Source organism: Bacillus paralicheniformis (assembly GCF_001042485.2).
GTDB lineage: Bacteria > Bacillota > Bacilli > Bacillales > Bacillaceae > Bacillus > Bacillus paralicheniformis.
The window spans coordinates 56,306-97,914 of record NZ_LBMN02000006.1 but is presented as its reverse complement, the minus strand read 5'-3'; the positions used below and the strand labels follow the sequence as shown (position 1 = coordinate 97,914).

44 protein-coding genes and 1 pseudogene (1 of these 45 cut by a window edge) are annotated in these 41,609 nt (G+C 44.7%); 41 read left to right on the top strand and 4 right to left on the bottom strand.

Going from position 1 to position 41,609, the window contains the following annotated elements:
• Together ACH97_RS22775 and tagU are read right to left on the bottom strand one after the other, a co-directional pair.
• Positions 1-175: helix-turn-helix domain-containing protein (locus tag ACH97_RS22775; RefSeq protein WP_081043980.1), on the bottom strand; the 175-nt coding region annotated here is incomplete at its 3' end.
• A 110-nt stretch (positions 176-285) separates the two neighbouring features.
• A complete protein-coding gene (tagU, locus tag ACH97_RS06725; protein ID WP_048350267.1) occupies positions 286-1,200 on the bottom strand; it encodes a polyisoprenyl-teichoic acid--peptidoglycan teichoic acid transferase TagU in 915 nt (304 codons plus the stop codon).
• A gap of 198 nt (positions 1,201-1,398) precedes the next feature.
• Between tagU and ACH97_RS06720 the strand changes: the two genes are divergently transcribed.
• The 14 genes from ACH97_RS06720 (at position 1,399) to ACH97_RS06655 (ending at position 17,412) form a co-directional block, all read left to right on the top strand.
• On the top strand, positions 1,399-1,719 hold the full coding sequence (locus tag ACH97_RS06720) for a hypothetical protein (RefSeq protein ID WP_020453135.1): 321 nt from the start codon (positions 1,399-1,401) through the stop codon (positions 1,717-1,719).
• A 29-nt stretch (positions 1,720-1,748) separates the two neighbouring features.
• Entirely contained in the window at positions 1,749-3,893 is a 2,145-nt protein-coding gene (locus ACH97_RS06715) for a SpoIID/LytB domain-containing protein (protein WP_048350268.1), read from the top strand.
• Between the two features lie 84 nt (positions 3,894-3,977).
• Positions 3,978-5,465: an N-acetylmuramoyl-L-alanine amidase gene (locus ACH97_RS06710; RefSeq protein ID WP_041817334.1), complete on the top strand. Its 1,488-nt coding sequence runs from the start codon at positions 3,978-3,980 to the stop codon at positions 5,463-5,465.
• A gap of 228 nt (positions 5,466-5,693) precedes the next feature.
• Positions 5,694-6,353: a sugar transferase gene (locus tag ACH97_RS06705; RefSeq protein ID WP_020453132.1), complete on the top strand. Its 660-nt coding sequence runs from the start codon at positions 5,694-5,696 to the stop codon at positions 6,351-6,353.
• Between the two features lie 23 nt (positions 6,354-6,376).
• Positions 6,377-7,816 carry a teichuronic acid biosynthesis protein TuaB gene (tuaB, locus tag ACH97_RS06700; RefSeq protein WP_020453131.1) on the top strand — a complete coding sequence of 480 codons (1,440 nt, stop codon included), beginning with the start codon at positions 6,377-6,379 and terminating at the stop codon, positions 7,814-7,816.
• A gap of 22 nt (positions 7,817-7,838) precedes the next feature.
• Entirely contained in the window at positions 7,839-9,017 is a 1,179-nt protein-coding gene (tuaC, locus tag ACH97_RS06695) for a teichuronic acid biosynthesis protein TuaC (RefSeq protein WP_020453130.1), read from the top strand.
• 198 nt (positions 9,018-9,215) lie between these two features.
• Complete coding sequence (gene tuaD / locus ACH97_RS06690; protein WP_095292153.1) at positions 9,216-10,547, top strand: UDP-glucose 6-dehydrogenase TuaD; 1,332 nt, start codon at positions 9,216-9,218, stop codon at positions 10,545-10,547.
• 17 nt (positions 10,548-10,564) lie between these two features.
• Positions 10,565-11,494, top strand: a complete 930-nt coding sequence (locus ACH97_RS06685; RefSeq protein ID WP_020453128.1) for an NAD-dependent epimerase/dehydratase family protein — start codon at positions 10,565-10,567, stop codon at positions 11,492-11,494.
• A 63-nt stretch (positions 11,495-11,557) separates the two neighbouring features.
• Positions 11,558-13,012, top strand: coding sequence for a teichuronic acid biosynthesis protein TuaE (gene tuaE, locus ACH97_RS06680; protein WP_048350269.1), 1,455 nt, complete (start codon positions 11,558-11,560; stop codon positions 13,010-13,012).
• A gap of 41 nt (positions 13,013-13,053) precedes the next feature.
• On the top strand, positions 13,054-13,728 hold the full coding sequence (tuaF, locus tag ACH97_RS06675; protein ID WP_048350270.1) for a teichuronic acid biosynthesis protein TuaF: 675 nt from the start codon (positions 13,054-13,056) through the stop codon (positions 13,726-13,728).
• Positions 13,729-13,757: 29 nt separating this feature from the next.
• The gene (gene tuaG, locus ACH97_RS06670) at positions 13,758-14,516 is read left to right on the top strand and encodes a teichuronic acid biosynthesis protein TuaG (protein ID WP_048350271.1); all 759 of its coding nucleotides are present in this window, start codon (positions 13,758-13,760) and stop codon (positions 14,514-14,516) included.
• Positions 14,517-14,543: 27 nt separating this feature from the next.
• The gene (tuaH, locus tag ACH97_RS06665) at positions 14,544-15,725 is read left to right on the top strand and encodes a teichuronic acid biosynthesis protein TuaH (protein ID WP_048350272.1); all 1,182 of its coding nucleotides are present in this window, start codon (positions 14,544-14,546) and stop codon (positions 15,723-15,725) included.
• A 130-nt stretch (positions 15,726-15,855) separates the two neighbouring features.
• A complete protein-coding gene (locus tag ACH97_RS06660) occupies positions 15,856-16,920 on the top strand; it encodes a glycosyltransferase family 4 protein (protein ID WP_048350273.1) in 1,065 nt (354 codons plus the stop codon).
• A 108-nt stretch (positions 16,921-17,028) separates the two neighbouring features.
• Positions 17,029-17,412: a YunG family protein gene (locus ACH97_RS06655; RefSeq protein ID WP_048350274.1), complete on the top strand. Its 384-nt coding sequence runs from the start codon at positions 17,029-17,031 to the stop codon at positions 17,410-17,412.
• Positions 17,413-17,466: 54 nt separating this feature from the next.
• On the opposite strand, the gene ACH97_RS06650 is transcribed toward ACH97_RS06655, so the two are convergent.
• Together ACH97_RS06650 and ACH97_RS06645 are read right to left on the bottom strand one after the other, a co-directional pair.
• A complete protein-coding gene (locus ACH97_RS06650) occupies positions 17,467-18,546 on the bottom strand; it encodes an LCP family protein (RefSeq protein ID WP_048350275.1) in 1,080 nt (359 codons plus the stop codon).
• 14 nt (positions 18,547-18,560) lie between these two features.
• Positions 18,561-19,199 carry a YigZ family protein gene (locus tag ACH97_RS06645; protein ID WP_003185736.1) on the bottom strand — a complete coding sequence of 213 codons (639 nt, stop codon included), beginning with the start codon at positions 19,197-19,199 and terminating at the stop codon, positions 18,561-18,563.
• A 213-nt stretch (positions 19,200-19,412) separates the two neighbouring features.
• On the opposite strand from ACH97_RS06645, the gene degS reads away from it, so the two are divergent.
• The 27 genes and pseudogenes from degS to ftsX all read left to right on the top strand — a co-directional run.
• The gene (gene degS / locus ACH97_RS06640; protein ID WP_003185733.1) at positions 19,413-20,570 is read left to right on the top strand and encodes a two-component sensor histidine kinase DegS; all 1,158 of its coding nucleotides are present in this window, start codon (positions 19,413-19,415) and stop codon (positions 20,568-20,570) included.
• 81 nt (positions 20,571-20,651) lie between these two features.
• Positions 20,652-21,341 (top strand): two-component system response regulator DegU, encoded by a 690-nt coding sequence (gene degU / locus ACH97_RS06635; protein WP_003185730.1) that lies wholly within the window; start codon positions 20,652-20,654, stop codon positions 21,339-21,341.
• Between the two features lie 119 nt (positions 21,342-21,460).
• On the top strand, positions 21,461-22,303 hold the full coding sequence (locus ACH97_RS06630) for a DegV family protein (RefSeq protein WP_003185726.1): 843 nt from the start codon (positions 21,461-21,463) through the stop codon (positions 22,301-22,303).
• 121 nt (positions 22,304-22,424) lie between these two features.
• Positions 22,425-23,806: pseudogene (locus ACH97_RS06625) on the top strand (ATP-dependent helicase ComFA).
• A 54-nt stretch (positions 23,807-23,860) separates the two neighbouring features.
• On the top strand, positions 23,861-24,145 hold the full coding sequence (gene comFB / locus ACH97_RS06620) for a late competence protein ComFB (protein ID WP_003185718.1): 285 nt from the start codon (positions 23,861-23,863) through the stop codon (positions 24,143-24,145).
• Complete coding sequence (locus ACH97_RS06615; protein ID WP_011198352.1) at positions 24,102-24,836, top strand: amidophosphoribosyltransferase; 735 nt, start codon at positions 24,102-24,104, stop codon at positions 24,834-24,836. Before comFB ends, ACH97_RS06615 begins: the two co-directional genes overlap by 44 nt.
• A gap of 58 nt (positions 24,837-24,894) precedes the next feature.
• Entirely contained in the window at positions 24,895-25,314 is a 420-nt protein-coding gene (locus ACH97_RS06610; protein WP_048350276.1) for a TIGR03826 family flagellar region protein, read from the top strand.
• Between the two features lie 79 nt (positions 25,315-25,393).
• On the top strand, positions 25,394-25,660 hold the full coding sequence (gene flgM, locus ACH97_RS06605; RefSeq protein ID WP_003185713.1) for a flagellar biosynthesis anti-sigma factor FlgM: 267 nt from the start codon (positions 25,394-25,396) through the stop codon (positions 25,658-25,660).
• Positions 25,661-25,678: 18 nt separating this feature from the next.
• Complete coding sequence (locus ACH97_RS06600) at positions 25,679-26,155, top strand: flagellar protein FlgN (protein ID WP_048350277.1); 477 nt, start codon at positions 25,679-25,681, stop codon at positions 26,153-26,155.
• A gap of 15 nt (positions 26,156-26,170) precedes the next feature.
• A complete protein-coding gene (gene flgK, locus ACH97_RS06595) occupies positions 26,171-27,694 on the top strand; it encodes a flagellar hook-associated protein FlgK (protein ID WP_057957825.1) in 1,524 nt (507 codons plus the stop codon).
• 10 nt (positions 27,695-27,704) lie between these two features.
• Positions 27,705-28,616: a flagellar hook-associated protein FlgL gene (gene flgL, locus ACH97_RS06590; RefSeq protein WP_003185705.1), complete on the top strand. Its 912-nt coding sequence runs from the start codon at positions 27,705-27,707 to the stop codon at positions 28,614-28,616.
• A gap of 49 nt (positions 28,617-28,665) precedes the next feature.
• Positions 28,666-29,232, top strand: coding sequence for a DUF6470 family protein (locus ACH97_RS06585; RefSeq protein WP_048350279.1), 567 nt, complete (start codon positions 28,666-28,668; stop codon positions 29,230-29,232).
• Positions 29,233-29,253: 21 nt separating this feature from the next.
• Complete coding sequence (gene fliW / locus ACH97_RS06580) at positions 29,254-29,685, top strand: flagellar assembly protein FliW (RefSeq protein WP_025807162.1); 432 nt, start codon at positions 29,254-29,256, stop codon at positions 29,683-29,685.
• The gene (csrA, locus tag ACH97_RS06575; RefSeq protein ID WP_003185697.1) at positions 29,679-29,903 is read left to right on the top strand and encodes a carbon storage regulator CsrA; all 225 of its coding nucleotides are present in this window, start codon (positions 29,679-29,681) and stop codon (positions 29,901-29,903) included. The genes fliW and csrA overlap by 7 nt, the downstream gene beginning before the upstream one ends.
• Before the next feature lie 133 nt (positions 29,904-30,036).
• Positions 30,037-30,984, top strand: a complete 948-nt coding sequence (gene hag, locus ACH97_RS06570; protein WP_057957824.1) for a flagellin Hag — start codon at positions 30,037-30,039, stop codon at positions 30,982-30,984.
• A gap of 184 nt (positions 30,985-31,168) precedes the next feature.
• Positions 31,169-31,510, top strand: coding sequence for a flagellar protein FlaG (flaG, locus tag ACH97_RS06565; protein ID WP_011198350.1), 342 nt, complete (start codon positions 31,169-31,171; stop codon positions 31,508-31,510).
• 18 nt (positions 31,511-31,528) lie between these two features.
• Positions 31,529-33,010: a flagellar hook-associated protein 2 gene (locus ACH97_RS06560; RefSeq protein ID WP_009329667.1), complete on the top strand. Its 1,482-nt coding sequence runs from the start codon at positions 31,529-31,531 to the stop codon at positions 33,008-33,010.
• A 21-nt stretch (positions 33,011-33,031) separates the two neighbouring features.
• Positions 33,032-33,433, top strand: coding sequence for a flagellar export chaperone FliS (gene fliS / locus ACH97_RS06555; RefSeq protein ID WP_003185688.1), 402 nt, complete (start codon positions 33,032-33,034; stop codon positions 33,431-33,433).
• Positions 33,433-33,774: a flagella biosynthesis regulatory protein FliT gene (fliT, locus tag ACH97_RS06550; protein WP_003185686.1), complete on the top strand. Its 342-nt coding sequence runs from the start codon at positions 33,433-33,435 to the stop codon at positions 33,772-33,774. Before fliS ends, fliT begins: the two co-directional genes overlap by 1 nt.
• A 9-nt stretch (positions 33,775-33,783) precedes the next feature.
• Positions 33,784-34,161 carry a DUF8042 domain-containing protein gene (locus ACH97_RS06545; RefSeq protein ID WP_003185684.1) on the top strand — a complete coding sequence of 126 codons (378 nt, stop codon included), beginning with the start codon at positions 33,784-33,786 and terminating at the stop codon, positions 34,159-34,161.
• A 226-nt stretch (positions 34,162-34,387) separates the two neighbouring features.
• Positions 34,388-34,948, top strand: coding sequence for a ribosome hibernation-promoting factor, HPF/YfiA family (hpf, locus tag ACH97_RS06540; RefSeq protein WP_009329664.1), 561 nt, complete (start codon positions 34,388-34,390; stop codon positions 34,946-34,948).
• A 160-nt stretch (positions 34,949-35,108) separates the two neighbouring features.
• On the top strand, positions 35,109-37,634 hold the full coding sequence (secA, locus tag ACH97_RS06535) for a preprotein translocase subunit SecA (RefSeq protein ID WP_003185681.1): 2,526 nt from the start codon (positions 35,109-35,111) through the stop codon (positions 37,632-37,634).
• A gap of 62 nt (positions 37,635-37,696) precedes the next feature.
• A protein-coding gene (gene prfB / locus ACH97_RS06530; protein ID WP_097366454.1) for a peptide chain release factor 2 occupies positions 37,697-38,798 on the top strand; the annotation gives its coding sequence in 2 pieces (ribosomal slippage) (positions 37,697-37,768 and positions 37,770-38,798; 1,101 coding nt in all).
• Positions 38,799-38,999: 201 nt separating this feature from the next.
• Complete coding sequence (locus ACH97_RS06525; RefSeq protein ID WP_020453097.1) at positions 39,000-39,854, top strand: YitT family protein; 855 nt, start codon at positions 39,000-39,002, stop codon at positions 39,852-39,854.
• A gap of 48 nt (positions 39,855-39,902) precedes the next feature.
• Positions 39,903-40,229 (top strand): cytochrome c551, encoded by a 327-nt coding sequence (gene cccB, locus ACH97_RS06520; RefSeq protein WP_020453096.1) that lies wholly within the window; start codon positions 39,903-39,905, stop codon positions 40,227-40,229.
• A 349-nt stretch (positions 40,230-40,578) separates the two neighbouring features.
• Positions 40,579-41,265: a cell division ATP-binding protein FtsE gene (gene ftsE / locus ACH97_RS06515; RefSeq protein WP_003185670.1), complete on the top strand. Its 687-nt coding sequence runs from the start codon at positions 40,579-40,581 to the stop codon at positions 41,263-41,265.
• Positions 41,258-41,609, top strand: the 5' portion of a protein-coding gene (gene ftsX / locus ACH97_RS06510; RefSeq protein WP_020453095.1) for a permease-like cell division protein FtsX. The gene runs 539 nt beyond the window's last position; only the first 352 of its 891 coding nucleotides appear in the window; the start codon lies at positions 41,258-41,260; its stop codon lies off the right edge, out of view. The genes ftsE and ftsX overlap by 8 nt, the downstream gene beginning before the upstream one ends.

Sequence of the window (41,609 nt, the reverse complement as noted above, 5' to 3'; positions counted from 1 at the left end):
CAGGCTGTTCGAATCGATGCGTATCCCCAGCCTTATACCATCTAACCCATGTCTGAACCTGTGTCTTATTCTTAATATTCAATTTCTGCATGATCTCTTTCATCGGCACTCCTGCCAATCTCATTTCTACAGCCTTCCGTTTGACTTCAACCGGATAACTCATTCTTGTCCCCATAGAAAAAACACCTCCACGTCTTATTTCGGATAACAACTATCCGTTTTCAAACTTGAAGGTGTTTTTTATTTGTCTCGTCTTATGGGGTCAGTCCCTTTCAGGAAGCTTTTTTATTTATTAAGGCTTTCTTTCAATTCGGCGGTAATGTCGGACAGGGAACTTTCATCGGCTTTGTAATAATAGATTCCGTTGATTTTTGTGCCGTCGCCTTTCAGCTCATGCTGAATGACTTTTGAGCGGGCTTCCTTATAGCCGGATTGAATATCCCACATATCGTCAAACGTGAGATTCGTTTTAACGTTGTTTTCGATTACTTTGAACATATCTCCGAATTTCGTAATGGATGATATATTGGCGCCTTTATTAATGATTCCTTCGATAACCTGACGCTGTCTGTTCTGGCGCCCGAAATCGCCGTTCGGGTCCTCTTTCCTCATTCTCGTATAAGCGAGCGCTTCTTTTCCATTCAGCGTAATCTCGCCTTTGCCGAATGAATAGCCGTCATATTTGAAAGCGAACGTACTGTTCACGGTAATGCCGCCAAGCGTATCTACGACATCCCTGAAACTTTCCATGTTCACTTTAACAAAATAATCGACTGGAACGTCGAGAAAGTTCTCAACCGTGTCAACCGTCATTTGAACACCGCCGAATGCGTATGAATGGTTGATTTTATCCAATTTGCCTTTACCGATAATTTCAGTATACGTATCCCGCGGGATGCTGACCATTTCAGTCGTTTTCGTTTTCGGATTCACCGTCATATAAATGAGGGAGTCTGCGCGCCCCTTATCACCGTCCCGTTCATCGACACCCATGAGAAGCACGGAAAACGGGTCATGGTTATCAATATCAACTTCTGAATCGCGTTTTTTTGACTTGTTAATATTTTCATGAATACTCGCCACAGTAGATGCCGCTTTATGCCATAAATAATAGGCATAACTGCCTGTGCAGAGGACAAAAATTCCAAGCAAAGCGATAATGGTATATAGAATTTTTTTCTTTCTCTTTTCAGCTCTCATATAGCCCTCACCTTTTATATAGTCTACTTTGATTATAAGTTTCTCACAATTCGAAAACAACAAAAACTTATATGTGTCCTTTTGGATAGACGAAATCATTAGAAAAATGTTTCAAAAAAACCAATCAATCTGCAAAATTTTTCGCTATAATTAAAGAATCTGTTGGAATTTGTCGATAAAAAGGGAGAGGTGAAGAAGATGAAAAAACTCATAGTTCTAACATTATCAATGCTGCTTTTGTTGTCAGCCTGCGGCACTTCGGGCCAATCGGAGGACAAGTCAAGCTCAGACAATAAAAATGCGGCATCTGAAGAAACCATAACTAAAGAAGGTTCATTTGCAGGGTTGGCTGACAGCCACACAATAGCGGTGAACATCGATGGCAAAGAAACAACGCTTCAAGTCGGTGAAGATCTTCAAGACAAAGTCAATTCCATTGAAGAAGGCAAAAAAGTCGAAGTCCAATATACAAAAGGCGAAAATGGCGTTTTGGAGCTGAAAAGCATCGAAACAAAATAAATAGCTGAATCAAGGGGGTTCATAACGTTTTGAAAAAGATGAAGCTTCTGCTTCTGTCGTCAGTAACTGCTGCAGCTCTGATGTTTACGCAATCTGCCCAGGCTGCCGACAAAACCATTTCGGTAAAGTTAAGCAATTATTTAGGCAATAAATCAAGCGTTGATGTCAGCATTACCGGCGCATACGAAATTCCGGGCTCGGGAATCGCCGCGACAGAGCGGTACGGCGGGGCGACCCGCTTCGATGTGGCAAACAATGTCGCATCTGTCGGATGGACGAACCCGAGCACTGTCGTGATTGTCAACCGGGACGCTTTTGCGGACGCACTTTCAGCAACTCCGCTTGCAAAGAAGTACGATGCGCCGATTCTATTAACGGATGCGGGTACGCTCACGGCGAAAACCGAAACTCAAATTGCCAAGATGAAGCCTGATAATATCTTAATTATCGGGGGAACAACGAGCGTTTCCAAAAATGTTGAAAACACGCTGAAAAAGTATGGGGCAATTAACCGCATCGGCGGCGCCAACCGCTATGATGTCTCCAAAAACATCGCGAGCCGGATGGGGTCTTACAACCAGGCGATTGTTGCCACCGGTCAAGTCTTCTCCGACGCGCTGTCGATCGCGCCTTATGCGGCAATGAACGGTTATCCGATACTGCTCTCAGGGAATAATACGATCCGAAGCGATTACAATATTCCGAGCAAGGTTACGATCGTCGGCGGTCCGGTGAGTGTCAGCACAGGTGTTGAAAACACATTAAAGAAAAAAGCGGCTGTTACCCGCATCGGCGGAGCGAACAGATACGAAGTGTCGGCGAATATTGTCAACACGCTTAACATGAACGCATCAAAGGTTTTCATGTCTAACGGAACAACTTTTGCGGATGCGCTGGCCGGTTCCGTCCTTGCAGCCAAACAAAAGCATCCTTTGCTGCTTGTCCAAGCGGGCAGCCTGCCGACTCCTGTTGCAGATGTAGTCGCGAAAAAAGGAACACAATCTTTTGCTTTGCTTGGAGGGACCACCTCGATCACGGATTCATTGAAAAATAGTCTGGCAGATATGCTTACCGGAGACGGATATTCTGTTAAACTATCGAGCGGAAAGCTTGTGCTCTATAAAAATAATAAAGCTGTCAAAACGCTTGGGACGTCGTTTACGGCATCACCTAAAAAATATTCGACGTCAAATTCCATCAGTATCAACGGAAGGCCTTATCTGGGCAAAATGAAGTTTACGATTGAATCAAACAAATATGTTCGTCCGATAAACGAAAACATTCCGTTCGAAGATTATTTAAAAGGTGTTGTGCCGCACGAAATGCCGGCAAGCTGGCAGACGGAAGCGTTAAAAGCCCAAGCGGTGGCGGCGAGAACATATTCGGTCGGTTCCGCAGGAAAAGTAGTGGCCGACACACAAGCGTTTCAGGTTTACGGCGGATACGACTGGAATTCGAAGACATCCAGCGTTGTAAATGCCACAAAAGGACAAGTTTTAAAACATAACGGCAATTTAATTTCGGCCGTTTACTCATCAAGCAACGGGGGATATACGGAAGCAAGCGCAGAGGTATGGGGCGGCAATGTTCCATATTTAATCGCCAAAGCGGATACATATGACCGGAAAAACAGCTGGTCGATGTCTTTGAATAAAACGCAGATCAATACCAGCGGCTTAAACCTAAAGAGCCCTGGCACATGGTGGAATACGACTAACGAAACGAATTCCGCCTATTTATCGGGACTGAAAAGCTGGTTTATTACCAATAAATATCCTAGTGCAGAATCCATTAAGATCACGAAAATCTCAAGCCTGACCCTGAGCAGCGCGAAAACTGCCGGTCAGCGGCCGAAAACAGCAGAGGTGAAGTTTTCTTACTTTGTCAAAGAAAAACCAAACGGCTATGTTCTGTCAAACGGAAGTCTCTCGGAAAAAACAGCGACGATTTCCGTGACGACGACTCAATTAAGATCGATGCTGGGCGGCATGAATATGAAGAGCACGTATGCTTCTGTATCCAACCATACGAACGCTTTTAGTCTCAGCGGTAAAGGATTCGGCCACGGCATCGGCATGAGTCAGTACGGAGCAAATGCCAGAGCTGCTGCCGGGCACGATTACAAGAAAATCTTAAGTTTCTATTATCCAAATACGACTCTATCAAGCTATTAATAGAGTTAGAACAGGAGGCAGCAGTGCCTCCTCTGTTCATGTTCAGAGGAAAACATAACATTTACATTTTTGGAGGTTATTTTTTTGAGGGTTTTTCTTAAAGCTGTACCTATGTTGTTGTTAGGGTTCTTTTTGTTTATACCTAATGTATTTGCAGCCAACTCTGTCACAAGATTAGACGGTGCAAACCGCTATGATGTCGCGGTGAATGTTTCCAAACAGGGATGGACTAGTGCAAGCACTGTCATTGTTGCAAATGGAAAGGCATATGCGGACGTCCTTTCAGCGACTCCATTTGCTTATCGAAACAACGCGCCTGTCCTATTAACAGAAGCGTCCAAATTGCCAACAGCCACTAAAAATCGAATCAGTCAGTTAAAACCTAGCAAAGTGATCGTAATCGGCGGAACCGTCAGCATTCAAAACGGCGTCGTAAGCGAGATTAAAAAACTTGGTGTGTCATCTGTCGAACGCATCGGCGGTGCAAATCGCTACGAGGTAGCGGCAAATATTGCGAATAAGCTGCCGAAAAATTCAAAAGCTGTCATCGCAAACGGAACGGCGTATGCCGACAGCCTTGCGATCGGCGCATATGCCGCGAGAAACGGCATCCCGATCCTCTTAACATCTTCCAATTCGATACCGACAGCGACAAAAAATGCGATGAAGAGCAAAGGAACAACATCAACCATTGTCGTAGGTGGTGAGGTCAGCATCTCCAGCAGCGTATACAAACAGCTTGCTTCTCCGACGCGGATCGGCGGTAGCAACCGCTATGAAGTCGCGGCTAATGTCGTCAAGAAATACTATTCTTCTGCCAAGAGTGCAATTATAAGCAACGGCTATGCGTATGCCGACGGATTAACAGGATCTGTTCTGGCGGCTAAACAAAACCGTCCGATGATGTTCACGAATGCATCATCTTTGCCGACACCGACAAGAGAAGTAATCGGGTCTAAAAACATGACGACGTTTACCGTGCTCGGCGGAACGGTGTCTCTTCAATCCAATGTCGTGTCACAGCTGAAGAATCCGATCGTCGGCAAAAAAATCTTCATTGATGCAGGGCACGGAGGTACAGACAGCGGTGCTGTCGGCAACGGTTTATATGAGAAAAAAGTGAACCTTGATGTCGCAAAATTAATTAATACGAAACTATCAAACGGCGGTGCTCTGCCAATTATGGCGAGAACGAACGACACTTATCTGACGCTCGCACAGCGCGTGTCAAAAGCGCAGTCAAATCATGCGGATTTGTTTGTCAGCATTCATGCAAACTCGGCAACGCCTGCTGCTTCCGGAACAGAAACCTACTATTATACAACATATGAATCTGCCAACAGCAAAAGGCTGGCAACCGAGATTCAAAACCGTCTCTATGTTGCATTGAATACGAAAAACCGCGGTGTAAAAATCGGCAACTTCCATGTCATCAGGGAATCAAAAATGCCAAGCAGCCTTGTTGAACTTGCGTTTATCAGCAATGTAAGCGATGCGACAAAATTGAAAAGCTCGACTTACAAAGAAAAAGGCGCTAAAGCGATTTATGACGGAATTGTTGCTTACTATTAAAATATAAAGAAATTCGTTTTTCGGAAAAATTGCCTATGCTGCCTTTGTTTTGTCTTTATAATATAGTATGATATTTTTGTTGAATTAAAGACAAAACGGAGGCGGTGCATTTTTAACATAAAATCAATGAATTTACTAATTTTAATAACTCCTTTACATTGTGTTTACGTTCGTATGCTACACTGACGAATAGATCAAACAGTAACATACTAATCGAGGTGTATGCTAGTGAGTATCGACAAAAGTTTAAGAATGTACAATGAATATTCAAGCCAGCAAACTTATTCCTGTGCTCTATCAAAAAAAGCAGTACGTTATTTATATATGAAGCGGATAATGGATATCGTCCTTTCCTTGATTGGGCTCGCTCTTACACTGCCGTTTATCCTGCTGTTTTGTATATTAATCTGTATCGAAACACCGGGTTCTCCGTTATACCGGCAGGAACGCGTCGGAAAAGACGGAAAGCATTTTAAGGTGATCAAGCTGCGTTCTATGAGAATTGACGCAGAAAAATCCGGTGCGAAATGGGCGCAGAAGGATGATCCGCGCATCACTGCAGTCGGGTCTTTTATAAGAAGAACAAGAATCGATGAACTTCCGCAGTTGATCAATGTTCTGGCCGGAGATATGAGCCTTGTGGGACCAAGGCCTGAAAGACCGATGTTTACCGCTCAGTTTCACCATGAAATTCCGGGATTTAAAAACCGCTTAATTGTTAAGCCTGGGTTAACGGGACTTGCACAGGTAAACGGAGGCTATGATATCGGTCCGAGAGAAAAATTGGTGCACGATCTGTATTACATTCGGAATTTAACGTTTCTTCTCGATTTGAAGGTTATGCTGAAAACGATTAAAGTAGTATTAACCGGCGAAGGAGCCAGATAATACGAGGAAGTTAGGAATATGCTATGTCTACCATTACGAAACAAATATTAAGCGGTGCAAAATGGACAAGTGTTTCAACTTTGATCGTCACGGTCATTCAAATTATACAGTTTGCACTGCTCGGCAATATCATGACAATTGCCGAATTCGGTTTGGTCGGAATGCTGACCACCGTAACGATTTTTACACAAATTGTACTCGATATGGGATTCGGGGCCGCTTTAATTCAAAAGGAGAACATCAGTGAACGCCAATTATCGACCTTATATTGGCTGAATATCCTAACGGGCATCCTTTTGTTTATCGGCCTCTTTTTCCTGAGTCCGTTCATCGCAGACTTTTATCAGCGGGACGAACTGGTTTTTCTTGTGCGGATTTTGGCCGTCATGTTTTTGATCGCCCCGGTCGGCCAGCAGTATCAATATATGCTGCAAAAAGATCTGAAGTTTAATGTGCTGAGCAAAATAGAAGCGGGTGTCACCGTTTTGTCATTTGTGCTCCTGCTCGTTTTGGTTTTTCTGATGGATCCGATTGTGGCCTATGCATTGTCACAAGTTTTTCTTAATTCGGTTAAAGGCATCATGTTTTTTGCTGTATATTTAAAAAAATGGCGTCCATCTCTCGTCTTTGCGTTGGGGGAAGTGAAAGAATTTTTCTCGTTCGGCGCGTTTCAGCTCGCTTCAAGGCTTGTAAACAGGCTTGGCGCCAATATCGACATGATTTTGATCGGACGGTTTCTCGGTGCGGAAGCATTGGGAATCTATAACCTGGCGTATCAAATTATTACGATTCCCGTATTAAAAATCAATCCGATCGTGACACGGGTAGCGTTTCCCGTCTTCTCAAAGAATCAAGGGAACAATCAAACGCTGCGCGAAGGCTTTTTAAATATGACAAAGCTTCTCTCGCTGATTTCATTCCCGCTTCTGATCGGACTGATGACCGTTTCAGATTTATTTATTGAAGTCGTCTTCGGAGAAAAATGGCTGCAGGCCGTACCGGTTCTGAATATCCTCGCGATTGTCGGGCTGCTCAGGGTTTTGATGAATCCGAACGGATCGGTTTTGCTGGCGAAGGGGAGAGCAGACCTGGCATTTTATTGGGACAGCGGGATCATGCTCCTTTACGGGCTGTCTCTTTATGCGGCGGTATTAACGAATGATTTGACGATCACCGCCTGGACCTATGCAGCGATCAGCCTGATCAATTTCTTTATCGGCAGATGGCTGCTCAAATATGTCATCCAGCTGAAGATGGGCGAATATTTCAGAACCGTTGGAAAACCGCTGGCCTTGACACTGCTCATGGCATTGCTGGCTCTTGTCTTGAGCGTCGGCAGCAGACATCTGCTTCACGGCGCCATGCTTCAGCTGGCAGTTTCCGTCGGAATCAGCGGAATTTTTTACGGTTTTCTGGTCAGTAAATTTTATCGGCGGGCTATGAAGATCCAATTAGGAAGATGACAGCAGAAAGGGCGTTTCATCATTGAAGGTTCTTTGGATTACCAGTGTTTATCCAAGCAGTCAAAAACCGGGAGAAGGCGTTTTTCATGAAACACAGGTTCAGGCGCTGCAGATGCAGGGCGTTGATGTGGCGGTCATATGTCCATCACCTGTGAACCCTGCTCCCCTCAGGCTGCTGAAAAAAAAATACCGTCAAGCACGAACAGTCCCGGAATATGAAGAAAGAAAAGGCATCCCGGTCTACAGACCGCCGTATACGGCTCTGCCTGGACAGCTAAAATGGGCACAGCCGCATCGCCGGATTGCAAAGTCTGTATTGAGGACGATCGAGAAGCACGGGCTTGCGCCGGATCTTATCCATGCCCATTTCGCGATGCCATCCGGGGGTGCCGCTGCCGTTGTTTCACAGAGGCTGAAAGTTCCTTATGTTCTGACTTTGCACGGAAGCGATGTCAATATTTATCCCCATTACAGCAAAGGTGCATTTCGAGCATTTGAAACAGCTGTGCATTCCGCGGCAAAAGTTCTGGCTGTCAGCGATGAGCTGAAAGCCAAAACAAAAGAAATGACCGGTGCTGAATGCTCGGTTCTTCCTATCGGCGTCAACCTGGACCGGTTTCAAAAACCCTCCGCTTCAACATTTGAATTGAGGGAGAAATTCGGCCTGCCGAAAGACAAAAAATTGCTGACGTTCGTCGGCCGCTTGGTGAAAGGAAAAGGAGTAGCCGAGCTGGCGGAAGCGGTCAAGCAGCTTGATGACAGCTACAGAGCTGTGTTCATCGGCGACGGACCGGAGAAGCAGCACATTCGTCAAACCGCCGGTGAAAAAGCGATATTGACGGGGCAGGTCGCAAACCATGAGATATCAGAATATCTGGCTGCATCAGATCTGTTTGCGCTTCCTTCGTATTCTGAGGGGATGCCGACTGTCGTCATTGAAGCGCTCGCCCTCAAGGTTCCGGTGCTTTGTACGGCGGTCGGAGGGGTTCCGTCTTTATTCGGAAAACACGAACATCTGCTGATTAAGCCGCGCTCGGCTTCCAGCATAACAGAAGCTGTCAAAGGTTATTTGGAAGGCGCGAATTGGCAAGAAGACATCGCTGAAGAGCTGTATCAAACGGTGCACGATGATTATGACGCCTTTAAAAATGCCGGCAAGTTGCTGGATGTGTATGGAGATGTTGCCGAGAACAAAAATTAAGTTGGGATCTGTCGGTTAATATGCGCATGAGTGTTGAATATAATACTGTTTAAACCCATTTATTTGCGTCTAAGCTAATAAAAATAAGAATTGGGAAAACGGAAAACCCAGATTTTTTCAATAGAAAAGAGATAAAGATCATTACCTAAATCAAGCTATTGGATTTGAAGGGTCAGCTGAAAGAAGGGAATGATAATGTTGAAAAGAATCGCTGTCATTGGAACGGGATATGTCGGGCTGGTGTCTGGAACTTGTTTTGCCGAAGTGGGAAACTCGGTTGTCTGTTGCGATATTGATGCAGAAAAAATAAGAGGACTCTCAGCAGGAGTGATGCCGATTTATGAAAACGGCCTAAAAGAACTTGTGGATAAAAACGTAAACGAAAATCGCTTATTTTTCTCTACTGATATTCCCAAGGCGATTGAAGAAGCAGAGATTATTTATATTGCAGTCGGAACACCGATGTCGGAAACAGGGGAAGCAGACCTGACATTTGTCAAATCTGTTGCCGAAATGATCGGGAAGCATCTGAACGGCTATAAAGTCGTCGTCAACAAAAGCACTGTCCCTGTTGGAACAGGAAAGCTCGTACAAGCCATTATAGAACGCAATTCAAAAGGGGAATTCCCTTTCGACGTCGTTTCGAATCCGGAGTTCCTTCGTGAAGGAACAGCTATTTACGATACGATGAATATGGAAAGAGCCGTCATCGGTGCGACAAGCGAAAAGGCTGCTGCGATTATTGAAGAGCTCCATAAGCCTTTTCAAACGAAAATCGTCAAGTCTAACCTTGAAAGTGCAGAAATGATTAAATACGCTGCAAATGCATTTTTGGCTACAAAGATCTCGTTCATTAATGATATCGCAAATATTTGCGAAAGGGTCGGAGCTGATGTATCAAAGGTGTCTGAAGGTGTCGGACTGGACAGCAGAATCGGCAATAAATTTTTGAATGCCGGAATCGGCTTTGGCGGCTCTTGCTTCCCTAAAGATACAATGGCTTTATTGCACATCGCGAAGTCAGTCGGCTATCCTTTTAAAATGATTGAAGCCGTTATTGAGACGAATCAAAAGCAGCGCGCCCACATTGTGCAAAAGCTCCTTGATGTGTTTGGCGATTTAAACGGCATGACCATTTCGGTTCTTGGGCTGGCATTCAAGCCGAATACAAACGATATGCGCTCGGCGCCGTCTCTGGATGTCATTCCGATGCTGAGAGGCCTTGGTGCTCATATTAAAGCATACGATCCCATTGCAATTCCGGAGGCAGAACGCTTATTGGGAGATCAGGCCATATACAGCAACGATTTGTATGATACTGTAAAGGATACTGATGCTTGCCTCATTTTGACAGATTGGCCACAGGTTAAAGAAATGGATTTTAAGAAATTGAAAACATATTTAAATCGTCCTGTTCTAATTGATGGACGTAACTTGTTTAAACTTGAAGATATGAGAAGAGAAGGATTTATTTATCATTCAATTGGCCGCCCTGGAGTACAGGGAGAGAAAAGCTTAACAAAAGTATAAAACGAGGGGTGTTATTAATGGAAAAAGTACTAGTGACAGGCGGATGCGGATTTATAGGCTCGCATATCGCTGAACAGCTTCTGAAAGAAAATTACCGGGTTTCAATTCTTGACAATTTAACTACGGGACACCGCTCCAACATTGAAGGTCTCGCGGTTGACTTTTATGAGCAGGATATAACAAAGCCGGAAGTCATCGACGTCATCAAAAGCATTGATCCCGATTATATTATTCATTTAGCTGCACAAGTAAGCGTGGCGGAGTCTGTCAGCGATTTTTTAAATGATGAAAACATCAATATCAAGGGATCGCTCCATATCATTAAGGCAGCGGGTGAATGCAGCGTGAAAAAGATTGTCTTTGCATCATCAGCAGCTGTTTATGGAGATCCTGAATATCTGCCTGTCGACACTCGTCATAAAACAAATCCAGGCTCACCCTACGGGCTGACGAAGCTTACGGTGGAGAACTACTTAAAGCTGGCCTATGATCTGTATGGAACCGAGTATTGCATTTTGCGGTACAGCAATGTATACGGGCCGCGCCAGGACGCAAAAGGAGAGGGCGGCGTCGTATCGATTTTCTCCGATTTGCTGACAAGCGGCAAGGCTCCGGTGATTTTTGGAGACGGAGAACAATCGCGCGATTTTATTTATGTCGGTGATGTGGCTTCCGCCAACGTCAAGGCGCTCAAAGCTCAATCAAACGTTTGTTTAAACGTTTCGAACGGCTTTTCGATCACAGTCAATGAGCTGTTTGCAGAGATGAAAAAAGCGACGAACTCGGCGCTGTCTCCGATTTATCAAGATGAAAGACCGGGGGATATCCGCCACAGCACACTGTGTAATGAAGAAACAAAGAAAATTTTAAACTGGGAACCAAAAATGCCGCTCGCTGAAGGACTGGAAAAGACCATTTCATATTATAAAAAAGAAATGAATATGTAAATCACTGGCTGCTGGCTGATGTCGGCAGCCCTTTTCCAGAAAGAAGCGGAAGGAGGGGGAAAAATGAGTCTCAAACGTTCCGCGGTCAATGTTTTGGTTTGGCTCGCCGCATTGACCGCAGGGTTAGCATTCGTTGTATTGGCCCAGTCCAATGCAAAAAAAGTCTTGTTAGCATGTCTGATTTTGATTGCGCTGACTTTGATCATTGTGCTCCGGAAGTATTTGTCGTCCGAGCAATTGCTGATGCCCGTATTATATCTGCTTATCGCTGCAACATTTGCCAACAATGCTTTTTTTACGATTAAATTGGGCTTTTTCAGCCTGTTTCCATATCGAATTCTTCTGATTCTGGCAGGGTTCTTATTCATAGCGGAAATGTTGAAAGGCAGCCAGCACCTTGAAAAGTGGAAGCAGGTGCATGTTAAAGGCATTCTGATGTTTTTCACGTTTTGGTTCTGCTATGGAATGATTTCGCTGCTTTGGGTCAAGTCTGCTACTGAGGGCGTAAAATATCTGTTCCTATTGGCAATGGGAATGTTTTTTGTTTTTCTGATTGTTATGTTTTTTCAAAAAATGGATCGAATTCTCGCGTTTTATTACATATGGTTGGTCATGACCGTATTTTTAATGGTCATCGGGTTTTACAACCACTTTACATTAAACCACCTGCCGAGTTCGACCCTTTATAACGGGCCGCACTATAAACAGCACTATCCGACATCCGTCTTTTTCAATCAGAATGACTTTGCGACATTTCTATCCATCAGCTTTTTCTTTTATTTATCTTTTTTCAAAAACATTAAAAACAGCTACTTAAAAATAGCGGGGCTGCTCCTTGCGTTCTGTTCGGCCTACTTGATTTTCCTGACAGGATCAAGAGCCAGCATCCTGGGAATTATAGCCGGACTTGCCGTTTATGCATTTATTTTGCTGCCGAAGGTGCTTAAAAAATGGGCGCTCATCGCCGCAGCTGCAGGATGTATCGCTTTTGTCACACTGTTTGCAGGAAAGATCACCGGAGCTTTTTATACATACTTTTTGGCTCCGCAAACTACACACGATTTCAGCGAGCCGCTGCCATCCAATGTCGCCAGGGCAAACTTGTTGAAAAACGCCGGGCATTATGTGCTGGATACTTACGGATTTGGCGTCGGCGCCGGCAATGTACCTTATTATTTGGAACATCACGCATTGTTCGATACAGACCGGGTCGTGGAGGTTCATAACTGGCTCGTAGAGATCATGACGAATTTTGGAGTTGTGATGATGCTCGGTTATTTAACGATGTACATTTATTTAATAACTGTGCTTTACCGATATTATAAAAGATCGCTTGGAAAGCGGTACAAGCTTCTCATTGAAGGTTTGACAGCCGCGCTCGTCGCCTTCCTTGTGTCAAGCATCAGTCCGAGTTCCGTCTCGAATTTATATTTCCATTGGGTGTTCCTCGCGCTTGTGATTGCGACGGTTAATACCTTTAGAGTCTGCGGAACGGATGAAACCGAACAGTATAGGTGATTTTTGAAAATCGAATTTAAAAACAGGGAGAAATTCATGTGATGAATTTAATCAAACGTATTGCTGGTAGAGTGAAAAAGTTTATTGTGGCGATTATTGCGCTTCCTCTTATTCTTGGTCTTGTCGGCTATTTTATGCCGAAGGGAAGCGTTGCTCCATCTAATTACACGGCTACTGTAACGATATCAACCGGGAACTATGGAGAAGCGAAGTACAACAATGCAAAGCAAGTGCCGCTGCTGTTGAAAAACGAAGCTTTTTTAAAGGACATTTTCCCGGATATGCCGGAAGAGGATCTGGCGCAATTGAAAGACGATCTGGCGATTGAAATCAGAACGGATTCACTTTTCAACTTAAGCTACACAGGGCCTGATAAACAGGAAACATTGGATACTTTAGGAAAAATTAAAGATGCCTATATGAAAGGCGATAAGGCGCTGTTCTCAAAAAGAGAAGAAGTCATTGAAAAGAATATTAAGGCGCTTGAAGACGAAACAGTCAGCGCTGATTCCAAAGTTGACAAACAGCGGTTTTTGTATGAGCTTGAAACAAGCAAGCTTGATATGAAGGCTGCTGAAGAAATTGAGCCTTTGATCGTGCTGGATAACCAGGCTGCCGGCATGTCGCCTAAAAAAAGAGCGGTATTAGGCGTACTGATCGGTTTAGCGCTGTCGTTTTTTATCATTGTCGTTCCGGAAGTATTCAGAGAACGTTAAATTTTTAATTGGGGATGTGGATCAGGACCATGACGAGGCAAAAACCTTTAATCTCTGTCATTACGCCTTCCTATAACGCGGAGGAATTTATCGAAAAAACCATTCAGTCCGTCTTAAATCAGACGTTTTCCGACTGGGAAATGATCATTGCCGATGATTGCTCAACAGATGGGACAAGAGACATTTTGAAGCGCTATGAAGAAGATGATGAGCGGATCCATGCCATTTTTCTGAAAGAAAATCAAGGCGCTGCAGCGGCTCGAAATGCGGCGCTCAGCAAAGCCGAAGGGCGCTATGTCGCCTTTTTGGACAGCGATGATTTGTGGAAAGCAGAAAAGCTGGATAAGCAGCTTGACTTTATGAGGAAGCATCAGCATGCTTTCACATTTACGGCATACGAGCTGATCAGCCAAGACGGCGAACCGCTTCATAAAACCATTCATGCACCCGTCAGCCTTACATATGATGATGTATTAAAAAATACGATTATCGGCTGTTTGACGGTGATGATTGACAGAGAGCAAACGGGTGATATCCGGATGCCGAATATAAGAACCCGTCAGGATTTGGCGACATGGCTGTCCGTATTAAAGCGGGGATTCAAGGCATTCGGTCTGAACGAACCCCTCGCCGAATACCGCATCGTTGAAACATCGATCTCCAGAAACAAGTGGAAGGCGGCGCGAAAAACCTGGTATGTGTACAGGGAAATCGAACGCCTTCACTTGATGAAAGCGACATGGTGCTTTTTCCATTACGCTAAGAACGCAGTCATGAAAAGATTATAACGGCATTGACAGAAAAGGTGATTGAAAGTGAAAGCAGATCAAGTCATACACGTCATAGTAGCGACAGGTGAATGGGGGCAGGATCAGCTAAGATACAGAAGGCACCGCCTTGCTGAGTTTTTAGCCGGCCGCAAGGAGACGAAGGAAGTCATTTGGGTCTGTCCGTCTGAAAATCCTTCCCGCGAAACTTTTACATTGCTTGACAACGGAATCAAGCAATTTGCAGTCAAAGATTTTTTGAAAAAGAAAATATTCAGGTTTGCCCGCTACAAGGATGTTTTTTATCAAAGCAAGCTGAAGCCGCTGCTTGACCGGCTGAAAGAAGACGTTCAGGGGGAAAAGGTGTGCTTATGGTACACATTCCCCGGTTTTCCGCTGCTGTCATCGCTTTATCAGTGGGATCAGGTCATCTATGACTGCAGTGACCTGTGGGCGGCGCCGATCAGCGGAAGCCAAAGCCTTGTCTCAGGATTCAGGCAAAAGGTTATTTTTGAAGCTGAAGGCAGAATCATTAAAGCTGCAGATACGATTTTTTGCACTTCTGAATATTTGCACCAAAACGTAGCAGACCGGCTTCAAGGAGAGACAAAGCCGGTTTTTACAATCGAAAATGGTGTGGAATACAGCTTGTTTGCGGAAAATAAGCAAAAAGCGGATGTATTAAACGGAAGGGAAGGCACCGTCCTCGGCTTTATCGGCGGAATCAAGCCGAAGCTCGATTTTAAGCTCATCAAAGAAGCGGCCAGAACCAAAAAAGAGTGGACGTTTTTATTTGTCGGTCCTGACGGGACAAACGGAGACGAAGATTTTAAAGCGCTTCTTGAAGAAGAAAATGTCATTTGGACGGGGCCCGCTGCGCCGTCGGAAGTACCGTCTTATATGAATGTAGTGGATATCGGGATCATGCCGTATAAACCGTCGCCATATAATAATGCGGTATTCCCTTTAAAGCTGTTTGAATTTTTGGCTGCCGGTAAGCCTGTCGCCGGCATGAACCTCCCTTCAACAAAAAAGGTTGAACAGGAACACGTTTACCGTCATCTTACAGGAAACGACCCCGCTAAATTTACAGCGGTGTGTAAAGAGCTGGAGCTTGCGCATGTAGATGTCTCCCATGTGGAACTGCGCAAAAAGATCGCACGTGAAAGAGACTGGCATCATTTATTTTTAACGATGCTTGATCAATTGAACTTGAATAAAGATGCATAATTTGCGGCGGGGGATATTAATTCATGATGTTTCTTTTGGCTGGAGCTTGTTATAATAAATAATGAAATTGTATAATGAAAAGGTATGATCTTTAATACGACCAGACTTCATTTAAAAAGGAGACTTCCTTATGTCTTATGAACGCACTGTACTTGCGTTTTTTGTCTCTCTCATTACTGTTTTAATTATTACTCCGCTTGTCAAACGTCTAGCAATCAAATCCGGGGTCGTGGATCAGCCGGATAAACGAAAGATACATGATAAAGTAATGCCGAGAATGGGCGGTTTAGCCATTTTTATAGGAGTATTGACCGGTTCGTTTGCCGGCGGCCTTTATGAAAACAGAATAACAACAATTACACTCGGTGCTTTTATGATTGTCATTTTAGGCATTGTAGATGACAAACATAATTTAAGCGCGAGAATTAAATTTATCGTTCAAATATTAGTAGCCTGCATCATCGTCAGTACAGGCTTAAAAATGGAATTTTTATCGATTCCGTTTTGGGATCTTCGCTTTGATTTGGGATGGCTCGCATATCCTCTGACGATTTTATGGATCGTCGGGATCACAAATGCCATCAACTTAATCGACGGATTGGACGGACTGGCTGCGGGTATATCCGTCATCGGCCTTTCGACGATTGCCGTCATGGCTTTTTCTGCCGATAAAATCTTGATCTTCTCTCTATCGCTGGTTGTCATCGGAAGTACGGTCGGCTTTCTGTTCTATAACTTCCATCCGGCGAAAATTTTTATGGGAGACACGGGCTCGCTCTTCTTGGGGTATGTGATTTCGGTTCTGTCGCTGCTTGGGCTGTATAAAAGCGTGACCCTGTTCAGCGTCGTCATTCCGATCATTATATTAGGAGTGCCGATATTTGATACGACATTCGCGATCATCAGGCGGATTTTAAACAAGCAGCCGATTTCGGCACCCGACAAATCGCATATTCACCACAGGCTGATGGCCTTTGGCCTGTCCCATCGGAAAGCCGTCATCGTCATTTATTTAATTGGCGTCGTCTTCAGCCTGAGCGCCATTCTTTTAAAAACCGCGACGCTCTGGGTGTCCATCTTCATCATCTTCGGCTTAATCCTGTTCATGCAGATCATCGCAGAAGTGACAGGCCTTGTAAATGAGCAGTACAAGCCCTTTACGAAGTTTTACAGGCGGATGGTGAAGAGGAATTAATGTGCACAAAAACCCCTGGATTCCAGGGGTTTTATTATTACCGCATTTCGGGAAGCCCCATAAGCGGTTGGTTGACTAACTAAAACTCGATGAAAAGGAGGATTTTTTATGGATGATCATCACCTTGGACAGATCGAACAAATAATGAACGCACTGTATAAATCCTGGTCTTCAGATTCAAGTTCAAAATGGAGTCAGGATAACCCTGCAAAGGGACAATGCGGCGTAACCGCCTTAATTGTAAATGATCTATTAGGTGGAGAAATAAGGAAAACAAGGCTGCCTGAAGGGTGGCATTTTTATAATGTTATCAATGGTAAAAGATATGATTTAACGGTTTCCCAATTCAAAGAAGACATCCTGTATATGGATGTTCCCTCAAATAGAAACGAGGCATTCTCAGATACCAACGAAAAACAGTATAACTATTTAAAACAAAGTGTTATCAATCATTTGTCTTTTTCAAAAGAAAGGGGAACCCTTAATATATAAAGAGTTCCCCTTCATTTTTATTCGATTATGAATTTTCACATTCAACAGAGCCGATCAATAAGAAGAAGCAGCAGACGATTCAGCTGAGCTGTCTGTCCCGTCAGCGGGTGCGGAAGATTCAGACGATGTTCCGCTCGAATCAGCGGTTGAGTCCGGGTATAAATGATGGGTCAATTCATTTTGCACGTTTGCCAGGTTTTGCTGGTCAGGCTCAAAGTAGTAAACATCAGCGATCGTAAGATCTTTTCCTGTGATGTTTAATGTTTTTATATCATCACCAGCAAAGCCGCTGTAGATTTGCTGAAGCGCCAGAGCCTGTGTGATTTTGAAGTTTGTCTGAATGTTTTTGCTTGCTTTTTGGGCTATTTTATCAATTTTAGCGAGGTTTTGCGGTTTTGAGATTTGATCAAGAACGGCTTTTAAGATTTGCTTTTGTCTGTCGTTTCTCCCGAAGTCTCCCCGCTTATCCTGTTTTCTCATCCTTGCGTAGGCAAGAGCTTCCTCTCCATTTAGATGCATGTTCCCTTTTTTAAAATAGATTCTCTTGGATTTGGAGACATCGCTTTTTTCGCTGAAATCAAAAGGGACGTCAATATCGATTCCGCCGATTTCATCGATGACATCTTTAAACCCGTCAAAATCGACCGTTGCATAGTAGTCGATCGGGATTCCGAGGAAATCCTCAACCGTCTCAATTGTTTCATCCTTGCCGCCTTTTGCATAGGCCGCATTAATTTTTGTTTTTGTGCCGGTTGTGTCGCTGGCCAAATGAACCCTTGTGTCCCGCGGAATGCTCAGCATTTTCATCGACTTCTTTTTAGGATCGAGCGTCACGACAATCAGGGAATCCGTCCGGCCGTGCTCGCCGTTTGTCGAATAATCTTCAACCCCCATAAAAAGAATCGAGAACGGCTTTTTTTGAATATCAACAACATCGTCCCTGAGCTTCGACTTCTCTCCGCGTTCAAGCTCATCATAAGTGCCGTCAGCCGCGGAAATCGTGTTTATAATTTTATATATGCCCACTCCGCCGACTGCGAGAAGTGCGAGCAGCATAAGGACTATAAACCGTTTAATCAGCCTTCTCTTTTTATTCTTTTTTTTCCGCACTTTCACTTTAATACGCTCAGCCATAAGATGATTCTCCTTTAATTATTAAAAGCTTCTTCCAAATAGACTTGAATGCCTTCTCTATTCTCACTCTTGCCATTTGTTAATTCGGTTATCCATTCCGTAAATGCCTGTTTTTCGCTTTCCTTGACATACGTTTCAAATTCGACATCGTCTGCATAGTGAACGTCTTTTATTTGATAAGGGGACTCGCGAAGCTCGTTTTCAAGCTTGCCGATCCATGTATAGTTCACAGTGGTGTGCATGACCCGCATCAGCTTTCGTTCGACAACGCCGACATGGTTCAGCCCCTCTGACACGGATTTTCCGTAAGCCCTTATCAATCCTCCTGCGCCGAGTTTAATGCCGCCGAAATACCTCGTCACAACGGCGCATGTATCTTTAAGGTTGCGTTTCTTCAAAACTTCAAGCATCGGTACGCCCGCTGTCCCGCTCGGTTCTCCGTCGTCATTCGCTTTTTGAATTTGATCATTTTCTCCTATGACGTAAGCCGAGCAATTATGCGTCGCATTCCAATGCTGCTTTTTTATGTGGTTGATAAAGTTCTGTGCTTCTTCTTCAGTACTGACGCGGCTCAAGTGGCATATAAACCGGGATTTTTCAATCACGATTTCATGGGTCCCTTCACCTGCAACAGTCAGATAGCTTTGCAGCATGCCTGCTTACCTCCTGACAAGCCTGCGGCTGTTCTCCTAAAAATCGAACAGACTTAGAATTTTGGCGCGTATTTTGTTATGATTAAATAGAAATGGATCGGTAACCATAAAAAAACCAGAATACGCATTCTTTCATTATAATTCGACACGAATTTCAGTTCAATGAAATTTATGATAAAACTAAATGACAATGCTGTTACGGAGGGAAAATGGGTGAGCGTTTCCAAAATGGACTCCAAAGTTTTAGATTCAATCATTATGAAGATGTTAAAAACGGTTGACGGGAGCAAGGATGAAGTCTTTCAAATCGGAGAGCAGTCCCGCCAGCAATACGAAGGCTTGGTAGAAGAGCTGAAACAGATTAAACAGCAGGTCAACGAAGTCATCGATCTTGGAGACAGGCTGGAAGTGCATGCCCGCCATGCGCGGAACCGCTTGTCAGAGGTCAGCAGAAACTTTCATAAATTCAGTGAAGAAGAGATTCGCGAAGCTTATGAAAAAGCCCACAAACTGCAGGTTGAACTGACAATGATCCAGCAGCGGGAAAAGCAGCTGAGAGAGAAGCGTGATGATCTGGAACGGCGCCTTTTGGGGCTTCAAGAAATCATCGAGCGTTCAGAAGGGCTTGTCAGTCAGATTACCGTCGTCTTAAACTACTTAAATCAGGATCTGCGCCAGGTCGGCGTTCTCCTTGAAGATGCGCAGGCCAAGCAGGATTTCGGACTGCGGATTATCGAAGCCCAGGAGGAAGAAAGAAAAAGGGTCTCAAGGGAAATCCACGACGGTCCTGCGCAAATGCTGGCCAACGTTATGATGAGATCTGAACTGATCGAACGCATCTTCAGAGACAAAGGAACAGAAGAAGGCTTTCAGGAAATTAAAAACCTCCGGCAAAACGTCAGAAATGCTCTTTATGAAGTCAGAAGAATCATTTATGATTTAAGGCCGATGGCTTTAGACGATTTGGGATTGATACCGACGCTCAGAAAATACTTGAACACGATCGAAGATTATCATGGAAAAGCAAAGATTCATTTCCAATGCATCGGAGAATCCGAAGAAAGAAGAATAGCACCGCGGTTTGAGGTTGCACTATTCCGGCTTGCACAGGAAGCGGTGACAAACGCCTTAAAACACTCCGAATCAACTGAAATTCATGTTAAAGTAGAAGTGACAAAAGATTTTGTGACGCTGATTATCAAAGACAATGGAAACGGCTTTGACTTAAAAGAAGTAAAAGGCAAGAAGAACAAATCTTTCGGTCTGCTAGGTATGAAAGAAAGAGTCGATTTGCTCGAAGGCTCAATGACAATCGATTCGAAAATAGGTCTTGGGACATTTATATTGATTAAAGTTCCACTGTCTTTGTAAAGATAATTGTAAAATAGAGACAAAAGACATATTGACCATAAAAGAGGTGTGTTTAACAATGAGAATGGGGAGGCGTAGCTTGTGACTAAAGTAAATATTGTAATTATTGACGATCATCAGTTATTCCGTGAAGGTGTCAAACGGATTTTGGATTTCGAACCTACCTTTGAGGTAGTGGCCGAAGGAGACGACGGAGATGAAGCGGCTCGCATTGTCGAGCACTACCATCCTGATGTTGTTATCATGGATATTAATATGCCGAATGTGAACGGAGTAGAAGCGACAAAACAACTGGTCGACTTGTATCCGGAATCAAAGGTTATTATTTTATCCATCCATGATGACGAAAACTACGTTACACATGCATTAAAAACAGGAGCCCGGGGCTATCTGCTGAAAGAAATGGATGCCGATACGCTGATCGAAGCCGTGAAAGTAGTAGCTGAAGGCGGATCTTATCTGCATCCTAAGGTTACACACAATCTTGTGAATGAATTCCGCCGTCTTGCAACAAGCGGTGTATCATCTCACGCTCAGCATGAGGTGTATCCGGAAATCCGGAGACCTCTTCACATTCTCACAAGAAGGGAATGCGAGGTACTGCAGATGCTGGCGGATGGAAAAAGCAACCGCGGAATCGGCGAATCATTATTTATCAGTGAAAAAACGGTTAAAAACCATGTCAGCAACATCCTTCAAAAAATGAATGTAAACGACAGAACGCAGGCTGTTGTTGTAGCCATTAAAAACGGCTGGGTAGAAATGAGATAAAGATGGACTTGCCATAAGGCAGGTCTTTTCTTTTGGCAGAAAATTAAACTTTATAATGAAAAAAGCTGCTTTTTCTTTTAGAATAGAAAAGAGTATCTTTCATAAGGAAGGTTTATTTCATGAAAACAGCAGTAGTAACAGACAGTACGGCATATATACCTAAAGACCTGCGTGACCGCTACAATATTCATATGATACCTCTCAATGTGATCTTTGGAGAGACTTCATACAGGGAAGAGATCGATATGAGCTGGAAGGACTATTACAAAGAAGTAAAAGCCCACGAAAATCTCCCGACGACTTCCCAGCCCGCCTACGGCGAGTTGATTTCTCTCTATGAAAAACTCGGTGAAACATATGACGCGGTCATCAGCATCCACCTTTCCAGCGGCATCAGCGGAACATTCAACAGCGCTGTATCAGCAAGCGGTATGCTTGAAGGAATTAAAGTGTATCCGTTTGATTCGGAAATCAGCTGCATGGCTCAGGGTTTTTATGCGATCGAGGCGGCTGAGATGGCGGAAAAAGGAGCGGCTCCTGAGGAAATCATCCGCCACTTGGATCATATGAAAACCTCGATGAGGGCTTATTTTATGGTTGACGACCTTTCACATTTGCAAAGGGGAGGACGTCTGAGCGGCGCCCAGGCTTTTGTCGGAAGCCTTTTAAAAGTAAAGCCGATCTTGCATTTTGAGAACAAGCTGATCGTTCCCTACGAGAAAATCCGGACGAGAAAAAAAGCGATGAACCGTTTATTTGAGCTTTTTGGCGAAGATGCCGAGAAAGGAAAGCCGCTGAGAGCGGTTGTGATTCATGCCAACCGTGAAGAAGAAGCCGATCAAATAATCGAAGAATTGTCGAAGCAATATGCACATGTCGAATTTTATAAAAGCTATTTCGGGCCTGTGATCGGCACTCACCTTGGTGAAGGAGCGATGGGTATCGCCTGGTATACAGTATAAAAGCCAATCTCCGTTTTGCAAAACGGAGATTTTTTTTTTCAACTGTTTTGAAGGGAGATTTTTAGATTTTGACTGTTTTACAAGAAACCATGGATGATAGATACTAAATGGCAGATTGGAGGTGATTCACATCGAACAACCGGCATTCTATACCCGTGAATTGCGGTCATGTTTGGAGCAGCGCCACCTTCTGAAAAGCGAACTTCCTTTTCGTGAATCCGTCGTTGATTGGCATATCCAAGAAGGCTTGATAAAAACGGAGGAAGGTATTAAAAAAACGAAGAAAGGCTTTATTTGTTTGAGGTGCGGCCAGCACGAACGCTCATTTTTCGCCCGGTATCCTTGCTATCGGTGCAGTAAATGCTGCGTGTACTGCCGATCCTGCGTCATGATGGGCAGGGTGAGCGATTGTACGCCTCTGTTGACTTGGCACATGCATGTCAGCCATAAATGGGCGCCTGTTCATACGGAGTGGAAAGGCGCGCTTTCAGCAGGTCAGGAGAAAGCGGCCAAATCCATTATCAATGCTATACGAAGAAAAGAAGAACTGTTGGTCTGGGCGGTTTGCGGGTCGGGGAAAACAGAACTTCTCTTTCAAGGGATCGAATTCGCGCTGAACAACGGCTTGACAGTATGTATCGCTACTCCGAGAACCGATGTCGTACTCGAGCTTGCTCCGCGGTTTCGCCAAGCCTTTCCAGGGGTGGAAATTGCCGCTTTGTACGGAGGAAGCTCAGACGTTGGGAATCTCTCGCCGCTTATCATTTCAACTACCCACCAGCTGCTCCGCTATAAAGAAGCATTTGACGTGATCATCATAGATGAGGTGGATGCTTTTCCGTATTCTATTGATAACACGCTGCAATACGCTGTTAAAAAATCGGCAAAACGGCAAAGCGCTCACATCTATTTAACTGCCACGCCTTCAGCAGATATGAAAAAAAGGGCTGAGAGCGGAAAGCTGGACACCGTCCGTATTCCCGCGAGATTCCACCGCAGCCCCTTGCCTGAACCTACATTGATTTGGTAAAGAGTTTGAAACGAAGAAAAGTTCCTTTTCGCCTCAAAAAATGGCTTTTTAAGCACCAAGAACTGCAGCAACCGGTTTTTTTATTCGTTCCCTCTGTCCCTGTTCTTAAATCTGTGGTCAGTGTGCTGAAAAAGGAAACATTTCGCGCTGAAGGAGTTTATGCCGATGACCCTGACAGAAATGAAAAAGTGAACCGGTTTAGGGAAAGTAAGCTTGAGGTGCTCGTGACAACAACGATTTTGGAAAGAGGAGTGACCGTCAAAAAAGCGCAGGTTGGAGTATTGGGGGCAGAGTCGGCGGTTTTTACCGAAAGCGCCCTCGTCCAAATGGCGGGAAGAGCCGGCAGGCATCCCGAGCACACAGATGGAGACGTCTGTTTCTTTCATTACGGCAGGACAAAGTCGATGAATGCGGCACGACGTCATATTCAAAACATGAATAAAATGTCTAAAAAGGAAATGTTGATTGACTAGTCTGATATTCATGGTAAAGTATACCTATGAATATAAAATGAGGAGCGGTGCCGGATGCTAGTCAACGCCAAAGAAGCTGTTTTGGAAGAGTTGTTTGATCAGTATATCGATCAGCTGCACATGAGCTGTACGTGCAGCAGGTGCAGGGAGGATGTGCTCGCCTTGGCTTTAAATGCAGTAAAACCGCAATATGTAACAGATCAGTCGAAGCTGGCTTACATAAAAGCAGAGCTCGTTGACAAACAAAAGAATACATCAATGCTTGTCACCTTGGCTGAAGCTGCCAGAAAGGTGAATGAAAACCCGCTTTGCGCAAGCAATCGAAGAGGGAGGGAATAAACTGAATTGTTTAATTTGTGCAGCGCCTCTTTTACATTCTCTCTCATGGCATTCTTTTTTCTTTTTACGATCAGAAGAGAAAATATGCAGGGAATGTAAAGAGAACTTTATCGAGATCAAAGGAACCGTATGCCCTAAGTGCGGACGGCCACAGGGGAGCGAAGAGCTGTGCGGTGACTGCGCAAAATGGGAGGCCAATCCGTTAACCCGCTCTCTTTTGAGGCAAAACCGCTCTGTTTATCTCTACAATACTTTCATGAAAGAAGTCCTTGCCCGTTTTAAGTTCAGAGGTGATGCTGAACTGGTCTTCGCTTTTGCCCCTTCATTTATCAGCGCTTTTCAACAATACTTCCGCCGCAGCCCGTCTGTTTTAGTTCCGATACCTCTCAGTGAAGAACGTAAAGCGGAGAGGGGATTTAATCAGGCGGAGCGTCTTGCTTCCTTATTACAAATACCCGTTATTCATCCCTTGATCAGAATCGAAAATGAAAAACAATCCAAAAAAAGCAGGAAAGAGCGAATTAAGCCAAAAACCGTTTTTAGAACCGAAAAGGGGTCAGTAAAGAATCTGGATGTCATATTGATTGACGACTTGTATACGACAGGAGCGACCCTTCATCATGCCGCTGATTGCCTGATGACATCCGGAGAAGCAAAATCTGTATCATCATATACATTAATTAGAAGCTAAATCATTTTTCTTCCCTGCCGATATAAAAAATAGAATTTAAGGATAGGGGTCAAAGTTTATGAGTCAATTGGCGAATTGTCCAAGATGTAACGCATTGTTTATGAAAAGCAGTTTTCAAACCGTTTGCGCTTCATGCTTGAAAGAAGAAGAGCGCGCGTATGAAATTGTTTATAAATTTCTGAAAAAACAGGAAAACCGGCAGTCCACGATGTTTCAGATCGTAGAAAAAACAGGTGTCGAAGAAGAGTTAATATTGAAGTTTATTAGACAGAAACGCATTCAAATCTCTAATTTCCCGAATCTCGGCTATCCGTGCGAAAGGTGCGGCACGCTTATTCGGGAAGGACGTTATTGCATGTCATGCGAGCAGGATTTGGCATCGCAAATGAGTCAATTAGACCAGCTGGAGCAGCTTGAAAGAGAGAGAAATAATAGTTCTAAAGGCACGTACTATACCTTTATGCCCAAAAATGACTGATTCCCTAAACTAACTTGAAGCTCAGACGATAAAATGAGTATGATCATAGATAACTATGGCGGAAAGTGAGAGGAATCCCATGAAGATCAACCAATATGGAACACAACCTGTTAATCCTTATCATAAATCATTTGAAAAACAAACAGCTTCTTCACAGGGAGCAGCCCAGCCGGAAGACAAAGTTGAGATTTCTGCGAAAGCAAAGGAGCTGCAAAAAGGCCCTGATTTAATGAAGGAGCGTCAGGAGAAAATTGCCCAGCTGAAAGCAGCCGTGGAGAATGGAACGTACAAAGTTGACGGCAAAGGCATAGCTGAAAAAATGGTCAATTTTTATAAACAGCAATAAAAGGAGGAAGTCAGTTCAGTGAAACGGGTGATTGAAGAGCTGGAGCGCTTATGCGTGCTGCATGAACATCTGCTGTCTCTGTCGGAACAAAAAACGGAGGCGCTGAAGACGAACGAAATAAAGGCACTTTCAGAAATCGTGACGAAAGAACAAAAGTATGTGCAGGCCATTGAACAAACGGAGCAGTCCCGCATTGAAGCAACTAAAAGCTGTATCGGCAGCTCGGACGCGACGATCAGCGCATGTATCAGCAAAGCTGCGGGCGGCGAGAAAAAGGTGCTGGAACAGCTGTATGCCAAGCTCTCACAGCTCGTCACCCGTTTGAAGGATGTGAACGATTTGAACAAGCAGCTGACTTTTCAGTCGCTTCAATTTATCTCGCTTACATTTGATATGCTCCTTCCGAATGAAGGCGGTTCGAATTACGGAAAAGAGCAGCAGCCAAACCAGACAGGCGGGACAAAACGGCTTTCTTTATTCGATTCAAAAGCTTAGAACGGAGTGAAAAAGATGACAAATCCAACTTTTTTAGGGCTGGAAATCGCAAAAAGAGGCTTGTCCGCGCAGCAATCAGCTCTGAGCGTGACAGCAAACAATATATCCAACGCCAATACCGAAGGGTATTCAAGACAGCGTGTTACATTTAAAGCATCAACCCCTTATCCGTCCGTATCAAGAGACTCTGTCGGACTTGCAGGCCAGATGGGTACAGGCGTTGAAATCGGTTCGGTTGAAAGGGTTAGGGACAGCTTTCTGGACTATCAATACAGGACGCAGAATACAAAGGCCGGCTATTACAATGCAAAAGTGGACGCTTTTAACCAAATGGAAGGGATTATGAATGAACTGAACGACACCGGACTAAACAAAGTTCTGAATTCATTCTGGAATTCCATTCAGGAATTGACGAACAACGCCCACGAACCGAGCGCTGCTTCTGTTGTTGCACAAAAAGGGCAGGCGGTCGCTGAGACATTTAAAACCCTGTATGAATCGCTGACAACCGTTCAATCAAATTTAGGCGACCAGATTGATCAAAATGTGATGACGATTAACTCGCTTTTGTCCCAGCTGAACAGCTTGAACGAGCAAATCGCCAAAGTCGAGCCGAACGGCTATCTCCCGAACGATTTGTACGATAAGCGTGATCAGCTCCTTGATGAACTGTCTTCAATGGTTAATATCAAAGTCAGCTATGCGAAAACCGGCGGCAATCCACTCGCAACCGCTGAAGGCATTGTGTCAATAGAAGTCCTTGACGTAAACGGCCAGTCTCTGGGCAAGGTTCTTGACGGGCCAAACTTCACGACTGAAACTGTCAAAGTGAATTACGACAACGATACAGGCCTTGTGACGGGCGTTTCCCTCGGCGGGACGGACATCGGCATCGATTCGTTTACTAGCAAAGGGTCCCTGCTCGGTTTAATCGAATCTTACGGATATATGTCAAACGGTGAAGAAAAAGGTTTGTATCCCGAAATGCTCGCAGATCTGGATACGATGGCGCTTGCTTTTGCGAAAGAGTTTAATGCAGTCCATCAAAGCGGGTTTACTTCATCGGGAGAACCGGGAGGCATTTTCTTTGAATTTACCGGAGGAGAGGCTGAGCCTGCAAAGGGAGCCGCCGGCAAAATCAAAGTAGCCGATGAGATCATGAATTCAAAAGGCGATAAAGTCGCCGCATCGCTGAATGGTGAAGCGAGCGACAACGCCAACGCGACAAATCTCGCTAATGTCTTCACCAAGAAAATTCAAATCGGTGACAAAACGACGACCGTTTTAGATTATTACGCAGGCATCATCGGTGAAATGGGCGTAAAAGCTCAGGAAACAAACAGGCTGGCCAAAAATACAGAAACGCTTGTAAACACTGCTGAATTGAACAGACAGTCTGTTAGCGCCGTATCATTAGACGAAGAAATGTCGAACATGATCCAATTCCAGCATGCTTATAACGCGGCTGCGAGAATGATTACGCTGCAGGACGAAGTCCTCGATAAGATTATTAACGGCATGGGTGTCGTGGGAAGGTAGGTAGAGATTCATGCGGGTAACCCAAGGGATGATTGCAAAAAATTCTTTGCGCTACATCAATTCAAGCTATGGAAAACTGGATAAGCTTCAATCCCAGATTTCTTCGGGAAAAAAGATCACAAAGGCATCCGACGATCCCGTCGTCGCGATGAAAAGCCTGAAGTACAATACACAGCTGTCCCAGGTTAAACAATATCAAAGCAATGCCTCCCAAGCTTTTACATGGCTTGAAAACACGGAAACGAACATTACAGAAGGCATTGATATCATGGCGAAAATCAGGGAGCTGACCGTTAAGGCTCAAAACAGTACAAACGGCAAGGATGAATTAAATGCGATCGGGGTCGAAATCGGCCAACTGAAAGACCAGCTGATTCAGATCGCCAATACGCAGGTCAACGGCCGCTACCTTTTTAACGGAACGAACTCTGACGTCGCTCCGATCACAAAAAACGCCGATGGTACTTACACATACAATTTTGAAAACTATACAAGCAGCTCTGACGTTCTCATCAATGTTTCGCCAAACGCAACCTTAAATGTAAACTCAAATCCGATTTCGGCTTTCGGCGGACAATCAAGCAGCGGACAAAACGTCTTTGAAATGATTGAGTCTCTCGAAAATGCCTTAAAAGCGGGAACAATGGAAGGAATGGAAAACGCCCTTTCAGACATTGACCAGTTCTCCAATCAGATGAGCAATGAGCGGTCTGATATCGGAGCGCGCTACAACCGGCTCGAATTGATCAATGCGCGGCTGAGCGAACAGGAAGAGACGGCGACAAAGGTATTGTCAGACAACGAAGATGTTGAGCTTGAGGAGATCATTACTGAATTTATTACACAGCAATCGGTTCACAGAGCTGCACTTGCCGTAAATGCGAAAATCGTTCAGCCGACACTGGTTGACTTTTTAAGATAAAAGCAACTCTATCCGAGTTGCTTTTTTTCAGCAAAAGGAGGATATCATAATGGAGATGCCTAGGCTGATCATGCAAAATATCCCCGGCCGCATCGGTTTAACAACGACGCCGCCAGATTTGAAAATGGAACAGCCGCGCGCTGACTTGAAAATCGAGCAGCCGCCGGCCGAACTGAAGATTACAACCACCCCTTCAAAGCTCACGATTGACCAGACAAAAGCTTGGGAAGAGTTAGAAAGAAAGCATATATTTAAAAGGATTGAAGAAGGGGCGCAGCAGGGCTATCAGGATTGGCTCGCCGGAATGGCACGGACCGCTGAAGAAGGAGACGAAATGATGCGGATCGAAATCGAAGGCAATCCGCTTGCAGACCAGGCGAGGCGGAACAGCGAGCCTGAACCGATTCAAATCGGCGTTCATTTTACGCCGTCATTTGACAGGGTGAAAATCGCATACGAACCGGCTAAAGTGATCATTGAAGCGACGCCGCGCAAGCCTATCATCGAAGCAACGCCGAATAAACCGGTTGTTAACTATACGCCGGGCAGTGTGAAGGTTGACATGCTCCAATATCCGGAGGTAAAAATAGATGTGGAATACCCAAAACAAAAGTAATTCAGCAAAGGATCGTGAATGATGATCATTAAAACAAAGTATCACGGAGAAACGCAAATTCAAGAAGAACAGACAATCGTGTTTAAAAACGGCCTGCCTGGATTTACAGGGGAGAAGAAGTTCGTCATCCTGCCGCTTTCCGAGGATTCGCCGTTCGTCGTCCTTCAGTCGGTGCAGTCGGAAGAGCTGGCATTCATTGTCGCCAGTCCGTTCGTCTTTTTCAAAGATTATGGCTTTGATCTTGATGAAACGACGGTTGAACTTCTTGAAATCGAATCTGCCGAAGACGTTGAAGTAATGGCGATTTTAACGATCGAAGAGCCATTCGAGAAATCAACGGCCAATTTGATGGCGCCGATAGTGGTGAACCGCAGAAAGATGCTTGCCAAGCAAGTGATTTTGCATGACTCTTCTTATCTGACAAAGCAGCCGATAGGAGGGGAAGCATGCTAGTCTTATCCCGCAAGCTCAATGAAGCGATTCAAATCGGAGACGATATCGAAGTGAAAATCATATCCGTTGACGGAGATCAGGTGAAAATCGGCATCGACGCGCCGAAGCATATCGAAATTCACCGCAAGGAAATCTATTTGGCGATCCAGGAAGAAAACAGTCGGGCCGCTTCCATCTCAAACGATTTGCTTGCGAAATTATCCTCACAAAAAAAGTGAGGATTTTTTTATTTTTGCTATAAACAATTTCAAGGCACCTCCGATATAAAATATGTAGCAGGAAGGACAGCCTGAATGCTTCAAACATGCACATGGACGTGCAATCAAACACATTTCAAGGAGGAAATACACAATGAGAATCAACCACAACATTGCAGCGCTTAACACGCTGAACCGTCTGTCAGCAAACAACGGCGCAAGCCAAAAGAACATGGAGAAGCTTTCTTCTGGTCTTCGCATCAACCGTGCCGGAGATGACGCAGCAGGTCTTGCAATCTCTGAAAAAATGAGAGGACAAATCCGCGGTCTTGAAATGGCTTCTAAGAACGCTCAAGACGGCATCTCTCTTATCCAAACAGCTGAAGGTGCATTGACTGAGACTCACTCAATCCTTCAACGTGTTCGTGAACTAGTTGTTCAAGCTGGAAACACTGGAACACAACAAACTGAGGATTTAACAGCTATCCAAGACGAGATCAAAGCATTAAAAGACGAAATTGACGGCATCTCAGAACGTACGGAATTCAACGGTAAAAAATTGTTGGATGGTACTTTCAAAGCACCAGCAGATCCAGCAGATCCAGCAGATCCAGCAGATCCAGCAGCCCCAGCGGCAGATAATAAATCTCTAATTTTCCAAATTGGAGCTAACGCAAAACAACAAATTTCTGTAAATATTGAAAATATGAGTGCTGGCGCTCTTGGAATCAAAGAAGATGACGGAACAATCGCAGCTGGCCATTCAGTAAGTGACATTAATGTAACAAAGTTTGCTGATAACGCAGCTACTGAACCAGATGTTGGTTTCAATGACCAATTGAAAATCGTTGACAATGCGATCAGCCAAGTATCTGCACAACGTGCTAAACTTGGTGCGGTACAAAACCGTCTAGAGCACACAATCAACAACCTTGGTGCTTCTTCTGAAAACTTGACAGCTGCTGAGTCTCGTATCCGCGACGTTGACATGGCTAAAGAAATGAGCGAGTTCACAAAGAACAACATTCTTTCTCAAGCTTCTCAAGCTATGCTTGCTCAAGCGAACCAACAGCCGCAAAACGTTCTTCAGTTGCTTCGTTAATTTTAAAAAGATCTTGGCCTTTGCCAAGGTCTTTTTTACATTTATCCAAGAATCCTTTGCAGGGATTCTTTTTTTTAATTAAACCACTTTGTCTTTTCTCATAATTTTTTTCCATAAAGATATTTAATCTCATTCGCCCTTAGCCGATATAAGTTTTAGATCATAGCATAGGGGATGGTGAAAATTGTCGATCAATAGATTGTCATCTTTAGAACCCATTATTGATGCTTACAAAACACAGATGTTGAATAAACAGTATGAAGCTGTGGAACGCCCGCAGCAGACGGACGCTGCAGAATTTACATTTGCTCAGCTTGAAAAAACCATACAAGGCGCAAACAACCTTTTGGAGCCGTCGCAGGTGCACCTACAGTTTGTGCTTCACGAAAAATTGGGAGAGTATTATGTGAAGGTCGTGGACAATCGGACAGAGGAAGTCGTCCGCGAGATTCCGCCAAAGGAGTGGCTCGATTTTTATGCGGCGATGGCGGAATTTATGGGATTAATTGTCGATAAAACTACATAGAACAGGAGTGTTAAAGAAATGGCGATCAGAATATCAGGATTAGCTTCAGGTATGGATATAGACGACATTGTCAGCAAATTAATGAAGACGGAGCGCGTCCCGCTTGATAAGCTTACTCAAAAGAAACAGACTTTGGAATGGCAGCGCGACAGCTATCGTGAAATCAATACGAAAATTAAAGATTTGCAGGAATCCATCAACCTTATGCTCCGTCCCAGCACGTACGGCGCGAAAAAGGTGACAAGCTCTGACGAGTCGGCGGTTACGGCAACAGGCACCACGAATGCGGCGTCAGGCACGATCCAAGTCAACAAGCTGGCGACTGCGGCCACCTATAAATCTTCCAGCCTTTCAGGGTATACCGGGAGCGATCAAACGCTAACTTTCCAAGTGACAGCACCTGGAGAAACGACTGCGAAAAAAGTTGAAATCAGCGTCAGCAGCACGGATACGCTGGATGACATCGTTTCCAAAGTCAACAAATCAAATTTGGGCGTAACCGCTATGAAAGAAAAGATTTATAACGGTTCTGAATATGTAGAAACGATCGCTTTCACATCAAAAGCAACCGGCGCAGGGGGCAGCATACAGGCAGCTGATGATGCGACGGCGAGCTTTATGTCCAATCAGCTCGGATTTGCGCTTGATGCCGACAACAAGCTGACAGCCAGCCAAGCCGGCCAAAACGCCGAAGTTGTCATCAACGGATTGCAGATTGAGAAGACAACGAACAACTTTACCGTTAATAATGTGACATATCAGTTGAAGAATACGACAAACAGCCCCGTTTCGCTTGATGTAGCGACTGATGTTGACGGGATTTATGAAAAGATTAAAGACTTTGTCACACAGTACAACGAACTGATCGATATGGTCAACGGCAAGCTCACGGAAAAGAAATACCGCGACTATACGCCGCTGACAGAAGAACAGAAAAAAGATATGACGGAAAAGCAAATTGAGCTGTGGGAAGAAAAAGCGAAAAGCGGATTGTTAAGGGGCGACACGATTTTAAGCGGCGCCACCAATCAAATGAGGACAGATTTTTATTCGAATGTCTCTGTGAACGGCGAATCGCTGCAGCTCACTCAGTTTGGAATTACGACATCAAGCGTATACAGTCAGCGCGGTCATTTAGAGATCAACGAAGAAAAGCTGAAAGCGAAAATTAAAGAAGACCCTGACAGTGTGGCAAACCTCTTTATGGCGGGAACGAGCAGCACGGAAAATTACAATGAAAAAGGCATCATGAGACGCCTTCAGACGGTTTTGACCGATACGAAGAAGCAGATTGAAGATAAAGCCGGAAATTCAGCAATGGCAAACAATCAATTTACAATCGGGAAAAACTTGAATACAGTTGAATCTGATATTTCGTCCATGAATAACCGCCTGACACAAATCGAAAATCGCTATTATACAAAGTTCACGGCGATGGAAAAAGCGATTCAAAAAATGAATGAACAATCGACATACTTGGCGCAATTGCTTGGACAATAATTGTAATTTGGAGGATCAACAATGGCTTTAAACAATCCGTATGCAGCTTATCAGCAAAATTCAATCAACATGGCGACTCCTGGAGAATTGACGCTTATGCTATTTGACGGCTGCCTTAAATTTATGAAGCTGGCGAAACAGGCGATTGAACAAGAGGATATGGAAACGAAAAATACGAACCTTGTCAAAGCTCAAAACATTATACAGGAGCTCAATATCACCCTTGATCGGAAAGTCGAATTGGCCGCTTCGATGGGGGCGATGTACGAGTATATCCACCGCCGCCTGATTGAAGCAAACATTAACAATGACAAAGATATCGTGGCGGAAGTCGAAGGGTATGTCAAAGATTTACGCGATGCCTGGAAGCAGGCGCTTCAAATTGAACGGCAGGGCCGGTTCGGATCGGGCGGACTGGCATAATGGAAAAGATTGAGCTGCTCTACAGCGAAACAAAACATATGCTCGCTCAAATAAAAGGCGCCCCGGAAAGCGACGAGCTGGTTCAGGCAATTGAAGATTTTCTTAAAAAACGCGATGGCTTGATCCGCGAGATCAAGCCGCCTCTTTCTGAGACGGAAAAGCGGCAGCTGCAGCAGGTGACGGATATGGAGCCATTGATCATGGCCGAACTGAAAAGGCTGCAGCAGGCTGTCAAGCAGGAGCTGCTTCAGGCGAAGCAGAAGCGTGCCATGCATCATTCCTATATCAATCCGTACGCCAACATGACGATTGACGGCACATATTATGACAAGCGCAAATAGGTGATCGCTTTGACAAGCACCGACGATTACATGCTCTTAACGACTTATTATCAGCTTTTGTTTACGATTGAAGAGGGGTTTTGCTATTTAATAGAAGCGAATCAAGATTTGGCGAAGACAGAAGGAGAGCGGATTTTTAACGATTTAATCTATGCTTTTTTTCAGTTGGATTCGTCGCACGCTGTTTTGCTGTCGATTTTGGAGACAAGCTGTGCCAAATCTTCGATTCGTTTTTTTGACAGAGTCTTCCGTGAGTTTGACAGCTTGATCTACTACAATTATCCGTCTGCTGAATTTCAGCATGACTTGATCCATCACTTTTTACCGCTTTATCGGGAATGGATGAAAACGATCCACCAATGCATGAAACCTTATGTCATCCATTAATGGCATACATCTGTCAGGATTCTGCAGGTGTATGCCGTTATTTTTTGTTCTTATTTTATCCGCATGTGAATATATTTAAGATTTAATAAAGGGGCTCAGATGGCAGGAGACAAACTTCGTCAAAATTCACGGATTTTTCACATAATTTTTACGTTTATGCAGGAATTCAGCAGGGAAAAGACGAAATATATTTACATATCCTTAATATAAAGGAGGCGTTCTTTTGATGGAGTTCAACGTCAGAGGAGAAAATATTGAGGTAACACCAGCGTTAAGAGAACACGTCGAGAAGAAGATTGGAAAGCTTGAGCGTTATTTTGAAAATAACGTTGATGCGATTGTTCACGTCAACTTAAAATTCTACAATGATCAGGAATCAAAGGTGGAAGTGACAATTCCAATGACAGACCTCTCTCTCCGTGCGGAAGTTCACCACGAAGATATGTACAATGCAATCGATCTCGCAACGAACAAACTGGAACGTCAAATACGCAAGCATAAAACAAAAGTTAACCGGAAATTCCGCGAAAAAGGTTCTTCGAAGCATGTTTTTGCAGAAGGAAACGGCATCGGAACGGCCGTGCAGGAAGACATTGAGGATGAACAGCCGCAGGTTGTCCGTCAAAAGCGCTTTAATTTAAAGCCGATGGATAATGAAGAAGCGATTTTACAAATGAATATGCTTGGACACAGCTTCTTTGTATTCACGAACGCCGAAACCAATCTGACCAATGTGGTCTACCGAAGAAACGATGGAAAATACGGTTTGATCGAGCCGAACGAATAAATATATCGAGTCCCCTCCCGGATCTTCCGCAGAGGGGATTTTTTCCGTTCCCCCGCGGTAAATTGTTTGGAAATGACAAAAGGTATGATATGATATTGCATATATAAAAATTACTGTTTACTCATGCTTAAACAAGGAAATTAAAGAGGAGCGTTATTCTATGCTTGGAATTTTAAATAAAGTGTTTGATCCGACAAAACGCACGCTCAGCCGTTATGAAAAGAAAGCGAACGAGATTGATGCGCTCAAGGCAGATATAGAGAAGCTTTCAGACGAAGCTTTGAAGCAAAAGACGATCGAGTTCAAAGAGCGCCTTGAAAAAGGCGAAACGGTTGACGATCTTTTGGTTGAAGCGTTTGCCGTTGTCAGGGAAGCTTCCCGGCGCGTGACAGGCATGTTTCCGTTTAAGGTTCAGCTGATGGGGGGCGTCGCCCTTCATGAAGGGAATATCGCCGAAATGAAAACGGGGGAAGGTAAAACGCTGACTTCCACAATGCCCGTTTACTTGAACGCTCTGTCAGGGAAAGGCGTTCACGTCGTGACGGTCAACGAATACCTGGCGAGCCGCGACGCTGAAGAGATGGGGAAAATCTTTGAGTTTCTCGGGCTGACGGTCGGCCTAAACCTGAACAGCCTGTCAAAAGACGAGAAGCGTGAAGCCTATGCAGCAGATATTACGTATTCTACGAATAATGAGCTTGGCTTTGACTATTTGCGCGACAACATGGTGCTTTATAAAGAGCAGATGGTTCAGCGCCCGCTTCATTTTGCGGTCATCGATGAAGTCGACTCCATTTTGATCGATGAAGCAAGAACGCCGCTCATCATTTCTGGACAAGCGGCCAAATCCACCAAGCTTTATGTTCAGGCCAATGCGTTTGTCCGCACGCTAAAAGCGGATCAGGACTACACATACGATGTGAAAACAAAAGGCGTTCAGCTGACTGAAGAGGGGATGACAAAAGCTGAAAAGGCATTTGGCATCGAAAACTTGTTTGACGTCCGCCATGTCGCCTTAAACCATCATATTGCCCAGGCGCTGAAAGCCCATGCGGCGATGCATAAAGACGTCGACTACGTCGTCGAAGACGGTCAGGTCGTTATCGTCGACTCTTTTACAGGCCGTTTGATGAAAGGCCGCCGCTACAGCGACGGACTTCACCAGGCCATTGAAGCGAAGGAAGGCCTTGAGATCCAAAATGAGAGCATGACGCTCGCGACGATCACCTTCCAGAACTATTTCCGAATGTATGAAAAATTGGCCGGAATGACGGGTACCGCAAAAACGGAAGAAGAAGAATTCCGCAACATCTACAACATGCAGGTTGTTACGATTCCGACCAACAAGCCGATTGCCCGCGATGACCGACCGGATTTAATTTACCGGACCATGGAAGGAAAATTTAAAGCTGTTGCAGAGGATGTCGCCCAGCGCTATATGGTCGGACAGCCGGTACTTGTCGGTACGGTTGCGGTTGAAACATCTGAATTGATATCAAGGCTCCTTAAAAATAAAGGAATCCCGCATCAAGTGTTGAACGCGAAAAACCATGAGCGGGAAGCTCAGATTATCGAAGATGCCGGGCAAAAAGGCGCGGTCACCATCGCGACCAACATGGCGGGCCGCGGAACGGACATCAAGCTTGGCGAAGGTGTAAAAGAGCTTGGCGGACTGGCCGTCATCGGTACGGAACGCCATGAATCACGGCGGATTGACAACCAGCTGCGCGGACGTTCAGGCCGTCAGGGGGACCCTGGTATCACCCAATTTTATCTGTCCATGGAAGATGAATTAATGAAACGCTTCGGCGCAGAGCGGACGATGGCGATGCTTGACCGCTTCGGAATGGACGATTCGACGCCGATACAGAGCAAGATGGTTTCAAGAGCGGTCGAATCTTCACAGAAGCGTGTGGAAGGCAACAACTTTGATGCCCGTAAGCAGCTTCTGCAATACGATGACGTGCTCCGCCAGCAGCGCGAAGTCATCTATAAACAGCGCTTTGAGGTCATCGATTCCGATAACCTCCGCTCCATCGTCGAAAATATGATTAAAGCTTCACTCGAGCGGGCTGTTGCTTCATATACGCCGAAGGAAGATCTGCCTGAAGAGTGGAATCTTGACGGCCTTGTGGAGCTTGTAAATGCGAATTTCCTTGATGAAGGTGGAGTGGAGAAAAGCGACATTTTCGGAAAAGAGCCCGAGGAGATTACAGAGCTCATTTACGACCGCATCAAAACGAAATACGATGAGAAAGAAGAGCGGTACGGCTCTGAACAAATGCGCGAATTTGAGAAAGTCATCGTTCTCCGCGAAGTGGATACGAAATGGATGGATCACATCGATGCGATGGATCAACTGCGGCAAGGAATTCATCTGCGCGCTTATGCTCAGACAAACCCGCTCCGCGAGTATCAGATGGAAGGCTTTGCAATGTTTGAAAACATGATCGCGGCGATTGAAGATGATGTAGCCAAATTCGTCATGAAGGCTGAAATCGAAAACAACCTTGAGCGCGAAGAGGTCATTCAAGGACAGACGACAGCCCATCAGCCGAAAGAAGGCGATGAGGAAAAACAAGCGAAGAAAAAACCGGTCCGCAAAGCGGTGGATATCGGACGCAATGATCCTTGCTACTGCGGAAGCGGAAAAAAATATAAAAACTGCTGCGGAAGAACAGAATAAAAAGAGGTGCTAGCCTCTTTTTATTTTGAATCGGCTGAAATATATGATGAGGTGAAAGAATAATGGAATTGGCAGAAATCAGACAGGAACTTGAAAATATGGCTACTCGGTTAGCGGACTTCAGGGGGTCTCTTTGACCTCGAAACAAAGGAAGCAAGAATCAGCGAATTAGACGAGCAGATGGCTGACCCCGACTTTTGGGGAGATCAGCAGAAAGCGCAGACGATCATTAATGAAGCGAATGCGTTAAAAGACTATGTCAACACGTACAAAAGTTTAAGCGAGTCTCATGAAGAACTGCAAATGACACATGATCTTTTAAAAGAAGATCCTGACCAGGACCTGCAAAATGAACTGGTCAACGAGCTGAAAAGCTTAACAAAGCAGTTTAATGAATTTGAGCTCCAGCTATTGTTAAGCGAGCCTTATGATAAAAACAATGCGATCCTTGAGCTTCACCCGGGAGCCGGCGGCACCGAATCACAGGATTGGGGTTCAATGCTTCTCAGAATGTACACCAGGTGGGCAGAGCGCCGCGGATTCAAGGTGGAAACCCTTGATTACCTTCCAGGAGATGAGGCGGGAATCAAGTCTGTCACTCTCCTGATTAAAGGCCACAATGCCTACGGTTATTTAAAAGCCGAAAAAGGCGTGCACAGGCTCGTCAGAATTTCTCCGTTTGACTCTTCAGGGCGCAGGCACACGTCGTTTGTGTCTTGTGATGTCATGCCTGAATTCAACGAAGAAATCGACATTGAGATCCGTACGGAAGATATTAAAGTCGATACGTACAGGGCAAGCGGCGCCGGCGGCCAGCACGTCAATACGACAGACTCCGCCGTCAGGATCACCCACTTGCCGACAGGCGTCATCGTCACTTGTCAGACAGAGCGATCACAAATTAAAAACCGCGAACGTGCCATGAAAATGCTGAAGTCGAAGCTGTATCAGCGCAGAATCGAAGAGCAGCAGGCACAGCTTGACGAAATTCGCGGCGAACAAAAAGAAATCGGCTGGGGAAGCCAGATCCGCTCATACGTTTTCCATCCGTATTCCCTAGTGAAGGATCATAGAACGAACACGGAAATGGGGAACGTGCAGGCGGTTATGGACGGAGACATTGACTCTTTCATCGACGCATATTTGCGTTCAAAGCTTTCCTAAATTGGAGAAAGACACATCCATATTGTGAGATGTGTCTTTTTTTTGCGGGTAAATCCGCCTGGATATGTTCAGCCTAAGCCGTAAGAAGCTTTGTCCCTCTGCCGCTTTATCCGATTAATACGTTATTTGGCTGTTATTTACTTACAATAAGCTAAATGCTATACTCTCGATTGGTAACGAATCGTGCGGAGGATGACAGATATGAATATGGATAAAACGAGACATCAATTGTTTGCGGTGTTGCGTGACTACGGCTATATCCTGTTTGGATCAGCTGTCGTCGCTATGACATTTAATATGTTTCTGCTTCCCAACCGGATTGCAGCCGGCGGAGTCAGCGGCATCAGCACCATTTTGCAATCATTCGGCTTTGAAGCTGCCTATGTGCAATGGGCATTTAATATTCCTTTATTTATTGCCGGGATTCTCATACTCGGAGGAAAATTCGGCATTAAAACGCTTGTCGGGTCTGTTTTTCTCCCCTTTATCGTATATATGACACGGGACATTGCTCCGGCGACAGAGAATCCGCTCTTAGCCGCCATTTTCGGCGGTGTCGGCATCGGAGTTGGTATCGGGATGGTCTTTCTCGGAAGGGGTTCTACAGGCGGGACTGCGCTGGCTGCGCAAATCATTCATAAGTACACCGGGCTTTCGCAAGGCAAATGTTTGGCGCTGATCGACGGAACGATCGTCCTGTCGGCGATGTTTGTTTTTAACATCGAACAGGGACTGTATGCTATGCTTGGCGTTTATATATCAAGCAAAACCATCGATGTTATCCAGGTCGGGCTGAACCGTTCCAAAATGGCGATGATCATTACCAACCGGGAAGAGGAAGTTCGACATGCGGTACTGAATAAAATTGACAGAGGGATTACGAAAATATCAGCGGTCGGAGGCTATACAGATGATGAGCGGCCCATTTTGATGTGCGTGGTCGGCCAGACCGAGTTCACAAAGCTGAAACAACTCGTGAAACACATTGATGAGTCTGCATTTGTCATTGCGATGGATGCTTCAGAGGTGCTTGGCGAGGGTTTTAAACGCGCGTAATCGAGGTTATAATAAAGGTTGACTTGTTAAAGGAGCTGACTTAAAAAAATGAAAATGAAGCTGTTTACTCTGTTTATGGCTGTTTCTTTTGTGCTGGCTGCCTGCGGGGGCAATAACAATGAAAGCAAAGAGAAAAACACAGGCGGGCAAGCAACTGCAACGGACGGGGAAGAGATTTACCAGCAAAACTGCACAGGCTGCCATGGTAAGGATTTGTCCGGCGGTTCCGCCCCGAGCTTGAAAGAAGTTGGCGGCAAGTATAAGGAAAGCGAAATTAAAGACATTGTAGTCAACGGCCGCGGCGGAATGCCTGGCAATCTTGTAGACGAAAAAGAAGCTGAAGCGGTCGCGAAGTGGCTTTCAGAGAAAAAATAAGAATGCCTTGCCGGTCAGGAGGCGAAGAGAACCTTCTTCACATTCGGGTGAAAAAGGTTCTTTTTTTGTTGAAAAGGCCTTTATACCTATTAAAGAACGAAAAAAACAAGTTCTTTTATCTCAGAAAAGGCCCAAAGTACAAATTTTTTGTCTGATTTTGCGTTTTTCCTATAACTTATGTCGGCATTGAAACAAAACTGTAATATCATTTTGTCTAATCTTGACGTATAATGGGTGTTGTTGAAAAAGGGCTTGGATCAATACCGTTTACCGTGAATTTAGCAGGACACAAAACGACATGTCCTTTCGAAGAGTATGACCGTATAAACATAGAAGATTAGGTGATTACATGATCGAAATAAAAGATGTATATAAGACTTATTCCAACGGGGTCTCGGCGCTGAACGGAATAAGCATCTCTATATATCCCGGGGAATTTGTTTATGTTGTAGGACCGAGCGGAGCAGGAAAATCAACCTTCATTAAAATGATTTACCGCGAAGAAAAGCCTTCCAAAGGGAAGATTGTCATAAACAATAAAAATTTGGCGCAGCTCAAAGAAAAAGAGATTCCTTTTATCAGAAGGAAAATCGGCGTTGTATTCCAGGACTTTAAACTGCTGCCAAAGCTGACGGTGTTTGAAAATGTTGCATTTGCTTTAGAGGTCATCGGGGAGCGTCCAGAGGTGATCAGAAAAAAAGTGCTTGAAGTGCTTGATCTTGTCCAGCTGAAGCACAAAGCAAGGCAATTCCCTGATCAGCTGTCCGGGGGAGAACAGCAACGGGTTTCAATTGCACGGTCAATCGTCAACGACCCTGATGTCGTGATCGCTGACGAGCCGACGGGAAACCTTGACCCTGAGACGTCTTGGGAAATCATGAAGACGCTCGAGGAGATCAACAACCGCGGAACAACAGTCGTTATGGCGACTCATAACAAAGAAATCGTAAACACCATGAAGAAACGGGTCATCGCAATCGAAGACGGGGTCATTGTGCGTGATGAAGCTAGAGGGGAGTATGGTTCTTATGATTAGAACTCTCGGACGGCATTTGCGCGAGAGCTTAAAATCTCTCGGGAGAAACGCGTGGATGACTTTCGCATCCATCAGTGCTGTAACAGTTACACTTATCTTGGTCGGCGTGTTCATGGTCATCATGCTGAACGTATACAATATGACATTAAAAGCCGAACAGGAAGTCGAAGTCAAAGTGCTTGTTGACTTGACGGCCAACCAGGACCAAAAAAATACATTGGAAAAAGAAATTAAACAAATACCGGAAATCAGCAGTGTCAAATATTCATCTAAAGATGAAGAGCTGAAAAACCTGAAAGACAGCTTTGGCGAAGACGGGAAATTCTTTGCAATGTTCGAGCAGG

What these genes read in the sequence shown, in the direction of transcription:
- tuaG (WP_048350271.1), top strand. Translation starts at nt 13,758, where the DNA reads ATGACGAGGCAAAAACCTTTAATCTCTGTCATTACGCCTTCCTATAAC.
- cccB (WP_020453096.1), top strand. Translation starts at nt 39,903, where the DNA reads ATGAAAATGAAGCTGTTTACTCTGTTTATGGCTGTTTCTTTTGTGCTG.
- tagU (WP_048350267.1), bottom strand. Translation starts at nt 1,200, where the DNA reads ATGAGAGCTGAAAAGAGAAAGAAAAAAATTCTATATACCATTATCGCT.
- tuaB (WP_020453131.1), top strand. Translation starts at nt 6,377, where the DNA reads ATGTCTACCATTACGAAACAAATATTAAGCGGTGCAAAATGGACAAGT.
- fliT (WP_003185686.1), top strand. Translation starts at nt 33,433, where the DNA reads ATGGAAAAGATTGAGCTGCTCTACAGCGAAACAAAACATATGCTCGCT.
- secA (WP_003185681.1), top strand. Translation starts at nt 35,109, where the DNA reads ATGCTTGGAATTTTAAATAAAGTGTTTGATCCGACAAAACGCACGCTC.
- ACH97_RS06615 (WP_011198352.1), top strand. Translation starts at nt 24,102, where the DNA reads ATGAAAACCCGCTTTGCGCAAGCAATCGAAGAGGGAGGGAATAAACTG.
- tuaE (WP_048350269.1), top strand. Translation starts at nt 11,558, where the DNA reads ATGAGTCTCAAACGTTCCGCGGTCAATGTTTTGGTTTGGCTCGCCGCA.
- hpf (WP_009329664.1), top strand. Translation starts at nt 34,388, where the DNA reads ATGGAGTTCAACGTCAGAGGAGAAAATATTGAGGTAACACCAGCGTTA.
- csrA (WP_003185697.1), top strand. Translation starts at nt 29,679, where the DNA reads ATGCTAGTCTTATCCCGCAAGCTCAATGAAGCGATTCAAATCGGAGAC.
- ACH97_RS06630 (WP_003185726.1), top strand. Translation starts at nt 21,461, where the DNA reads ATGAAAACAGCAGTAGTAACAGACAGTACGGCATATATACCTAAAGAC.
- ACH97_RS06720 (WP_020453135.1), top strand. Translation starts at nt 1,399, where the DNA reads ATGAAAAAACTCATAGTTCTAACATTATCAATGCTGCTTTTGTTGTCA.
- ACH97_RS06655 (WP_048350274.1), top strand. Translation starts at nt 17,029, where the DNA reads ATGGATGATCATCACCTTGGACAGATCGAACAAATAATGAACGCACTG.
- hag (WP_057957824.1), top strand. Translation starts at nt 30,037, where the DNA reads ATGAGAATCAACCACAACATTGCAGCGCTTAACACGCTGAACCGTCTG.
- fliW (WP_025807162.1), top strand. Translation starts at nt 29,254, where the DNA reads ATGATCATTAAAACAAAGTATCACGGAGAAACGCAAATTCAAGAAGAA.
- tuaF (WP_048350270.1), top strand. Translation starts at nt 13,054, where the DNA reads ATGAATTTAATCAAACGTATTGCTGGTAGAGTGAAAAAGTTTATTGTG.
- ACH97_RS06525 (WP_020453097.1), top strand. Translation starts at nt 39,000, where the DNA reads ATGAATATGGATAAAACGAGACATCAATTGTTTGCGGTGTTGCGTGAC.
- ACH97_RS06685 (WP_020453128.1), top strand. Translation starts at nt 10,565, where the DNA reads ATGGAAAAAGTACTAGTGACAGGCGGATGCGGATTTATAGGCTCGCAT.
- ftsE (WP_003185670.1), top strand. Translation starts at nt 40,579, where the DNA reads ATGATCGAAATAAAAGATGTATATAAGACTTATTCCAACGGGGTCTCG.
- flgK (WP_057957825.1), top strand. Translation starts at nt 26,171, where the DNA reads ATGACAAATCCAACTTTTTTAGGGCTGGAAATCGCAAAAAGAGGCTTG.
- ACH97_RS06660 (WP_048350273.1), top strand. Translation starts at nt 15,856, where the DNA reads ATGTCTTATGAACGCACTGTACTTGCGTTTTTTGTCTCTCTCATTACT.
- comFB (WP_003185718.1), top strand. Translation starts at nt 23,861, where the DNA reads ATGCTAGTCAACGCCAAAGAAGCTGTTTTGGAAGAGTTGTTTGATCAG.
- flgM (WP_003185713.1), top strand. Translation starts at nt 25,394, where the DNA reads ATGAAGATCAACCAATATGGAACACAACCTGTTAATCCTTATCATAAA.
- flgL (WP_003185705.1), top strand. Translation starts at nt 27,705, where the DNA reads ATGCGGGTAACCCAAGGGATGATTGCAAAAAATTCTTTGCGCTACATC.
- ACH97_RS06560 (WP_009329667.1), top strand. Translation starts at nt 31,529, where the DNA reads ATGGCGATCAGAATATCAGGATTAGCTTCAGGTATGGATATAGACGAC.
- ACH97_RS06645 (WP_003185736.1), bottom strand. Translation starts at nt 19,199, where the DNA reads ATGCTGCAAAGCTATCTGACTGTTGCAGGTGAAGGGACCCATGAAATC.
- ACH97_RS06650 (WP_048350275.1), bottom strand. Translation starts at nt 18,546, where the DNA reads ATGGCTGAGCGTATTAAAGTGAAAGTGCGGAAAAAAAAGAATAAAAAG.
- ACH97_RS06610 (WP_048350276.1), top strand. Translation starts at nt 24,895, where the DNA reads ATGAGTCAATTGGCGAATTGTCCAAGATGTAACGCATTGTTTATGAAA.
- fliS (WP_003185688.1), top strand. Translation starts at nt 33,032, where the DNA reads ATGGCTTTAAACAATCCGTATGCAGCTTATCAGCAAAATTCAATCAAC.
- ACH97_RS06585 (WP_048350279.1), top strand. Translation starts at nt 28,666, where the DNA reads ATGGAGATGCCTAGGCTGATCATGCAAAATATCCCCGGCCGCATCGGT.